Source organism: Rhizobium sp. FG113 (assembly GCF_057809895.1).
On the sequence record NZ_JBMDKV010000015.1, the window covers coordinates 1 to 56,342 of the forward strand.

49 protein-coding genes and 2 tRNA genes (1 of these 51 running past the window's edge) are annotated in these 56,342 nt (G+C 62.1%); 14 read left to right on the forward strand and 37 right to left on the reverse strand.

Annotated elements, in window-relative coordinates; translation table 11 throughout:
- Positions 1 to 232: 232 nt before the first annotated feature.
- The 4 genes from ACODTZ_RS26200 to ACODTZ_RS26215 form a co-directional block, all read right to left on the reverse strand.
- Positions 233 to 655 (reverse strand): MAPEG family protein, encoded by a 423-nt coding sequence (locus ACODTZ_RS26200; protein WP_489029429.1) that lies wholly within the window; start codon positions 653 to 655, stop codon positions 233 to 235.
- 97 nt (positions 656 to 752) lie between these two features.
- Entirely contained in the window at positions 753 to 1,310 is a 558-nt protein-coding gene (locus ACODTZ_RS26205; protein ID WP_489029260.1) for a hypothetical protein, read from the reverse strand.
- A complete protein-coding gene (gene guaB, locus ACODTZ_RS26210) occupies positions 1,310 to 2,794 on the reverse strand; it encodes an IMP dehydrogenase (RefSeq protein ID WP_112533549.1) in 1,485 nt (494 codons plus the stop codon). The genes ACODTZ_RS26205 and guaB overlap by 1 nt, the downstream gene beginning before the upstream one ends.
- 453 nt (positions 2,795 to 3,247) lie before the next feature.
- Complete coding sequence (locus ACODTZ_RS26215; RefSeq protein WP_111561939.1) at positions 3,248 to 4,240, reverse strand: MBL fold metallo-hydrolase; 993 nt, start codon at positions 4,238 to 4,240, stop codon at positions 3,248 to 3,250.
- Positions 4,241 to 4,493: 253 nt separating this feature from the next.
- Between ACODTZ_RS26215 and ACODTZ_RS26220 the strand changes: the two genes are divergently transcribed.
- Positions 4,494 to 5,918 carry a DHA2 family efflux MFS transporter permease subunit gene (locus tag ACODTZ_RS26220; protein WP_489029263.1) on the forward strand — a complete coding sequence of 475 codons (1,425 nt, stop codon included), beginning with the start codon at positions 4,494 to 4,496 and terminating at the stop codon, positions 5,916 to 5,918.
- 13 nt (positions 5,919 to 5,931) lie between these two features.
- Here the strand turns inward: ACODTZ_RS26220 and ACODTZ_RS26225 are convergent, their stop codons facing one another.
- From ACODTZ_RS26225 to ACODTZ_RS26235, 3 genes are all read right to left on the reverse strand, one after another.
- A complete protein-coding gene (locus ACODTZ_RS26225) occupies positions 5,932 to 6,327 on the reverse strand; it encodes a VOC family protein (RefSeq protein ID WP_489029265.1) in 396 nt (131 codons plus the stop codon).
- 101 nt (positions 6,328 to 6,428) lie between these two features.
- Entirely contained in the window at positions 6,429 to 7,148 is a 720-nt protein-coding gene (locus ACODTZ_RS26230) for an RlmE family RNA methyltransferase (protein WP_489029266.1), read from the reverse strand.
- Positions 7,149 to 7,158: 10 nt separating this feature from the next.
- Positions 7,159 to 8,721, reverse strand: coding sequence for a Ppx/GppA phosphatase family protein (locus tag ACODTZ_RS26235; protein ID WP_489029268.1), 1,563 nt, complete (start codon positions 8,719 to 8,721; stop codon positions 7,159 to 7,161).
- Between the two features lie 259 nt (positions 8,722 to 8,980).
- Here ACODTZ_RS26235 and ACODTZ_RS26240 point away from each other — a divergent pair.
- Positions 8,981 to 9,054 (forward strand) — tRNA-Gln (locus tag ACODTZ_RS26240).
- Positions 9,055 to 9,190: 136 nt separating this feature from the next.
- Here ACODTZ_RS26240 and ACODTZ_RS26245 read toward each other — a convergent pair.
- The 5 genes from ACODTZ_RS26245 to ACODTZ_RS26265 all read right to left on the reverse strand — a co-directional run bounded on the left by ACODTZ_RS26245 (position 9,191) and on the right by ACODTZ_RS26265 (position 13,862).
- Positions 9,191 to 10,054, reverse strand: coding sequence for a DUF2971 domain-containing protein (locus ACODTZ_RS26245; RefSeq protein WP_489029270.1), 864 nt, complete (start codon positions 10,052 to 10,054; stop codon positions 9,191 to 9,193).
- A 156-nt stretch (positions 10,055 to 10,210) separates the two neighbouring features.
- Positions 10,211 to 10,945: a methyltransferase gene (locus tag ACODTZ_RS26250; RefSeq protein WP_489029272.1), complete on the reverse strand. Its 735-nt coding sequence runs from the start codon at positions 10,943 to 10,945 to the stop codon at positions 10,211 to 10,213.
- Positions 10,946 to 11,023: 78 nt separating this feature from the next.
- Entirely contained in the window at positions 11,024 to 11,689 is a 666-nt protein-coding gene (locus tag ACODTZ_RS26255; protein ID WP_081619898.1) for an NTP transferase domain-containing protein, read from the reverse strand.
- Positions 11,665 to 12,339, reverse strand: coding sequence for an HAD-IB family phosphatase (locus ACODTZ_RS26260; RefSeq protein ID WP_489029274.1), 675 nt, complete (start codon positions 12,337 to 12,339; stop codon positions 11,665 to 11,667). Before ACODTZ_RS26260 ends, ACODTZ_RS26255 begins: the two co-directional genes overlap by 25 nt.
- Positions 12,340 to 12,341: 2 nt before the next feature.
- Complete coding sequence (locus ACODTZ_RS26265; RefSeq protein WP_489029276.1) at positions 12,342 to 13,862, reverse strand: CDP-glycerol glycerophosphotransferase family protein; 1,521 nt, start codon at positions 13,860 to 13,862, stop codon at positions 12,342 to 12,344.
- Positions 13,863 to 14,292: 430 nt separating this feature from the next.
- Here ACODTZ_RS26265 and ACODTZ_RS26270 point away from each other — a divergent pair, with 430 nt between their 5' ends.
- Genes ACODTZ_RS26270 through pepT form a run of 3 tightly spaced genes read left to right on the forward strand, consistent with a single transcriptional unit; the run spans position 14,293 to position 19,015 of the window.
- Positions 14,293 to 17,013, forward strand: coding sequence for a DUF4118 domain-containing protein (locus ACODTZ_RS26270; RefSeq protein ID WP_489029278.1), 2,721 nt, complete (start codon positions 14,293 to 14,295; stop codon positions 17,011 to 17,013).
- A complete protein-coding gene (locus ACODTZ_RS26275; RefSeq protein WP_489029280.1) occupies positions 17,010 to 17,738 on the forward strand; it encodes a response regulator transcription factor in 729 nt (242 codons plus the stop codon). Before ACODTZ_RS26270 ends, ACODTZ_RS26275 begins: the two co-directional genes overlap by 4 nt.
- Before the next feature lie 44 nt (positions 17,739 to 17,782).
- The gene (gene pepT, locus ACODTZ_RS26280) at positions 17,783 to 19,015 is read left to right on the forward strand and encodes a peptidase T (protein ID WP_489029282.1); all 1,233 of its coding nucleotides are present in this window, start codon (positions 17,783 to 17,785) and stop codon (positions 19,013 to 19,015) included.
- Between the two features lie 213 nt (positions 19,016 to 19,228).
- Here pepT and ACODTZ_RS26285 read toward each other — a convergent pair whose 3' ends face one another.
- Complete coding sequence (locus ACODTZ_RS26285) at positions 19,229 to 20,851, reverse strand: ABC-F family ATP-binding cassette domain-containing protein (protein WP_489029284.1); 1,623 nt, start codon at positions 20,849 to 20,851, stop codon at positions 19,229 to 19,231.
- Positions 20,852 to 21,068: 217 nt separating this feature from the next.
- On the opposite strand from ACODTZ_RS26285, the gene ACODTZ_RS26290 reads away from it, so the two are divergent.
- Positions 21,069 to 23,138, forward strand: coding sequence for an ATP-dependent helicase (locus ACODTZ_RS26290; protein WP_489029286.1), 2,070 nt, complete (start codon positions 21,069 to 21,071; stop codon positions 23,136 to 23,138).
- Positions 23,139 to 23,595: 457 nt separating this feature from the next.
- Here ACODTZ_RS26290 and ACODTZ_RS26295 read toward each other — a convergent pair whose 3' ends face one another.
- The 3 genes from ACODTZ_RS26295 to ACODTZ_RS26305 are packed head-to-tail and all read right to left on the reverse strand — an operon-like array spanning position 23,596 to position 25,569.
- Positions 23,596 to 24,384, reverse strand: a complete 789-nt coding sequence (locus ACODTZ_RS26295) for an anti-sigma factor (protein ID WP_489029288.1) — start codon at positions 24,382 to 24,384, stop codon at positions 23,596 to 23,598.
- Complete coding sequence (locus tag ACODTZ_RS26300; protein WP_489029290.1) at positions 24,381 to 24,986, reverse strand: RNA polymerase sigma factor; 606 nt, start codon at positions 24,984 to 24,986, stop codon at positions 24,381 to 24,383. The genes ACODTZ_RS26295 and ACODTZ_RS26300 overlap by 4 nt, the downstream gene beginning before the upstream one ends.
- 37 nt (positions 24,987 to 25,023) lie before the next feature.
- On the reverse strand, positions 25,024 to 25,569 hold the full coding sequence (locus ACODTZ_RS26305; protein WP_289728712.1) for a tetratricopeptide repeat protein: 546 nt from the start codon (positions 25,567 to 25,569) through the stop codon (positions 25,024 to 25,026).
- Positions 25,570 to 25,761: 192 nt separating this feature from the next.
- Here ACODTZ_RS26305 and ACODTZ_RS26310 point away from each other — a divergent pair, with 192 nt between their 5' ends.
- The 3 genes from ACODTZ_RS26310 to ACODTZ_RS26320 all read left to right on the forward strand — a co-directional run bounded on the left by ACODTZ_RS26310 (position 25,762) and on the right by ACODTZ_RS26320 (position 28,638).
- The gene (locus ACODTZ_RS26310) at positions 25,762 to 26,811 is read left to right on the forward strand and encodes a type III polyketide synthase (RefSeq protein ID WP_489029292.1); all 1,050 of its coding nucleotides are present in this window, start codon (positions 25,762 to 25,764) and stop codon (positions 26,809 to 26,811) included.
- A gap of 2 nt (positions 26,812 to 26,813) precedes the next feature.
- Complete coding sequence (locus ACODTZ_RS26315) at positions 26,814 to 27,314, forward strand: isoprenylcysteine carboxyl methyltransferase family protein (RefSeq protein WP_489029294.1); 501 nt, start codon at positions 26,814 to 26,816, stop codon at positions 27,312 to 27,314.
- 76 nt (positions 27,315 to 27,390) lie between these two features.
- Positions 27,391 to 28,638: an NAD(P)/FAD-dependent oxidoreductase gene (locus ACODTZ_RS26320; protein WP_489029295.1), complete on the forward strand. Its 1,248-nt coding sequence runs from the start codon at positions 27,391 to 27,393 to the stop codon at positions 28,636 to 28,638.
- Between the two features lie 9 nt (positions 28,639 to 28,647).
- Here the strand turns inward: ACODTZ_RS26320 and ACODTZ_RS26325 are convergent, their stop codons facing one another.
- The 8 genes from ACODTZ_RS26325 to ACODTZ_RS26360 all read right to left on the reverse strand — a co-directional run bounded on the left by ACODTZ_RS26325 (position 28,648) and on the right by ACODTZ_RS26360 (position 36,999).
- Complete coding sequence (locus ACODTZ_RS26325; protein ID WP_489029297.1) at positions 28,648 to 29,181, reverse strand: gluconokinase; 534 nt, start codon at positions 29,179 to 29,181, stop codon at positions 28,648 to 28,650.
- Positions 29,182 to 29,233: 52 nt separating this feature from the next.
- A complete protein-coding gene (locus tag ACODTZ_RS26330; RefSeq protein WP_018898504.1) occupies positions 29,234 to 30,070 on the reverse strand; it encodes a dipeptide ABC transporter ATP-binding protein in 837 nt (278 codons plus the stop codon).
- On the reverse strand, positions 30,067 to 30,915 hold the full coding sequence (locus ACODTZ_RS26335) for an ABC transporter ATP-binding protein (protein ID WP_081931800.1): 849 nt from the start codon (positions 30,913 to 30,915) through the stop codon (positions 30,067 to 30,069). Before ACODTZ_RS26335 ends, ACODTZ_RS26330 begins: the two co-directional genes overlap by 4 nt.
- Position 30,916: 1 nt before the next feature.
- The gene (locus ACODTZ_RS26340; RefSeq protein ID WP_018898502.1) at positions 30,917 to 31,804 is read right to left on the reverse strand and encodes an ABC transporter permease subunit; all 888 of its coding nucleotides are present in this window, start codon (positions 31,802 to 31,804) and stop codon (positions 30,917 to 30,919) included.
- Between the two features lie 9 nt (positions 31,805 to 31,813).
- The gene (locus ACODTZ_RS26345; RefSeq protein WP_018898501.1) at positions 31,814 to 32,818 is read right to left on the reverse strand and encodes an ABC transporter permease subunit; all 1,005 of its coding nucleotides are present in this window, start codon (positions 32,816 to 32,818) and stop codon (positions 31,814 to 31,816) included.
- Positions 32,819 to 32,907: 89 nt separating this feature from the next.
- Positions 32,908 to 34,503, reverse strand: a complete 1,596-nt coding sequence (locus tag ACODTZ_RS26350) for an ABC transporter substrate-binding protein (RefSeq protein ID WP_047508290.1) — start codon at positions 34,501 to 34,503, stop codon at positions 32,908 to 32,910.
- A 338-nt stretch (positions 34,504 to 34,841) separates the two neighbouring features.
- Positions 34,842 to 35,321, reverse strand: a complete 480-nt coding sequence (gene rirA, locus ACODTZ_RS26355; RefSeq protein ID WP_047508293.1) for an iron-responsive transcriptional regulator RirA — start codon at positions 35,319 to 35,321, stop codon at positions 34,842 to 34,844.
- 181 nt (positions 35,322 to 35,502) lie between these two features.
- The gene (locus ACODTZ_RS26360; protein WP_047508295.1) at positions 35,503 to 36,999 is read right to left on the reverse strand and encodes a CoA-acylating methylmalonate-semialdehyde dehydrogenase; all 1,497 of its coding nucleotides are present in this window, start codon (positions 36,997 to 36,999) and stop codon (positions 35,503 to 35,505) included.
- Between the two features lie 121 nt (positions 37,000 to 37,120).
- On the opposite strand from ACODTZ_RS26360, the gene ACODTZ_RS26365 reads away from it, so the two are divergent.
- Positions 37,121 to 38,002, forward strand: a complete 882-nt coding sequence (locus ACODTZ_RS26365) for a LysR family transcriptional regulator (RefSeq protein ID WP_489029301.1) — start codon at positions 37,121 to 37,123, stop codon at positions 38,000 to 38,002.
- A 15-nt stretch (positions 38,003 to 38,017) separates the two neighbouring features.
- On the opposite strand, the gene ACODTZ_RS26370 is transcribed toward ACODTZ_RS26365, so the two are convergent.
- The 5 genes from ACODTZ_RS26370 to ACODTZ_RS26390 form a co-directional block, all read right to left on the reverse strand.
- On the reverse strand, positions 38,018 to 38,176 hold the full coding sequence (locus ACODTZ_RS26370) for a hypothetical protein (RefSeq protein WP_018898496.1): 159 nt from the start codon (positions 38,174 to 38,176) through the stop codon (positions 38,018 to 38,020).
- Positions 38,177 to 38,219: 43 nt separating this feature from the next.
- Complete coding sequence (locus ACODTZ_RS26375) at positions 38,220 to 38,645, reverse strand: DUF4174 domain-containing protein (RefSeq protein ID WP_489029308.1); 426 nt, start codon at positions 38,643 to 38,645, stop codon at positions 38,220 to 38,222.
- Between the two features lie 84 nt (positions 38,646 to 38,729).
- Complete coding sequence (locus tag ACODTZ_RS26380; protein ID WP_112979885.1) at positions 38,730 to 39,191, reverse strand: hypothetical protein; 462 nt, start codon at positions 39,189 to 39,191, stop codon at positions 38,730 to 38,732.
- A 223-nt stretch (positions 39,192 to 39,414) separates the two neighbouring features.
- Complete coding sequence (locus tag ACODTZ_RS26385; protein ID WP_047508304.1) at positions 39,415 to 39,660, reverse strand: helix-turn-helix domain-containing protein; 246 nt, start codon at positions 39,658 to 39,660, stop codon at positions 39,415 to 39,417.
- Positions 39,661 to 39,678: 18 nt separating this feature from the next.
- Positions 39,679 to 40,005, reverse strand: coding sequence for a hypothetical protein (locus tag ACODTZ_RS26390; RefSeq protein ID WP_489029311.1), 327 nt, complete (start codon positions 40,003 to 40,005; stop codon positions 39,679 to 39,681).
- A 19-nt stretch (positions 40,006 to 40,024) separates the two neighbouring features.
- On the opposite strand from ACODTZ_RS26390, the gene ACODTZ_RS26395 reads away from it, so the two are divergent.
- Positions 40,025 to 40,912, forward strand: coding sequence for a universal stress protein (locus ACODTZ_RS26395; RefSeq protein WP_489029313.1), 888 nt, complete (start codon positions 40,025 to 40,027; stop codon positions 40,910 to 40,912).
- Positions 40,913 to 40,968: 56 nt separating this feature from the next.
- Here the strand turns inward: ACODTZ_RS26395 and ACODTZ_RS26400 are convergent.
- Both ACODTZ_RS26400 and ACODTZ_RS26405 read right to left on the reverse strand, forming a co-directional pair.
- Positions 40,969 to 41,045 (reverse strand) — tRNA-His (locus ACODTZ_RS26400).
- Between the two features lie 127 nt (positions 41,046 to 41,172).
- A complete protein-coding gene (locus ACODTZ_RS26405) occupies positions 41,173 to 41,616 on the reverse strand; it encodes a phasin (RefSeq protein WP_018898489.1) in 444 nt (147 codons plus the stop codon).
- 213 nt (positions 41,617 to 41,829) lie between these two features.
- Here ACODTZ_RS26405 and ACODTZ_RS26410 point away from each other — a divergent pair, with 213 nt between their 5' ends.
- Positions 41,830 to 45,846, forward strand: coding sequence for an ATP-binding protein (locus tag ACODTZ_RS26410; protein ID WP_489029315.1), 4,017 nt, complete (start codon positions 41,830 to 41,832; stop codon positions 45,844 to 45,846).
- 220 nt (positions 45,847 to 46,066) lie between these two features.
- Here ACODTZ_RS26410 and ACODTZ_RS26415 read toward each other — a convergent pair whose 3' ends face one another.
- A complete protein-coding gene (locus tag ACODTZ_RS26415; protein WP_489029317.1) occupies positions 46,067 to 48,019 on the reverse strand; it encodes an acetoacetate--CoA ligase in 1,953 nt (650 codons plus the stop codon).
- Positions 48,020 to 48,180: 161 nt separating this feature from the next.
- Here ACODTZ_RS26415 and ACODTZ_RS26420 point away from each other — a divergent pair, with 161 nt between their 5' ends.
- Positions 48,181 to 50,103: an AsmA family protein gene (locus ACODTZ_RS26420; protein WP_489029319.1), complete on the forward strand. Its 1,923-nt coding sequence runs from the start codon at positions 48,181 to 48,183 to the stop codon at positions 50,101 to 50,103.
- Here the strand turns inward: ACODTZ_RS26420 and ACODTZ_RS26425 are convergent, their stop codons facing one another.
- From ACODTZ_RS26425 to ACODTZ_RS26445, 5 genes are all read right to left on the reverse strand, one after another.
- Positions 50,104 to 50,922 carry an ABC transporter permease gene (locus ACODTZ_RS26425; RefSeq protein ID WP_209232729.1) on the reverse strand — a complete coding sequence of 273 codons (819 nt, stop codon included), beginning with the start codon at positions 50,920 to 50,922 and terminating at the stop codon, positions 50,104 to 50,106.
- A gap of 3 nt (positions 50,923 to 50,925) precedes the next feature.
- Complete coding sequence (locus ACODTZ_RS26430) at positions 50,926 to 51,837, reverse strand: ABC transporter permease subunit (protein ID WP_018898484.1); 912 nt, start codon at positions 51,835 to 51,837, stop codon at positions 50,926 to 50,928.
- 4 nt (positions 51,838 to 51,841) lie between these two features.
- Complete coding sequence (locus tag ACODTZ_RS26435) at positions 51,842 to 52,984, reverse strand: ABC transporter ATP-binding protein (protein ID WP_489029322.1); 1,143 nt, start codon at positions 52,982 to 52,984, stop codon at positions 51,842 to 51,844.
- 81 nt (positions 52,985 to 53,065) lie between these two features.
- Positions 53,066 to 54,163: a polyamine ABC transporter substrate-binding protein gene (locus tag ACODTZ_RS26440; protein ID WP_047508327.1), complete on the reverse strand. Its 1,098-nt coding sequence runs from the start codon at positions 54,161 to 54,163 to the stop codon at positions 53,066 to 53,068.
- 142 nt (positions 54,164 to 54,305) lie between these two features.
- The gene (locus tag ACODTZ_RS26445; RefSeq protein WP_489029324.1) at positions 54,306 to 55,715 is read right to left on the reverse strand and encodes a helix-turn-helix domain-containing protein; all 1,410 of its coding nucleotides are present in this window, start codon (positions 55,713 to 55,715) and stop codon (positions 54,306 to 54,308) included.
- A 194-nt stretch (positions 55,716 to 55,909) separates the two neighbouring features.
- On the opposite strand from ACODTZ_RS26445, the gene aceA reads away from it, so the two are divergent.
- Positions 55,910 to 56,342 carry the 5' end (the start) of an isocitrate lyase gene (gene aceA / locus ACODTZ_RS26450; protein ID WP_489029326.1) on the forward strand. It continues 857 nt past the right edge of the window, so only the first 433 of its 1,290 coding nucleotides appear in the window; it begins with the start codon at positions 55,910 to 55,912; its stop codon lies off the right edge, out of view.

Below are 56,342 nucleotides of genomic sequence, written 5' to 3' on the forward strand. Positions count from 1 at the left end.
ATCACGGATCAACTGATTTGGAAATCCCGAATCTGGTTTGGCGCGACACGCTTTAACGATCGGCAAAAGCTCAACCAAACCGGGGTGATAAGCCCTGATTTGGTCGGTTCCGGAGGGTAAATTTACGCCATTTTTAGGCCGAACACTGGCCGCGACACACTGCTAGCCATGTCGCTTATAGAAAACCGCCCGCATCGCTGATTCGTGGAGAGAGGCGATTGCTCCCGACCGCTCAGCCGTTCGGGAACATTATCCAGACGGCAAGCCAGACCCACATGACGCCGAGCACGAGATAGCCGGCGGCAAAGAGCGGGCTGCGGTAGCGCAGGTCGTTGCTGGTGACGTGGACGAAGGCGTGGACATAGCGCAAGGCGACGAAGATCCAGGCAAGCACGAGCGCGATCAGGTTGTCGGCTTCGGTCATGTAGAGAAGGATGCAGCAGGCGTAGAACAGCACCGGCAGTTCGTATTGGTTCGCCAGGCTGTTCTTGACGATCAGGCTTTCGGTCGGCTCGCCGCGGTTTTCGCGATAGTCGGATGCACGCACCTTGCCGGACTGCAGCATCTTCTGGCGACGGTAGCCGAGGAGCATGTAGAGCATATAGACCAGCGCCGCATGGGCGATGATGGGCCAGAACATCTCATAGCCTGTCATTCCGGTCATATGCTCGTCTCCTTTGCCAGTTTTCTTTTGGTGTCAGAGCTTTAGAGCAAACGAACCGGGGTTTCCAGTGTCGGTTTGGCCAGTGGCGTCAGCGATCCGTCGGCGGCACGATGCGGTAGACGAGGAAGCGCAGGATGACGATGACGCAGACCGTCAGGCTCGCGAATTTGAGGCTCGACGCCCAGGGCAGCAATGCCGCGGCGAAGCTCCACTCGGCGCCGCCGGCGAAGAGGTTGTCGGTCAGGATGTTCTCGGCGTAATCGGAGAAGCCGTAGAGGAAAGGCAGCGCATAGATCGCGGCGATCATCAAGGGATGCATCGGGCGATTGAAATAGCGGCCGGCGGGGCGCAGCTTGGCGAGAACAGTGAACAGAAACGCCGTCAGCACGAACGGCAGGATCAGATCGGGTCCGCGATGCATGGCGACAAGCAAGTCGCGCGCTTCCGGCTTTCGCTCGAGCAAGCCGCGCATGGCGTCGATATCGCTTGCATCATAGCGACCCAGCCGCGCTTCGAGCATCGCGGCGTGGGTCATATCCTGAAACGGCAGGACGTAGCCCAGGAGCATCCAGATGAAGACGCCGAGGGAGATGGCCGCGAGCAGCGCGACGACCGAGGTCGGAATACGGCTGCTCGCGTCGTTCATCAGGCGCCGGAACCCGGGTAGTTCGGGCTTTCGCGGGTGATGGTGACGTCGTGCGGATGGCTTTCGCGGAGGCCCGCGCCGGAGATGCGCACGAAGGTGGCGCGTTCCTGGAAGTCCTTGAGGTCCTTGCCGCCGACATAGCCCATGGCAGCCTTCAGGCCGCCGGCGAGCTGATGCAGAACGCCGGAGACCGGGCCCTTGTAGGGAACCTGACCTTCGATGCCCTCGGGAACGAGCTTCAGCGTGTCGCGTACTTCCGCCTGGAAGTAACGGTCAGCCGAGCCGCGAGCCATGGCGCCAACGGAGCCCATGCCGCGATAGGCTTTGAAGGAACGGCCCTGGTAGAGGTAGACTTCGCCCGGGCTTTCATCGGTGCCGGCAAGCAGCGAGCCGATCATGACCGCGGATGCGCCGGATGCGATCGCCTTGGCGACGTCGCCGGAGAACTTGATGCCGCCATCGGCGATGACGGGAATGTCCTGGGCGCGAGCCGCTTCGACCGCCGACATGATGGCGGCGAGCTGCGGAACGCCGACGCCTGCGACGATGCGGGTGGTGCAGATCGAGCCCGGGCCGATACCGACCTTGACCGCATCCGCACCTGCATCGATCAGCGCCTTGGTGCCATCCGATGTCGCGACGTTGCCGGCCATGACGCGGACGGAGTTGGAGAGCTTCTTGACGCGGGCGACGGCATTCAGAACGCCCTGCGAGTGGCCGTGGGCGGTATCGACGACGAGCAGGTCGACGCCGGCCTCGATCAGGCGCTCGGCGCGCTCGAAGCCATCGTCACCGACGCCGACGGCGGCGGCGGCGCGGAGACGACCCTGCGCATCCTTGGAGGCGTTCGGGTTGAGCTGCGACTTTTCGATATCCTTGACGGTGATGAGACCGACGCAACGGCCTTCGCCGTCAACCACCAGCAGCTTTTCGATGCGGTGGGCGTGCAGCAGACGCTTGGCTTCCTGCTGGTCGACGGTTTCCTTGACCGTGACGAGGCCCTCACGGGTCATCAGCTCATAGATCTTCTGGGCGGGATCGGAGGCGAAGCGGACGTCGCGGTTGGTGAGGATGCCGACGAGGCGGCCGGACTTCTCGACAACAGGAATGCCGGAGATGCTGTGGATCTTCATCAAAGCCAGCGCATCGGCAAGCGTCGCATCGGGGCCGATGGTCACAGGGTTGACGACCATGCCGCTTTCGAACTTCTTGACCTGGCGGACCTGCTCGGCCTGCTCGATCGGGGTCAGGTTCTTGTGAATGACGCCGAGGCCGCCGGCCTGCGCCATGGCGATCGCGAGACGGCTTTCGGTGACCGTGTCCATGGCGGACGAGATAATGGGTATGTTGAGTTCGAAATCGGTGGCAATGCGCGTCGCGACGCTGGTCTGGCCCGGAAGGACGTCGGAGTGACCAGGCTGCAGCAGCACGTCATCGAAGGTGAGTGCGTCTAAACCGGTCGGCGTTTCAATGATGCGAGCCATGGCCAATTCCTTATAAAAGAAAAATGCACCCTCACCCGGAACGTCTTATCCGCACCGGCGATGTGTAAGGTTGCTTTGGAAGTTGGCGAGGGCTGGTACCACGTCTATGGCGTTAAGGGAATAGTAAAAAATGTGGCCGGCCGTGGGTGGCGTGAGCGAGGGGAAAGAGCGGTCGCCATGCGCTCTCTTGCGCCGAAAGCACGTCGGCTAAGGTTTCGCGCCGCCCTCACCGCATCCTCATCGCTATGCCCGTCACAGGGATGCAGCGCGCTCAAGTCCTTGAGCGCAATGGACTCTTCTCGCCGCGCAGACGCGCGCCAGCTGGATTCCTTTGACGAGCACAGGAATAAGGGTGGAGAGAGACTGGCGCGCTTTCCCGCGGAGAAACACTCGTCAAAAACACGACAAGCCCGGCGCGGTGGCCGGGCTTGGTATGGCTGCCATGCAGCAGGATCAGAGGTCGAACTGATAGGTCTTGGGAACGAAGCGGTAGCCGCTTTCGTAGACTTCCGCATAGCCGACGGCCGGGAAGGGCATGTGGTAGCCGAGGAACGGCACCTTGTCGGCTGCGATCATGTCGAACACCTTCTTGCGGGTGGCGGCTGCCTGCGCTTTATCCATATCGAAGCGGACTTCCCAGGTCGGGTTCTGCAGCGACAGGATATAGTGGTTGGCGGTGTCGCCGGTGGCGATCAGGCGCTTTCCATCCGACTCGATGTTGAAGATCATGTGGCCGGGTGTGTGGCCCGGCGCCATCATCGCGGTGATGCCGGAGGCGATCGTGTCGCCTTCGCCGATGAAGGTCATCTTCTCGGCCAGCGGCACGACATTGGCGAGAACAGCCTTCTGGTTGCCCTCGGCCGGCGTTCCCTCGCGGGCCTTGTCGGTCCAGAAGTCGTATTCGGTCTTGCCGGCGATGTAGCGGGCCTTGGCGAAGGCCGGCTTGCCGCCTTCCATCAGGCCACCGATGTGATCGCCATGCAGATGGGTGAGCGCGACGATGGTGATGTCGTCGGTCGAATAACCTGCAGCCTTGAGGCCGGCTGCGAGCTGGCCGTTGCCCTTGGCGCGGCCGCTTTCGCCGAAGCCGGTATCAACCAGGATCACGTCGGAGCCGGTATCGACCACGAAGGGCGCGAAGGTGTTGACGAACTTGTCCGTCGGCAGGAAGTTCTTGGCGAGCAGCGCCTGAACGGTCTCCGGCGTCTGGTTGGTGCCGAAGGTTTCATTCGGCTTTTCGCCAACCACGCCACCGTCCTTGACGACGGTGAACTTGAAGGAGCCGAGCTTGAACTGATTGAACTGGGGCTGCGTCGTCGCATCCATCTTGGTGTTGTCTCCGGTTGCGGCCATCACGGCCGTCTCTTTCAAAATCATCGGCGCTGCCAGCAGGCCAACGCCTGCCGCTACAAACGCGCGCCTGTTCATCCCCATCGAAATCGCCATGTTCCATCCTTTGTAATAACGCACGGCGCATTGGCGCGCCGCCCCCGTCGTCATCGCGGATCACCGTTTATCGCAATCCGCTGAAACGAACATATGTCAATTCCGCGCGTTAAAATCCCTGAACCATCCGCCTCACGCAGACGTGATGCATTCGCATTTCCTAAGATGAATGCGCACTTGGCAGATGCCGGTGCGAGGACTAAAGAGCAGTTGCTTCCAAGCCGCCTTTGCTAGACCCCCAAGGCTTTCGCGCATGAACCGCATTGTTCCCCTGATCCTTGCCGTCGCGCTCTTCATGGAGCAGATGGATTCCACCGTCATCTCGACCGCGCTGCCGGCGATCGCCAACGACCTGCATGTCGGGCCCATCACGCTGAAGCTGGCGCTGACATCCTATATGGTGTCGCTCGCCGTCTTCATCCCGATCAGCGGCTGGATGGCGGACCGGTTCGGCGCCAAGCGCATCTTCCGCCTCGCCATCTGCGTCTTCGTCGTCGGCTCGATCTTTTGCGCGATCTCGTCCGGCCTGATCGAATTCGTCGTCGCCCGCTTCCTGCAGGGCATGGGCGGAGCGATGATGACGCCGGTCGGCCGCCTGGTTCTGTTGCGCACCACCAAGCGCAGCGATCTCGTCTCGGCGATGGCGCTGCTCACCATCCCGGCGCTGGTCGGGCCGCTCGCGGGACCGCCGCTCGGCGGCTTCATCACCACCTATTTCACATGGCACTGGATCTTCCTGATCAACGTGCCCGTCGGCATCATCGGCGTGTGGCTGGCGACGATCTTCCTGCCCGAGGTCGAGGCGACGGCGCCGCCGAAGCTCGATATCACCGGGTTTGTGCTGACCTCGTTTGCCGCCGCTGGCGTGGTCTTCGGCCTCTCCGTCGTCAGCCTGCCTGCGCTGCCGCCGATCATCGGCATCGCGGCGACCGCGATCGGCGTCATCTGCGGCGCGCTTTATGTGCGCCACGCGAGACGGCACCCGGCACCGATCCTCAATCTGCAGCTGTTCAAAAACCCGACCTTCCGCGCATCGACGACGGGCGGCACGCTGTTTCGCATCTGCATCGGCGCCATGCCTTTCCTGACGCCGCTGATGCTGCAGCTCGGTTTCGGGCTGACGCCGTTCCAATCCGGCCTCATCACATTCGCCGGCGCGATCGGCGCAATCACCACGAAGTTCATGGCCAAGCGGGTGTTTGCGGCCGTGGGCTTCCGCTCGACACTGTTGACGGCGGCGGGCGTGACCACGCTGGTGACTGTGACCACCGGCTTCTTCACGCCGACCACGCCACATCTCGTCATCATCCTGGTACTGTTGATCGGCGGCTTCTCGCGCTCCTTCTTCTTTACCGGCGTCAACGCGCTTGCCTATGCCGATATCGACGATGCGCAGGCGAGCCAGGCGACCTCAATGAGCTCGGTCATGCAGCAGATCAGCCTAGCGCTCGGCGTGGCCGTGGCCGCGGCGATCCTGGAGACCTCGATCTTCATTCGCGGCGAAGCGCTGCAGGTGGTGGACTTCCACGTTGCCTTCTACGTCATCGCGGTGATGACCGTGGTTGCCACCATCCCCTTCATCCGCATGGACAAGCATGCCGGCGCGCTGGTCTCCGGCCATCGCGTCAAGCCGCTCGCGCCAAGCGTGCTGGAGGCGGAACAGCAGGCGGTGAAGTAATCGTCCGCGACGTTTATTCGGCCGCCGGCTCCGGCGCTTCGCAGACGGCGCTCAGCTTGTTGCCATCGGGATCGCGCACGTAAGCCGCGTAGAAATTGGCGTGGAAGGGGCGCAAGCCCGGCTCGCCTTCGCTGACGCCGCCGGCCGATATCGCGGCACGATAGAAGGCATCGACATCCGCCCTGGTCTCGGCCGCGAGCGCAATCATGGTGCCATTGCCATTCGAGGCGTGGCGGCGATTGAAGGGGGTGACGATCCACAGCCGGCAGCGGATATCGCCATCGGCGGCGTAGCCGATCTCTTCTTCCGAATAGCGCTGGCGGCGATAGCCCAGCACGGGGAGCACGACATCATAGAAATGCCGGGCCTGGTCGATGTCGTTGGTTCCGAGCGTGACGTAAAGCAGCATTGATATCCGCGGTCATTCCGGTCTTGGGCCAATCATGCCCTGTCTTGGGCCCGCAGGGACGGTCCCGGGAGTGTCATACTCCACCCGGAATACCGCTAAAATCAAGCCTCCGTTTCGTCGGCCTCAGCCTTGCGTCCCTTGAAGCCCTTGGCGAGCAGGAACATCTCGACGGATTCGGCGCGCGAGGACGCCGGCTTGACATGGACGACCTGCTTGAAATTCTGCTTCAGCAGATTGAGCAGGTCCTTTTCCGTGCCGCCCTGAAAGGTCTTGGCCAGGAAGTGACCGCCCTCGCCCAGAACCTCGATGGCGAAATGCGCGGCGACTTCGCACAGATGCATGGTGCGCAGATGGTCCGTTCTGTGGTGGCCCGTGGTCGGCGCCGCCATGTCGGAGATGACGAGATCGGGCGTGCCGCCAACCGCTTCCATCAGCTGGTCAGGCGCCGTTGGATCGAGAAAGTCGAGCTGCAGGATTTTGACGCCGGGGAGCTGTGCCATCTCCAGGAAGTCGATGGCCGCGACGCGGATGTGCTCATCCGTCGAGCCGGTGACCTTGGCGGCGATCTGCGACCAGCTGCCCGGTGCGGCGCCGAGATCGATGATGCGGCGCGCGCCCTTCAGGATGCCGTGCTTCTCGTCGATCTCAAGCAGCTTGAAGGCGGCGCGGGCGCGGTAGCCCTCGAGCTGGGCGCGCTGCACATAGGGATCGTTGATATGGCGCTGCAGCCACTGGCGCGAGGACGCCTTCATCTTCTTGTTCTTGACGCGCTGGCCGAGCTTGCGGCCGGTGCGGTTGCCCGCAATGGTTGGCTTGGTCATAGCTGATCCCCTATTTGCCGCGTTGGCCGCGGCGGTGGCGATGGCGCCGCCAGACGCCATCATCCGCCATCATGTCTGTGAGAAGGCCTTCCCTCAAGCCACGATCGGCAACGCGCATGCGCGGGCTCGGCCAACGGCGGCGAATGGCCTCGAGAATAGCGCAGCCTGCCAGCACCAGATCGGCGCGATCGGGCCCGATGCAGGGATTGGCGGCGCGGCTGGCGAAATCCCAGGAGAGGAGCTTCGCCTGCATGGCCGAGACCTCGTCATCGGACAGCCAGATGCCATCGACCTTGCGCCGGTCGTAGCGCGGCAGATCGAGATGGACACCGGCAAGCGTGGTGACCGTGCCCGAGGTGCCGATCAGGTGAAAATCGCCGAGATCGCCATCGATGACGGGGCAATCGAAGCCGGAGAGCATGCCCTCGACCTCAAGCACCATGCCTTCGAAGACATCGGGCGTGACATCGCGGCCGCCATGGCGCTCGGACAAGGTCACGACGCCGACGGGCAGCGAGGTCCAGTGGGTGATGTGGTTGGCAAGCCGGCTGAAGCGGCTGTCGCCGATGCGGATGACCGCAATCTCGGACGAGCCGCCGCCGATATCGAAGAGCACGACGGAGCGCGTCTCGCGCCCGACCAGCGAGGAGCAGCCGGAGACGGCCAAACGCGCCTCGGTCTCGCGATCGATGATCTCAAGTTCGAGCCCCGTCTCGGCGACAACGCGCTGAAGGAACTCCTCGCCGTTGCTTGCCTGGCGGCAGGCTTCGGTGGCGATCAGCCGCATGCGGCGGATCTCGCGGTTCTTCAGCTTGCCGGCGCAGACGCGCAGTGCATCGACGGCGCGGTCCATGGCATCGTCGGACAGACGCCCGCTCGCAGCCAGCCCCTCGCCAAGGCGCACGATGCGCGAGAAGGCATCGACGACGCGAAACTGGCCCGGACGGGTCGGCTGCGCGATCAAGAGACGGCAATTGTTGGTGCCGAGGTCGAGCGCGGCGTAGAGCTCGTCCGGCCAGGGATGGGCGGAAGCCGGCCGTTCGCCGCGCTCCTGATGATGACGCTGGACGCGATTGTCGTTTTCGCCGCGCGCTTCCTGCGCGGGACCACGGCCGACATTGGGCTCACTCGCGGGCGCTTGCGCGGGCTGATGGCCTGATGGTTTTGTCTGCGCCAGCGGCCGACCTTGCAGGCCACGCTTGCCGCGATGCTTGCGACGGCCGCGCTTTCCCGAAGCCGCGTCGCCATCATGCGCGCTCGCGCGATTGGCGGATGCGGCCTGATCACCCTGTTGCTGCTGTCTTGGAGCACCCTCGCTCGACGCACCGGAACCGCGACGGCGGCGCTTGCGCTTGCGGGCCGATGTCTCGGCCGCAATGTCCGTTGGACGTGCATCCATTGGGCGCGCTGCCTCGCCGGCGATGCCGGAGGGGGCATGCGAAGCGGCCTGAGCTGCATTGCGGGATTGCCCGCCACGCTTGCCCTTGCGGCGCCTGGATTTCTTGCCATCCTTGCGCGCTGCCGCCGACGCCCCGTCAGATTGCGACTTAAAGCCGCCTTCGGGGTCTTCCACGTTGTTTTTCCACCGCGCCGCGCAAGTCCTGAAGGATGAACTCCTGGAGGTATGCTGCTGGCGCTCGTTCGATTTTGCGTTGGCGCGAAGATACCAGCGCTCGGCCAAAACGACAAATTCTTTTTCCCAACCCTCAAGAATCCGCCTCTTCCAACACTCCACAACGCCGTTCAAATTTTTTTCAAACAGCTATTTGCATTCCGCGATGATTTGGTTATAAGCGCCGCACAGCAGCCAAGCACGCTTCGGCAGCGACTGCTGGGGAATAGTTCAATGGTAGAACGACGGACTCTGACTCCGTTAATCTTGGTTCGAGTCCAGGTTCCCCAGCCAAATTTTACCTTTGGAAAAACCACATTAGATTTTCTGATAATTGAATGATTTGGTCGCGGATCACAACGTGATCTGGATTTGTCAGGCACGACATTTCACAGCCTATCTGTCTTCGCTACTCCGTACAAATCGATAGCTACGGTCTGAACGCGCAGCGAGATCGCACAACATCGAACCTTCTATATCCTCGCTCTTTGAGCTTTGCGCAAACATCGTCTATTGACGACGTATTATTGGGTCCGAGCACGACAAGCGATATCGCGCCCTTAGGATCCCATTGTCTTGAGCGGTAGCGACCGAATGGCTTGCTAAAATATGGAATATCTACACCGTCTCTGTTTCGATGCTGCGGCGCCTCGGTGTAGACCTCAGTACCATCGCGAAGCCAGCCGATCGGAAGACCAGTGGGCTCCTTCGCCATATCGGAAAACAGAAGTCGAATTTCGTCTTCGTGCTGCCAACTGTTGTCTTTTACAGCCGTAATAAGGGTGAGAAGCTGAGTTACTGGCCCAATACGCGCCACGAAGTCCGTGTGGCTTCCAAACAGAGGCGCGACTATCGCTGACACATCGTCATGGAGTGCATCGAAGTAGTTTTCAGCAACATATTTGACCCGTTGAATTCGTAACGGCATATCATTGAAGGCGCTGGGCCTGAAACCTATTACGAAGCCGCGACCACGATCTGTATATTCTTGCCACATCGGGAGTTGATCAGACTTCAGCGAGAGGCTCGAAGAATACATTCCGAATCGATTTCGCATGTTCGAGAGGTCAATTTTGACGCTGGCGTAGGCTGCGCGCTCCCGTGGGCTGTTAGATCTTGCAATGAGCTGCGAAATTACGGTGTCAAGCACCGCTGCCAGCTGCAGCTCTTTTGGGTCGTTTGCGTGCTGCAGGTCACTTAGCCAAAGTGATCCGTTCGCCGTGATTCCGTCGAAACTTCCAGGCCCGCAATAGTGAAACAGCGTGGTTGTGGGACGATATTCGAGAAACGCCATGGGGGCTGCATTCGATCCACTTTAGGAGGTGACGCGTCACTTATGCAATTTCAGCGAAATTCGGTCAATCGATCCTGACGCAGGCAAAATCTCCATAACTTGGAGACGCGCATCTTAGGTGACCTTGTCTAGCCGCCATCACAATCCACCTCTCCCTCACCCCCGCCGCAGCGTAAAATACCGCTGCGCCGTCTCCGCCCTATTCCGCAGCGCCGGTGGGAACGCATACTCGCCGCAGACCTCGAACACGAAGCCCGCCTTCAGCAGCGTGTCGGTCATCACCTCGGTCAGTTCCGCCGTCGTGCGGTAGATGGCGTTGTAGACTTCGTCGAGTTCTTCGGAGAAATGCTCCTTCAGCGTCAGGCGGACGTCGAGTTCGGACAGCGATTCGCGAACGTAGATCGTGGCGTTCGGGGCCGCGAGCTTGGCGATCATCTTGAAGGTGTCGTGGACGGCTTCGTCGTTGAGATAGATGAAGAGGCCGGTGATCAGGAAGAAGTCGAAGGGCGGTTGCAGCTTGAAGTCTTCGACGGCGATCCGGGGGACTTCGACGACCTGGAACTGGACGTTTTCATCGTCGCCGATCTCGGCCTTGGCGCGGGCGATCAGTTCTTCGGAGAAATCGAAGCCGAGATACTGGTTGCCGTTGTTGTTGTAGAAGGTGGCGAGGCGGCCGGCGCCGCAGCCGAGTTCAAGGATCTTCGACGGGCGTTCGAGGCGCGGCAGCAGATGCGTCTTCTCGTGGATGTCGCGGTCAACCGCGATCGTCGAGCCCTCGGATTGCAGCATCACGGCGTTGACGGCATTGCCTTCCTTTTTGGCACGACCATTGAAGAAATCGCGGACCTTCAAGGCGTCGATGCTTTCCTGGTCCTTGTATATGCGGCTCATGCTCGGTTCCGTTTCGTGACTGTTTGCTTGAAGCGTGTCGGTGTCGCAAAGCCGCTGCGCACTTTTGCGCGACATGCTTCAGCCGGCCAGCGCCTGCAGATTGAAGTAGTGGAGATTGTCCCGCGCCAGCGCCAGATCCTGCTCGCTGTCGATCTCGTAGGCGATCACTTCGTGGGTGCGGATCGGCAGGAACTGCCTGAGGTGCTCATAGACCGCCGTGTTGCCGATATCGGCGAAGTAATCGACCGGCAGCCAGGCGATGTTGGCCCATTCGTATTCGGTCGGGTCGTCGCGGCGGAAGCTTACGGCAAGGCCGTCCTCGCGGGTGAGGAAGACGGCGTCGCGGGTCTTGGTCTTGGTGATGCCGAGCTGCGCCACGCCGGGTTCGCAGGAGGCGAGGAAAGCTGCGAAGCTTTCCGGCTCGACCAGCATGTCGCCATCCATGAACAGGCAATCGCCCTTGATGTAGCGGCCGCCGAGCTCGTAGCTGTGCAGCGTCGTCGTGCTGCGGAAGCCGGGGTTGCGCACGACGAGCACATCCGGGCGGATGGCGCGGATCGCCGCGATGACGGCCTTTTCCTCGAAGCCGACGATGACGCGAACGTCCTCGACATCCTTCAGCAGCGACAACAGATGCTTGATGATCTTGACGCCTTCGATCTCGACCAGGCACTTCGGCTTGCCATGGCCCAGCCGCGAGCCGAGGCCGGCCGCCGCGATTACAGCGTGTTTAACAGACGGCATAGCGACTTCCCATCGAGAGCGACATAGTTGGACACGGAGACCAGCGCGTCGGGCGCGCCATGCAGGCCGGTAAAGGCAATGCCGATGTCGGCGACGTCGAAGAGCGGCACGTCGTTGAAGCCGTCGCCGATCGCAACGAGGCGGTCGAACTCGTCCTTCAGCTCAAGGCCGGCGACGTTCTTGCGCATGACCATGTCGAGGCCGGTGATCCAGCCGTTCTTGTCGGTCGTGGCTGTCGAGGTGTAGAAGCGGCAGCCGAGGCGCTCGACCAGCGGCGCGATCCAGAGATCGAGATTGCCTGTGACGACGAAGCAGCGATCGCGATTTTGGCGGATGAACTGCTCGATATCGGGATCGAACTCGACCTCGGAGACGATCGACTGGATGCGATCGAGGCCGGCGCTGCGCAGGATGGCGAAGCGCAGCCGGAAGGAATCCTCGAAGGGGATCATGCCCGACATGGTGAGCTCGGTCAGAAGCCGCATTTCGGCTTCGAGGCCAAGCTCGGAGGCGATCATCGGCAGCAGTTCGGCGCGGGTGATCGTCCCATCGAGATCGAAGGCGAAGCCGGTGCCACGCTTGTGGCCGTGAACGGCACCCGTCTCGTTGACGACAGGCAGTGTTAATGCATGCTGTTGCGCGCGGTACATGCTCAGGACCTCGACGTCTGGATATCGGCTGCGATGGAATCAAGAATGATGCTGGAGGCCGGCTCGGCGTGCGGGAGCAGCACCTTCAGAAGCTCTTCGCGCTCCTTCACCAGCTGCCAGGCTTTGCCGTCCTTGTAATCAAGCGCCACCTGGCGCAGCTGATTGAAGGTCTCGACGCGGTGGGCGGCGCGTTCGGCAAGCCGGCCCAGCGCGTTGAAGGCGGCGTGGACACCGGAATCGATGAAGATGAGCGGCTTTTCGAAGAGGTGGTATTCGGTGAGGAAGGAGACGCCGTCGGTGATCATCAGATCGGAGGCGTCGAACAGCTCGCCATAGGTGCCTTCACGAATGGCGCAGTTGGGCAGCGCCGACCAGGCATCGAGATAGCGTTGATAGGAATTGTCGCGGAAGAGGCCGCTTTGCTCGGCGCCGAAGGCCAGCGCGGGATGCGGCTTCAGCACGAACTGGATATCCTTGGCGGAGCGGGCCCATTCCAGCATCTGCTTGTAGATCTTATGGAAAACGCCAAAGCCGAAGCCATTGACGGCCAACGAGTGATGCGGCGCCCAGACGACGCGGAAGCTGCGCCCGTTCGGCTCGGCGATCGGCCATTCGCCTTTGCCCTTGGCCTCCATCAGCTTGTTGAGCTTGGGATAGCCCGTCAGCACGAATTTGTCGGGATCGGAATGCGCGAAGGAGCGGTAATAGGACTGCGTCATCTCCGTCTCGCAGAAAACCTTCCAGGCGAGGCGGTGATATTGCTGGTCGTAGTTGTCGCTATAGGCCTCGTCGTCCTCACCCTTGGCATCCGGGTTGGCAAGCACGCCCATCCCATAGGGCACCACGCAGATGCGGGCGAAAGTGATCTCCATCGTTCTCAGGCCATGCGGGACCGGAGAATCCCACTGCTGCTGGCGGAAGACCACGTCTGGCATCAGATTGCGCACGATATCCAGCCCGTCGAAGGAGTGCATATCGAGGCGTATGTGCGGGACACCCAGCGCATTCAGCCCAGCATGCACCTCATCCTCGCCCGAGAACTCCGCCACGCCGAGCTGGCTGTTGTCGATCGATACGACCATGGGGTGATAGCGATCGTCCTCGGTCATCGCCCAGTAAACATCGGCCAGTGCATCCCACATCGGGATCGACTGGACGATGAAGACGCAACGGATCTTCGGCGTCGCGGGGCCAAGCCGGCGCAGCGTCAGATGGCTGACCTGCTTCAAGACGTGCATGCCGACACCAAGGCTGCCGAGGCGTGCGTCGAACTTGGTCAGCACTTCCTTGGTGAGCGGCACCTTGTCGTGATTGTTCAACTCGATCGCCGTCTTGACGATCTCGCTCATCTGCTGCGGCAGGGCCGTGAGCTGCGAATGAAATGTCTGCAGCAGCTTGGCGATTTCGAACTGGACCGAGCCCTGCGTATCGATGCGCTGGGTCAACTCTTCGACTTGCGCCTTCAACGATGCCAATTCGGCAAGGGTCTCGGCCGAAGAATTGCTTGGCTCGGTCTTGGGCATTCAGATCGCCTTCGTACTTTCAAGAACGGCATTCCGCCGAACGCAGGTCTGCTTCTTTATCCGCCAACCCTAGGGCGGCAAGCTTTCGCCAAACTGGCCTGAATGCCGGCTTTTCCACCTCCAACGGCCTTCGATCGGACCAGCGCACTTATAAGATTTTTATATTGGCGGCTTTTCCCGCGTCTCGAACCTTAATGTGCTTTGGTTGCATATTGATGGCCGGGTGATCCTGGGATTGGACCCGCGGCGGCCCTTTTGAGATTCCGCGCGTGGCGAAAGCACGGTGTGGACGGGGCAAGGTGGAGGCACTTTCTCGGGAAGCCTGTGGTCAATGTTCTCAAGTTGAACCAGAGGCTTGATGCTTCTATGAGTGAGTGAAACGTCTCGGGCGTGGCCCCCTCATCCGACCGCGAGGAAAGAACAACACCGCATGCCAGACGACAACCGCGAACAGGCCGGACGGCCCTCGCCCGAGGCGCTTCTTGAAAAGGCGCGGGCGGAGACGCGTGGGCGGTTGAAGATCTTTCTGGGGGCAGCGCCCGGCGTCGGCAAGACCTATGAGATGCTGGCCTCCGGGCGCGCGAAGATCGCAGATGGGGTCGATGTGGTGGTTGGCGTCGTCGAGACGCATGGCCGCAAGGAGACGCAGGCGATGCTTGCGGGCTTCGAGATCGTGCCGCGCGTGACAGTCGACTACAGGGGCCGGCGGCTGGAGGAGATGGATATCGACGCCATCATCGCCCGCAAGCCCGACCTCGTGCTGGTCGACGAACTCGCCCACTCCAATGCCGAGGGCAGCCGGCATCCGAAGCGCTATCTCGACGTGAAGGAGCTGCTCGACCGCGGCATCGACGTCTATTCGACGCTCAATATCCAGCATGTCGAGAGCCTGAACGACGTCGTCTCGCAGATCACCCGCATCCGGGTGCGCGAGACTGTGCCGGACAAGGTGATCGACATGGCCGACGACGTCGAGATCATCGATCTCACGCCCGACGACCTGATCAAGCGTCTTCATGACGGCAAGGTCTACATGGCCAATACCGCCGAGCGGGCGCTGACCAATTACTTCACGCCGGGCAACCTGACGGCGCTGCGCGAGCTGGCGCTTCGGCGCACCGCGCAGCGGGTGGACGACCAGCTTTTGAACCACATGCAGGCGCACGCAATCTCCGGCCCGTGGGCGGCGAGCGAGCGTGTACTCGTATCGGTCGATCACCATCCGGCCTCGGCGTCGCTGGTGCGCTATGCCGCGCGCATGGCCTCGCGGCTGAGGGCGCCCTGGGCCGCCGTCTATGTCGAGACCAACCGCTCGATCAATCTCAGCGAGGCCGAGCGCGACACACTAGCCGCCAATCTCAGGCTGGCCGAACAGCTCGGTGGCGAGGCGATCACCGTTCCGGGGCGCGAGACGTCGGAAGAGCTGATCCGCTACGCCGCTTCCAACAACGTCACCCACATCGTGATCGGCGCGCCGAAGCAGCCGACATGGCGCGAGTGGTTCTCGCCGTCTGCCGCCGATCTCCTGATCCGCAAGGCGGGCGATATCAGCGTTCACGTCATTTCGGGCGACGAGCAGAAGACTGGTGCGCAACGCGGCGTCAAGGCGGCAGCGGCGCGACCAGCCTTCGACCTCAGAGCCTATCTGCTGGCGGTGGTTTATGTGGCGATCGCGCTTGTCGCCGGCATCGTGCTCGACCAGGTGCTCGACGTGCGCAATCTGGCGCTGGTGTTCCTGATGGCAGTGCTGACCTCGGCGGTGCTGCATGGGCTCAGGCCGGCGCTGTTTTCCTGCCTGCTCGGCGCGTTTGCCTTCAACTTCTTCTTCCTGCCGCCGCGCTACACGCTGACGATCAGCGATCCTGAGAGCGTGCTGGCGCTGTTCTTCTTTCTCGGCGTGGCGATCGTCGCGAGCAACCTGACGGCAACAGTGCAGCGGCAGGCATCCGCGGCGCGGCAGCGGGCGCGCACCACCGAGGATCTCTATCTCTTCTCGAAGAAACTGGCAGGCACCGGCACGCTTGACGACGTGCTCTGGGCAACGGCCTTCCAGTTGGCTTCAATGCTGCGGGTGCGGGTCGTGTTGCTCCTGCCCGAGAACGGGACGATCGCAGTCAGGGCCGGCTATCCGCCCGACGATACGCTTGACGACGCAGACATCGCGGCTGCGCGCTGGGCCTGGGAGCACAACCACGCCGCCGGGCGCGGCGCCGACACGTTGCCCGGCGCCAAGCGGCTCTATGTGCCGCTGCGCACCGGACGCGCCGCCGTCGGCGTGATCGGGCTCGACAGCGACCGCCGCGACGGGCCGCTTCTGACGCCTGAGCAGCAGAGATTGCTCGACGCGTTGGCGGACCAGGCGGCGCTGGCGATCGAGCGTATCCAGCTCGTCGCCGATGTCGACCAGGCGAAGCTTGCGGCAGAGGCCGACCGTCTGCGCTCGGCGCTGTTGACCTCGATCTCGCACGACCTGAAGACGCCGCTTGCCGCAGTGCTTGGGGCCTCCACCACGCTGCGCGACTATTTCGCCTCGATGAGCGAGGAGGACCGCAAGGACCTGCTGTCTACCGTGGTGGACGAATCCGAGCGGCTGAACCGCTTCATCGCCAACCTGCTCGACATGACCCGGATCGAATCCGGGGCGATGGAGCCGAATTCGGCGCTGCACGATGTCGGCGATATCGTTGGCAGCGCGTTGCGCCGCGCGGCCAAGATCCTGTCGCATCACGGCGTGCATGTGACCATCCCGGCCGATCTGCCGACTGTGCGGGTCGATCCCGTCCTCTTCGAGCAGGTGCTGTTCAATCTCATCGACAATGCCGCGAAGTATGCGCCCGAGGGCTCCACCGTCGAGATCAAGGGCTGGACCGGCACCGGCGATGTGATGGTGCAGGTCGCCGACAGCGGGCCGGGCATTCCTGACGATGATCTCAACCGCGTGTTCGACACTTTCTATCGGGTGCGTAAGGGCGACCAGGTGCGGGCCGGCACAGGACTTGGCCTCTCTATATGTCGCGGTTTCGTCGAGGCGATGGGCGGCACCATCACTGCTGCCAACCGGCCTGACCGATCGGGCGCCGTCTTCACCATCAAGCTGCCTCGCCCCCAAGAGATCACGAATGACATCACGAAGCTGGAAGATATGAAATGACCGGTTCGCCCGTGAAGATCCTCGTCGTCGACGACGAGCCCCCTATCCGTAAGCTCCTGCGCGTCGGCCTGACGGCGCAGGGATACGAGGTGCATGAGGCGCCGGATGCGGCGACCGCGCGCGCGCTTGCAGGCGAGGTCGGCCCCGATCTCATCGTGCTCGACCTCGGCCTTCCCGACACGCCGGGCCACGCGCTGCTCGGCGAATGGCGCGAACAGGGGCTGACCACCCCCGTCGTGATCCTCTCCAGCCGCACCGATGAAGGTGGGATCGTCAAGGCGCTGGAGACGGGCGCGGACGACTACGTGACCAAGCCCTTCGGCATGAACGAGCTCGGCGCCCGCATTCGCGTGGCGCTGCGCCACCGGCTGCAGCAGCAGGGCGAGAAGGCAGTATTTCGCACTGGCGGGCTGTCGATCGACCTCGTCAAGCGGATCGTCAAGGTGGACGAGCGCGAAATCAAGCTGTCGCCGAAGGAGTACGACATCCTGCGCGTGCTGGCGCAATATTCCGGCAAGGTGCTGACGCATCAATTCATGCTGAAGCAGATCTGGGGACCAGCGGCGGATGTGCAGTATCTGCGCGTCTATGTGCGCCAGCTGAGGCAGAAGATCGAGGCCACGCCCGACCAGCCGCAATACATCACCACCGAAACCGGCGTCGGCTACCGGCTGCGCGAGGCGGACCTGTCTGCAACCGAAAATGCTTCACCAGCAGGCGGATGAAGGATAGAGCAGTGATCGGTTGAAAAAGACGAATGGACCGCATCATGACCGATACCGTTACCGACCGCTTCCTGCGCTATGTCGTCATCGACACGCAATCCGACCCGCAATCGCCGAGCCAGCCCTCCACCGAGAAGCAGAAGAACCTCGGGCGCGTGCTGGTCGAGGAACTGCTGGCGATCGGTATTTCGGACGCGCATCTGGACGAGCACGGCTATATCTATGCGACCATTCCCGCCAATACCGACAAGCAGGTACCCGTCATCTGCTTCTGCTCGCATATGGACACGGCGCCCGATTTCAGCGGCACCAACGTCAAGCCGCAGATCCTGCGCAACTACGAGGGCGGCGATATTCGCCTGACCGGCGATCCGCAGCAGGTGATCCGCGTGAGCGAGCATCCGGAACTGAAGAACCAGATTGGCAACGACATCATAACCACCGACGGGACGACGCTGCTCGGCGCCGACGACAAGGCGGGGATCGCCGAGATCATGACGGCGGCGCAGTTCCTTGTCGCCAATCCCGACATCAGGCACGGCACGATCAAGATCCTGTTCACGCCGGACGAAGAGATCGGCCGCGGCGTCGATAAGGTGGACCTGAAGAAGCTCGGCGCCGATTTCGCCTACACGATGGATGGTTCAACGGCGGGACATATCGAGGACGAGACGTTTTCGGCCGATGGCGTCGAGATCACCATCCAGGGCGTTGCGATCCATCCGGGTTTCGCCAAGGGCAAGATGGAAAACGCCATCAAAATAGCCGGCGCCATCATCGACCGGCTGCCAAAAGACATCGGCCCCGAGACGACCTCGGGCCGGCAGGGCTTCATTCATCCGACCGGGGTGACCGGCGCGATGGAGAAGGCCGAGATCGGGCTGATCATCCGCGATTTCGACAATGCGGGACTGACGACCAAGGAAGAGATGCTGGAAGCGATTGTAAAGGACGTGATGTCGGGCTATCCGGGCTCGACCTACACGTTCGAGGTCAAGCAGCAGTATCGCAACATGAAGGAAGTGGTCGACCGGCACCCCGATATCGTCGAGAATGCCATCGAGGGCATTCGCCGCGCCGGGATGGAACCGAAGCGCGGCAGCATTCGCGGCGGCACCGACGGCTCGCGCCTCTCCTTCATGGGCCTGCCCTGCCCCAACATCTTCGCCGGCGGCCACGCGTTTCATTCCCCGCTGGAATGGGTGAGCCGGCAGGATATGGAGCGGGCGGCCAAGACGATCGTCGAGATTGCCAGGGTTTGGGAGGAGCGGGCTTAGGCGTCCGGCGGCGTCCAGCTTCCATTCGGTCTTTGAAGGCGATGGGGCGGCCACACTCTCCGCCCTCATCTCTGTGCTTGTCACAGAGATCCAGCCGACGCGCGTCTGCGCGGCGAAAGGACTTTTCTCGGCCCAAGGACTTGGGCCCGCTGGATCCCGGCACAAGGCCGGGATGAGGGAGAGCGAGGAGGACGTACCGCCCCACCCCTTCCATTATCCCCGCAGACCCGGCGCTTCCTGGCCGGTGCGTTCGACATATTCGGTGTAGCCGCCGCCGTACTGATGGATGCCACCGGGCGTCAGTTCCAGCACGCGGTTGGAGAGCGCCGCCAGGAAGTGGCGATCGTGGCTGACGAAGAGCATGGTGCCCTCGTACTGCGACAGCGCCTTGATCAGCATTTCCTTGGTGTCGAGATCCAGGTGGTTGGTCGGCTCGTCGAGGACGAGCAGGTTGGGCGGGTCGAACAGCATCTTGGCCATGACGAGGCGCGCCTTTTCGCCACCCGACAGAACCCGGCACTTCTTTTCGACATCGTCGCCCGAAAAGCCGAAGCAGCCGGCAAGCGCGCGCAGCGGCGCCTGGCCGGCCAGCGGGAAACTATCTTCCAGCCATTCGAGAACCGTGCGTTCGCCATCGAGCAGATCCATGGCGTGCTGGGCGAAATAGCCGAGCTTGACGCTGGCACCGAGCGCAACCGTGCCCTGATCCGGCTCGGTGGAGCCCGTGACCAGCTTCAGCAGCGTCGACTTGCCGGCGCCGTTGATGCCCATGATGCACCAGCGCTCCTTGCGGCGAACCATGAAGTCGAGGCCTTCATAGATCGTGCGGCTGCCGTACTTCTTGTGAACGTTCTTCAGGTTGATCACGTCTTCGCCGGAACGCGGCGCGGGAAGGAACTCGAAGGCGACCGACTGGCGGCGCTTGGGCGGCTCGACGCGGTCGATCTTTTCCAGCTTCTTGACGCGGCTCTGCACCTGCGAAGCGTGTGAAGCGCGCGCCTTGAAGCGTTCGATGAACTTGATTTCCTTGGCAAGCATGGCCTGCTGGCGTTCGAACTGCGCCTGCTGCTGCTTCTCGTTCTGGGCGCGCTGCTGCTCGTAGAAAGCATAGTCGCCGGAATAGGAGGTGAGCTGGCCGCCATCGATCTCGATGATCTTGCCGACGATGCGGTTCATGAACTCGCGGTCGTGCGATGTCATCAGGAGCGCGCCGTCATAGTTCTTCAGGAACTCTTCCAGCCAGATCAGGCTTTCGAGATCCAGATGGTTGCTCGGCTCGTCGAGCAGCATGACATCAGGGCGCATCAACAGAATGCGGGCGAGCGCCACGCGCATCTTCCAGCCGCCGGAGAGGCCGCCGACGTCGCCGTCCATCATTTCCTGGGTGAAGCTCAGACCATCGAGCACTTCGCGGGCGCGGCCCTCGAGCGCGTAGCCATCCAGCTCCTCGTAGCGCGCCTGCACCTCGCCGTAGCGCTCGATGATGCGATCCATCTCGTCGAGCTTGTCGGGATCGACCATCTCGGCTTCGAGTTCGCGCAGTTCGGCGGCAACGACGCTGACGGGGCCGGCGCCTTCCATGACCTCGGCCACGGCGCTGCGGCCCGACATTTCGCCGACATCCTGGTTGAAGTAACCGATCGTGACGCCCTTTTCACCGGCGACATTGCCCTCATCGGGCTGCTCCTCGCCTGTGATCATGCGGAAGAGCGTCGTCTTGCCGGCGCCGTTCGGGCCGACGAGGCCGATCTTCTCGCCCTTGTTGAGCGCCGCCGAGGCCTCGATGAAGAGGATGCGGTGGCTATTCTGCTTGCTGATATTTTCGATGCGGATCATGGGAAGCGTGGTCCAAAACAGGTTTTCGGCGCCCTTATGCCATGCAAGACCTGAGATGTCGCCCGTTTTCCGCAGTGCACCAAATGTTCGATCAACACCGTTTCCCTGTGGTGACAGAGACGCGGGACTTCCAAACATCAGGGAGCACTGATACGTTCCATATTTGTTCCCGAGTCGCGCTTTTGCCGCGACGCGTATGCTAGAGGCTGAAGAATAGATGCAGGCGGCGGCCTATCTCGAGAAACTGAACGAGCGGCAGCGTCTTGCCGTGGAGCATGGGGTCGGTCAGGGACCGGATACGACGGGCGGTCCGCTGCTGATCATCGCCGGCGCCGGATCGGGCAAGACCAACACGCTGGCGCACCGGGTGGCGCATCTGATCGTCAACGGCGCCGATCCGCGGCGTATCCTCTTGATGACCTTCTCGCGCAGAGCGGCGTCCGAGATGGCGCGGCGGGTGGAGCGCATCTGCCGCCAGGTGCTGGGTGCCAATTCCGCCGTGATGACCGACGCGCTGACCTGGGCCGGCACCTTCCACGGGATCGGCGCGCGGCTGCTTCGGATCTATGCCGAACAGATCGGCCTCAATGTCGATTTCACGATTCACGACCGGGAAGACAGCGCCGACCTGATGAACCTCATCCGGCACGAGCTTGGCTTCTCCAAGACTGAAAGCCGGTTTCCGACCAAGGGCACGTGTCTGGCGATCTATTCGCGCACCGTCAATTCCGAGACGCCGCTCACCGAGGTGTTGAAGACCTGGTATCCGTGGGTGGCGACCTGGGAAGAGCAACTGCGCGAGCTGTTTGCCTGTTATGTCGAGGCCAAGCAGGCGCAAAACGTGCTCGATTACGACGACCTCCTGCTCTACTGGGCGCAGATGGTGAGTGATCCGGAACTGGCAGCCGATATCGGTGGGCGTTTCGACCATGTGATGGTCGACGAGTACCAGGATACCAACCGGCTGCAATCCTCCGTGCTGATGGCACTGAAGCCCGGCGGACGTGGCTTAACCGTCGTCGGCGACGACGCGCAGTCGATCTATTCATTCCGGGCGGCGACGATCCGCAACATTCTCGACTTCCCGAAAACCTTCGAGCCGCCGGCCGATATCATCACGCTCGACCGCAACTATCGCTCGACGACGACGATCCTTGCCGCCGCCAATGGCGTTATCGAGCTGGCGCGCGAGCGCTTCACCAAGAACCTCTGGACCGACCGGCAATCCGAAGAGCGGCCGAAGCTGCTCACCGTCAAGGACGAGAACGACCAGGCGAACTACATCGTCGAGCAGGTGCTCGCGAACCGCGAAGTGGGGATGACGTTAAAGCAGCAAGCGGTGCTGTTTCGCACCTCCTCGCACAGCGGCCCGCTCGAAGTGGAGCTGACGCGGCGCAACATCCCCTTCGTCAAGTTCGGCGGGCTGAAATTCCTGGATTCGGCGCATGTGAAGGACATGCTGGCGATCCTGCGCTTTGCGCAGAACCCGCGCGACCGGGTCTCGGGCTTCCGCCTCTTGAAGATGCTGCCGGGGATCGGGCCGCAGACGGCGGGCAAGATCCTGGACACGATCGCCGCCGACCCTGAGCCGCTGATGGCGCTCGCCGAAATCCCGCCGCCGGCCAAGACCGGTGAGGGCTGGCCGGCGCTGGTGCAGCTGCTCGAAGGATTGCGCAAGGCAAACGGGCCATGGCCCGCCGAGATCGCGCAGGCGCGAGAATGGTACGAACCGCATCTCGACCGCATCCACGAGGACGCCGACACCCGCAAGGCCGACCTGTTGCAGCTCGAGCAGATCGCGTCGGGCTATGCCAACCGCGAGCGCTTCCTCACCGAACTGACGCTCGACCCGCCCGACGCCACCAGCGACCAGGCCGGCGTGCCGCTGCTCGACGAAGATTATCTCATCCTCTCCACCATCCATTCGGCCAAGGGGCAAGAGTGGCGAGCGGTGTTCATGCTCAACGTCGTCGACGGCTGCATCCCCTCCGACCTCGCCGTCGGCACGACGCAGGAGATCGAGGAGGAGCGCCGACTGCTCTATGTCGGCATGACGCGGGCAAAGGACAGCCTGACGCTGATCACCCCGCAACGCTTCTTCACCAGCGGCCAGCACGGCCAGGGTGACCGGCATGTCTATGCATCGCGCACGCGGTTCATTCCGGTGACGCTGCTGCAATATTTCGAGACGGCGGCATGGCCTGTGGTGGTCGCGACGCCTTCGGAGCGGAGTACGCAGCAGATAAGGGTGGATGTGGCGGCGCGGATGCGGACGATGTGGCGGTAGGGTGTGTGGGGGTTGTTGAGGGTGGGCAGCTGGCGTTGTGCCTGGAAGCCCCCTCATCCCCGGTGCAACAAGTTGCACCTGACCTGCCGCCACCTTCTCCCCGCGGGGGAGAAGAGACTCGTGGTGGGCCGCCTGCGCCGACCTCCCCTTCGCCCCAACGGGGAGAAGGTGGCCCGAAGGGTCGGATGAGGGGGCTCCGGGCACTGAGTCTGCCAGCTAATTATTTGATGTAGCTTAGATTTGGCGTTTTGCCGTGGGGTACCCCCCTCTGCCCTGCCGGGCATCTCCCCCACAGGTGGGGAGATTGGCTGGGCGCGGCCGCTCGTTCCACGCTCATTGTTTGGCTCTGAACAAGCCACGAGTCGATCTCCCCCCTTGTGGGGGAGATGTCCGGCAGGACAGAGGGGGGTGCCACACGGCACACCGCCACCGTCCGTTCATCAGACGTACGTCCCACTCAAACCGCCAACCGCATCCTCACATCCCCCGCCAACGCCTTCATCCGCTCCGGCGACGCATGGCCGATCAGCATGAAGGCGTGCGTCTTATCCGACCAGTAAACAACATTCATGCCCTTGCGGGCTTCGACATCAGGCGGCTTGGGGCCGTCGTCGGAGCGGACGATGCAGAGGGCCAGGGGGCCGGTCTCGGGATCGAGGTAGGCGAGCTGGGCGAGTGGCTGGTCGTCATATTGCAACAGCAGCGCCCGCTTGAAATCGACGCCCTGCAGCGCGATCGCTTCCGGAGAGAGGCGCAGGCCGAGCCTTGCTTCGACGGCTGACAGCTGATCTGCCTGCGACGCAAGCGACGGCACCGGTCCCGCCAGTGTTTCAGGCGTGTAGAGCGCGATGTAATCGGCGACCGTGGCGCGCCATTCGCTGCTTTCATCGGTGGCGGCGAGCTGCCGGCTGAGCCCGATGAAGGCGCGGTCGGCGATGACGCCGGCAACCAGGCAGGCGGCGAGCGCGCCGAGGAAGCGGCGGCGGCTGGGGGCCGGCGCTGTCGCTGGTGTGGCGGAGAGACGCGAGAGGATGGCTTCGAGCTCGGCCTTCGGCGCCTGAGCGAGGAGCGGATCGAAGGCCTGCGCGAAGGGCAGGCTGGCGCGCGACAGGAACTCGAGGCGGGCGGCCAGCTCGGTGTCCGTTTCGAGCAAGGCTTCGAGGCGCGCGGCTTCAGCGGCTGGCAGTTCGCCGTCGAGATAGGCGGTCAGTTCCTCGTCGGAGGGGATCGTGGTCTTGTCGGTCATCGTCCACCCTCCTCCTTCAGATTGCCGGCCAGGGTCGCGCGGGCGGCGGCGAGCCGGCTCATGACGGTGCCGATCGGGATGTCGAGCACGGCGGCCACCTCCTTGTAGGACAGGCCCTCGACATAGGCCAGGAAGACCGCGGCACGCTGCGCATCGGGCAGCGCGCCAACGAGACGAAGCACCTGAGCGGCCATGACATGCGTCTCCGTTTCGCGCGCACCATCGACGACGAGCGCCTGCTCGGCATCGACGAAGCCCTGCCCTTCGCGGACCCGCCGCGAGCGGATTTCATTGAGCCAGATCGAATGAAGAATGGCAAACAGCCAGCGGTCGAGCCTGGTGCCCACCTGAAACTGCGCAGCCCTCTCCAGAGCGCGCACGCAGGTCTGCTGCACCAGATCGTCGGCCACGTCGCGGCGATGCGAGAGCACGAGACCATAGCGCCAGAGCCGCGACAGGTTTTCCGTCAGACCGCTCCTGATATCGGATTCGCTTGCGATGGCCGCCTCCGCCACGGGGTTTGCCGAAGACCGCGCTGGACGAGCCGGCGCGGTCTTGTTGGCGTGACTATAGGCAGGAAATGTCGTGTAGGCGACGACCATCGGCATGTTCCTCGTCACATTATCGGGCGTTCGCGCCTCAAATCTTCGACGGATCGGTGATCGCTTCGTTGAGATCGCGATATTCCTCGCAACTGGTGCCGCACAGCGTCTTGATGGTGCCGAGCTGCTCCTTGGCGAGATCGATGCGACCCTTGATGACATAGGCTTCGCCGAGATATTCGCGGACCTTGGCGTATTGCGGATCGAGCTGGACCGACTTCAGATAGTAGGAAATGCCTTCATCCGTGCGTCCGAGCTTACGCGTTGCGTAGCCGCGATAGTTCAGCGCCTCGGCGGTGTTCTGGTCCTTCAGCGTGTCGAGCATGGCCAGCGCTTCGTCGTAACGGCCCGCCTTGGCCAGCGAGTAGGCGTATTCGGTGCGGTTGTCGTCGGTGATGTTGGCGCCCGACTGCTTGACGCATTTCTGCGTCTTCTTGTCATAGACCTCACCCTTCTTGCAGGTCGGCGTGGTGGCAGCGCCGCTATCGTCGCCGCCGGCGGCGAAAGCAGGCGCGGTGAACGCGAAGGCGGCGATCGCGCCGCTGATGAGGACGGATGCAATCCGGGAGGTTGCTGAGGTCATGATGTATCTCCTTCGGGACAAGACGGGTTGGTCTGGAAGACAGGGTTGCGGCGAATGAACACCGCAGTCGGCTGGTTTATTCGGCGGGCATCCCGATTTTTCCGATCACCGTTTCGTGAGAGCCAGCGGCGAATAAAGCTCGGTCTGGCGTGTTTGCTCCGCGTGCGCCGGGGGACGAACAGGAGCATTTTCGTGAAAGAGACCGTCAAACTACTCAGCCTCGCCACCGCGGCGCCACTGCATGTCATCACGCAGGAGGAAGCCGCGGAGACGTCGGCACGGCTGTTTTCCAGCCGGCTGAAGGACTTCGCGCATCTAGTGCCGGTCTTCACCAATGCCGGCATCCGCACGCGACACGCCGCGCGGCCACTCTCATGGTTCACCGAGCCGCATGGCTGGGAAGACCGCATGCAGGCCTATCAGGAGGAGGCACGAAGCCTGTTTCGGCGGACCGTCACGGCGGCGCTCGATCAGGCTGGCCTTAAGGGCGCCGATGTCGATTGCATCGTCACGGTTTCCTCGACCGGCATCGCGACGCCGAGCCTCGATGCGCAGCTGGCCTCCGAGATCGGGTTTCGGACGGATGTCGAGCGCCTGCCGGTGTTCGGCCTCGGCTGCGCGGCAGGCGTTTCGGGCTTTGCGATCGCGGCGCGGCTCGCCAAGGCGCGGCCCGGCGCGACCGTGCTCTTCGTCTCGATCGAGCTTTGCACACTGGCATTCCGGCTGGACGAGCTGACGCGGGCAAATATCATCGCGACCGCGCTGTTCGGCGATGGCGCGGCGGCCTGCATCTTGCGGGCTGGGCCGGAGGGGCTTGCCGCTGTCGAATCCACCGGGGAGCATCTGTTTCCCGATACGCTGGGGATCATGGGCTGGAAGATCGACGACACCGGCTTCGGGATCGTGCTGGCGCAATCCCTGCCGCCCTTCGCGGAGAAGGAGCTGGGGCCGGCGATCGACGGCATTCTCGGCCGCAACGGGCTGAGCCGGGATGATATCGACCGCTTCATCTGCCATCCCGGCGGGGCGCGCGTGCTGGCGGCGCTGGAAACCGCTCTTTCGATCCCGTCCTCGGCGCTCGACCATGAGCGGGCGGTGCTTGAGGAATACGGCAACATGTCGTCGCCGACGGTGCTGTTCGTGCTTGAGCGCATGCTGCGTGAGGGGTTGCCGAAGCGGGCGGCGATGATTGCGATGGGGCCGGGCTTTTCGGCCAGCTGTGTGACGTTGACGAGGGCCTGACGATGTGGCCGTCGATCATCATCCTCGGTTTTGTGACGCTGCAACGGCTGGCGGAACTCATCATCGCCCGCCGCAACACCCGCGCGCTGATGGCGCGCGGCGCGCGAGAGATTGGCGCCGAACACTATCCGCTCATGGTGGCGCTGCATGCGAGCTGGCTTGCCGGGCTCTGGCTGATGGCCCCCGGCCATCCGGTGCAGCCGATGTGGCTCGTGCTCTTCGTCGCGCTGCAGCTTGGCCGGCTTTGGGTTCTGGCGACGCTCAAGGGGCGATGGACGACGCGGGTCATCGTGCTGCCGGGGGCGCCGCTGGTGCACGGGGGACCGTACCGGCTGTTGTCGCATCCGAATTATGCGGTTGTGATCGGCGAGATCGCGGTGCTGCCGCTGGCGTTCAACATACCGCTATTCGCCGCCATTTTCTCCGTCTTGAACGGGGTGATGCTGTGGCTTCGCATCTCGGTCGAGAACCGCGCGCTGAAGACGGCAATGTTTTTGAAATGAATGCGATTTTTCATTTGCACGCGGCTTGGCGGAGGGGCATTTTCCATGCCTAGACTATCGTGGGTTTCGTGGGAAAATGACGAAGAACGTAATCGTGCTTGGAGCCGGCATCGTCGGCGTATCGACGGCCATTCATCTGCAGCGACGTGGACGCCAGGTGACATTGATCGATCGCAAGCCGCCGGGCAACGGCACATCCTTCGGCAATGCCGGATTGATCCAGCGCGAGGGCGTGGTGCCCTACGGCTTTCCCCAGCAGCTCGGCCTTCTCGTCCGCTACGCCTTCAACAACCGTATCGACGCGCATTATCACCTGAACGCGCTGCCGAAGCAGCTGTCGTTCCTGGCGCGCTACTGGTGGCATTCGAACACCAAGCGCCACCAGATGATCTCGAAGGCCTATGCGCCGCTGATCGCGCATTCGATCTCCGAGCACAACGACCTGATCGAGGCGGCGGGCGCCGAGCATCTGATCCGCAAGAACGGCTGGATCGAGGTGTTCCGCACCGGTGAAAAACGCGACGCGGAGTTCGCCGAGGCCGAGCGACTGCAGCGGGAGTTCGGCGTCGGCTTCGATCGGTTGGATACCGGCGATCTGGCGCGGCTGGAGCCGGATCTCAATCTCGGTTTCGTTGGTGCGCTGAAATGGCGCGATCCGTGGTCGGTCATCAATCCGCAGGCGCTGACGGCAAGCTATCTGCGCTATTTCGAAAGCATCGGGGGTCGCTTCATCACCGGGGATGCGAACTCCTTCGGAAAATTCGGCGCCGGCTGGAAGATCGCGACCGACGAAGGTCCTGTCGAAGCCGACGAGGCGGTGATGGCGCTCGGGCCATGGGCTGCGGTCGCGACGAAGCGGCTTGGCTATGCCTTCCCGCTCGGGGTCAAGCGCGGCTACCACATGCATTATTCCGCAAAGGGCAATGCGGTGCTCAACAACACCGTGGCCGATACGGAGCTCGGCTATCTGATGGCGCCGATGGAAAACGGCATCCGGCTGACGACAGGTGCCGAGTTCGCGGCGATCGACGCGCCGAAGACACCGGTGCAGCTCGACCGCGCCGAAAAGGTGGCGCGCGGCGTGTTTCCGCTCGGCGAGCGGCTCGATCCGGAACCCTGGATGGGCGCCCGCCCCTGCACGCCCGACATGATGCCCATCATCGGCAAGGCGCCGCGCCACGAGGGCCTGTGGTTCGCCTTCGGCCACGCGCATCACGGGCTGACGCTCGGGCCGGTGACCGGACGGGCGCTGGCGGAGCAGATGACGGGCGAAAAGCCCTTCGTCGACATCTCCGCCTATTCGCCGCAGCGGTTCAATCCATAAACGATCCGGCTAAGATATACCCAAAGCCTTGAGATCGCGGAGCGCCGTCTTCGCGATCTCTTCTATCGTCCCATCGATATCGACGGTGACGACGCCGGCCTCACCGGTCGGGATCTCCAGCGTTGCCAGCTGGTTTTCAAGCAGGGAGAGCGGCATGAAATGGCCCTTGCGGGCGCCCATGCGGGCGGTCAAGAGCTCCTTGGAGCCGTGCAGGTAGACGAAGAACAGGTTGCCATCCACAGCGGCGCGCAGGCGGTCGCGGTAGCTTCTTTTCAGCGCCGAGCAGGAAACGACGATGCCCTCGTTGCGGTCGAGCGTGGCCTTCATGGTCTGGCCGATGATATCGAGCCAGGGCATGCGATCCTCGTCGGTGAGCGGGTTGCCCTTCGACATCTTCTCGACATTCGAGGCCGGATGCAGCGCATCGCCTTCGGCGAATTCGACGGCAAGCGCCTGCGCTATCGCCTCACCCACGGACGACTTGCCGCAGCCGCTGACCCCCATGACGATAATGGCATGGGGGCGCGTGTTTTGTGCTGACATTCCAGAAATTCTCCTCACCTCGGCATGATCCGCCGTGTCAGGAGACCCAAGCTTACGACGCGATGGCCGCATTCTTGCGGGCGAGACGTGCCCTGATGGTGTCGACATCGGCGCGCGGCGTCGCCGCGAACAATGTCTTGGTATAGCTGTGCTGCGGGTCGTTGAAAACCTGATCCCGCGATCCGTATTCGACAGCTTCGCCGTAATACATGACCATGACGTCATCGGCCATGTAGCGGACGACCGAGAGGTCGTGGCTGATGAAGACGTAGGTCAGGTTCAGCTCGTCCTGCAGGTCGGCGAGCAGGTTCAGCACCTGTGCTTGGACCGACAGATCGAGCGCCGAAACCGGCTCGTCCAGCACCAGAAGCCGTGGCTTCAGCATCAGCGCGCGAGCAATCGCGATACGCTGGCGCTGGCCGCCGGAGAACATGTGCGGATAGCGGTTGAAGTGGACGTCCTGCAGGCCGACCTTCTTCAACATCGACATCGCCAGTTCGCGGCGTTCGGCAGCGGGCGTGTTGGTGTTGATGATCAGCGGTTCCATCAGGATATCGCCGATCTTCTTGCGCGGGTTCAGCGAACCGTATGGGTTCTGGAAGACGATCTGCACCTTGCGGCGCATCTCGGGCGTCAGATCGCCGGCCGCGATATCCACCTTCTTGCCGTCGATGAACAGTTCGCCGTCGCTTGCCGGATCGATCATGGTGATGATGCGGGCGAGCGTGGACTTGCCGCAGCCGCTTTCACCGACGATGGCGAGCGTCTTGCCCTGTTCGACCTTGAAGTTCACGCCCTTGACGGCGTGCACGGTCTTTTCCTTCTTGAACAGGCCGCCCGGCAGAAAGTAGTTGCGGACGATGTTCTTGCCTTCGAGGACTGGCGTCATTGGGCCGCTCCCTCACTCGTCTGTTTGAAGATCTCGCCGATGGTCGGCAGACGGTCGCCGGTGGCGTTGTCGGGCAGAGCCGCGAGCAGCGCACGGGTGTAATCGCTCTTCGGTGCTTCGAACAGCGACAACACGTCGGCCTCTTCCATCTTGCGGCCCTTGTACTGCACGATCACGCGATCGGCGGTCTCGGCGACCACGCCCATGTTGTGGGTGATCATGATGAGACCCATGCCGTGTTCCGTCTGCAGGCGCATCAGTAGATCGAGGATCTGCTTCTGGATCGTGACGTCGAGTGCTGTGGTCGGCTCGTCGGCGATCAGGAGCTTCGGGTTGCAGGCAATCGCAATCGCGATCATCACGCGCTGGCACTGGCCACCCGACATCTGGTGCGGGAAGTGGCCGAGGCGCTCGGCCGGGTTCGGAATGCCGACGGCTTCGAAGAGCTCGATGGCGCGCTTGCGGCGCTCCGCCTTTCCGAGGCCGAGGTGAATGCGCAGCACTTCCTCGATCTGGAAGCCGACCGTGAAGCACGGGTTGAGGCTGGCGATCGGCTCCTGGAAGATCATCGACATGTCCTTGCCGATGATCTTGCGGCGTTCGCTGCCCGACATGCCGAGCAGGTTGCGGCCGTCGAAGACCAGCTTGTCGGCCGTGACCTTGGCGGTCCAGGGCAGAAGGCCCATGGCGGCGAGCATGGAAACGGACTTGCCGGAGCCGGATTCGCCGACGATGGCGAGGACTTCGCCGGCCGAGACCTTCATCGACACGCCATCGACGGCGCGGAAGGTGCCGGTCGAGGTCTGGAACTCGACGACAAGATTTTCGATTTCGAGAAGTGCCATATCAGGACCTCTTCAGTTTGGGATCTAGCGCATCACGCAGACCGTCGCCCATCAGGTTGATGGCGAGAACGGTGATGAGGATGCACAGGCCCGGGAAAGTGACGAGCGACGGCGAGCTCTGGAAGAACTCACGGGCGTCGGCGAGCATCGTGCCCCACTCGGATGTCGGCGGCTGGGCGCCCATGCCGAGGAAGCCGAGGGCCGCCGCGTCGAGGATCGCCGCCGAGAAGGCGAGCGTTGCCTGAACGATCAAGGGTGCCAGGCAGTTCGGCAGGATCGTCTTGAACATCAGGCGAAGCGTGCCGGCGCCGGCGACGCGGGAGGCCACGACATACTCCTTCTCGCGCTCGCTGATGACGGCGGCGCGGGTCAGGCGGACGAAGTGCGGCTGGTTGACGATCGAGATCGCGATCATGGCGTTCAGCAGGCCGGGACCGAGAACGGCGACCAGCACGAGGGCCAGAAGCAGCGACGGGAAGGCCAGGATGATATCCATGACGCGCATGATGATCGTATCGGTGCGGCCGCGGAAGTAACCGGCGATGAGGCCGAGCAGGACGCCGGCAACCGCCGACAGCGAAGCGACGACGAGGCCGATGAACAGCGAGAAGCGGGTGCCGAAGATCAGGCGCGAAAGCATGTCGCGGCCGACGGCATCGGTGCCGAGCAGATAGGCGCTGTTGCCGCCTTCCGACCATGCCGGCGGCAGGCGCTGGAAGCCCGACGGTACGTTCGGATCATGCGGGGCGACGACGGATGCGAAGATCGCCAGCAGGAGAACAAAGACGAAGACGACGAGGCCGATGACCGCGCCCTTGTTGCGGGAGAAGTAGTACCAGAACTCCGAGAGACCGGAGGGCTGGGCAGACGTGGTGTTTGTCGTGCTCATGGGCCGCTCCTAGTGTCTGATGCGTGGGTTGATGAGACCGTACATGAGATCGACGATCAGATTGACGAGCATGATGATGGCCGCGATCAGGAGCAGACCGCCCTGAACGACGGTGTAATCACGCTTGAACACCGCATCGACCATCCACTTGCCGATACCCGGCCAGGAGAAGATGGTTTCCGTCAGGATGGCGCCGCCAAGCAGAACGCCGACCTGCAGGCCGATCGAGGTGACAACAGGGATCATGGCGTTGCGCAGCGCATGTACGCCGACGACACGCAGCGGGGCAAGGCCCTTGGAGCGGGCGGTGCGGACGTAATCCTCACCGAGAACCTCGAGCATGGCCGAGCGGGTCTGGCGGGCGATGACGGCCAGCGGAATGGTGCCGAGAACGATGGTCGGCAGGATCAGCGACTGGAAGGCCGACTTGAAGGCGCCGGCCTGACCGGACAGCAGACTGTCGATCAGCATGAAGCCGGTAACAGGCTTGAAGAAGTACATCAGCGAGATACGGCCGGACACAGGTGTCCAGTGCAGCGTATTCGAGAAGAGGACGATGAGGAGCAGGCCCCACCAGAAGATCGGCATGGAATAGCCGACAAGGGCGACGCCCATGACCCCCTGGTCGAACCAGGTCCCCCTCTTCACCGCGGCGAAGATGCCGGCGGGAATGCCGAGGATGATGGCGAACAGGATGGCACAGAGCGACAGCTCCAGCGTTGCCGGAAACAGCGACATGAACTCCTGCAGGACCGGGCGCTTGGTGACGATCGACGAGCCGAGATCGCCCTGCACGAGATTACCGAGGTAATCAATGTACTGGACGTAGACGGGCCGGTCGAGGCCGAGGTCGTGCATGATCTCAGCATGGCGTTCCGGCGCCATGACGCGCTCGCCCGACATCAGCATGACCGGATCTCCGGGCAGCAGGCGGATGAACGCGAAGGCGATGATGGAAACACCGAGGAAGGTGGGGATCAGGACCGCTAGGCGCCCGATGAAGAAACGAAACATATCATATGTCCATATTAGTCCGGCGGTCAGGTATCAAACCTGACCGCCGGCCAAGCCCGATCTTGTCGGGCATCTTTGCATAGATTTGGTTATTCGGCGATATCAACGCCGTCGAAGCGGTGAACACCGACCGGATCCTGCACGTAGCCGGAAACCTTAGCGTTCATCGGAACGAATTCCGTCGAATGGTCGATGGTTGCCCAGGGAGCTTCCTTCTTGAAGACAACCTGTGCTTCTTCGTAGAGCTTCGTGCGCTCAGCAACGTCGGAGGTCTTCTTGGCCTTCTTCACGAGGGCGTCGAATTCCTTGTTGCACCACTGCGCACGGTTGTTGCCGCCGACAGCTTCGCAGCCGAGCAGCGTGTCGAGGAAGTTGTCCGGATCACCGTTGTCACCCGTCCAGCCGAGGATGGCAGCGCCATCGCGCTTCACGTCCTTGGAGAGCTTCAGGTATTCGGCCCATTCGTGGGTGACGATCTCGACCTTGACGCCAACCTTTGCGAGGTCAGCCTGCATCAGTTCGGCGGCGCGACGTGCGTTCAGCATGTACGGACGCGAAACCGGCATTGCCCAGATCTTCATCGAGAGATCCTTGACGCCAGCGGCTTCAAGCATCTTCTTGGCTTCGTCGGGGCTGTAGGCATCGTCCTTGACGGCGTCGTTGTAGGACCACATCGTCGGCGGGATCGGGTTCTTGGCAACCTGGCCAGCGCCCTGGAACACGGCATCGACGATCGCCTGCTTGTTGATCGCCATGTTGAGCGCCTTGCGCACTTCAGGCTTGTCGAACGGAGCCTGCTGCGTGTTGTAGGCGAGGTAGGAAACGTTCAGGCCCGGCTGTTCCAGAACCTTGAGGCTGCTATCGGCCTTCAGATCCTTGACGTCGGCTGCGTTCGGGTAAGGCATGATGTGGCATTCGCCGGCCTTGAGCTTCTGAGCGCGAACCGAAGCGTCAGGGGTGATCGCGAAAACGAGATCGTCGATCTTTTCCTTGCCCTTGAAGTAGGTTTCGTTGGCCTTGTAGCGGATGACGGCATCCGGCTGGTAGGCGACGAAGGTGAACGGACCGGTGCCGAGCGGCATCTGGTTCATCTGCTCCATCTTGCCATCGGCCTGCAGCTTGTCGGCATATTCCTTGGAAACGACCGATGCGAAGTCCATCGCGAGGTCGGCGAGGAACGGTGCTTCCGGATGGTTGAGCGTGAACTTGACGGTCAGGTCATCGACCTTCTCGACCGACTTGATCAGATCGGGGAAGCCCATGCCGGCAGCGTATTCGTAGGAAACGCCGGCGACATACTTGGCCCAGGGGCTGTCGGCCTTCAGCTGGCGGTCGAACGAGAAGACGACGTCGTCAGCGTTCAGGTCGCGGGTCGGCGTGAAGAATTCGGTGGTCTGGAACTTGACGCCCGGATGCAGCTTGAACGTATAGGTCAGGCCATCATCGGAAACGGTCCAGCTGTCAGCAAGACCCGGCTCGACTTCGGTCTTGCCATGCTTGAACTCGACCAGGCGGCTGTAAACGGTACGCGACGAGGCGTCGAAGGTCGTGCCTGCCGTGTAGATTGCGGGATCGAAGCCTTCCGGCGATCCTTCCGAGCAATATACCAGCGTCTTGGACCAAGCGGTCGACGCCATGGCAGAAGCCAAAACAGTCGCTGCCAGAAGGACAGAGATCTTTTTCATGATTTCGTTTCCCAGGTTTGTTCTTTTATACGTTTGTCTGATCGCAGAGCGCTCCTCCCGATCGAGCGCCGATGGAACGACATTTGATTGTTTAAATCAACGACCGGGCCGGAAAATTTTTCCAGCTGGACAACTTTAGTAATTTTACGCCGAAAATGGGCCGCATTTAGCAATATTCACGCTGGATAACCCTTGTTTTGGTCACATTTAATGTTGCGCATATCAATGGTAGTGCAAATACCGAGCTTTGGACCAGACGCTGTCAATCGGAATCCAGAAACGAAACAACCGCAGCCACGATCTGTGACTGCGGTTGCGAAGAATAACGCGACGCTACCTCAGGCAGCCGGCGCGACAGCCCGTGGCTTCGGGTGATGATGATCCTCAAGGCCGAGCAGGAAGTTGATCTGCGGACGGGCCTTGACCAGATCGTCGATCGAATATTGCGTCAGCACATCGAAGAAGGCGTTGAGTGCCTTGCGCAGTGCCGAGTTCAGGCCGCAGCTATCGACCAGCGGGCAATCGACTTCGCCATCATCCTCGAAGCACTCGGCCATTGCGAAGCTGTCTTCGGTGACGCGGACGACGTCGAAAAGGCTGATCTTGTCCGCCGGCTTGCCCAGACGCACACCGCCGTTTCGGCCACGCACGGTCTCGACGAGGCCAGCCTTGTTCAGCGGCTGCAGGATCTTGAACAGAAAGAGCTCGGAAACGCCGTATGCCTTGGCAATTTCGGGAATCCGGCTGAGACTGCCTTCATTGGCAGCGCAGTACATCAACATGCGAACAGCATAGTTGGTCTGCTTGGTCAAACGCATGCCGATCTCCAGATTCGTTCTCGTTAGGCACCGTATATAATGCCTTTGATAGTTTTGAACAATTCCAAAATAGAAAAAGATGAAAAAATGAATCACGTTATAAAAGCGCGCTGCGCGCGGCCCTGAACGAAAAACGGGCTCCTCGCGGAGCCCGTATCCAAAGCCTAACTTTAACAAGCACTTATTTCATGACCGGCATGGAGAATTCGGCGCCGTCCTTGATGCCGGAGGGCCAGCGTGTGGTGATGGTCTTGGTTTTCGTCCAAAACTTGATCGAGTCCGTGCCGTGCTGGTTCAGGTCGCCGAAGGACGATGCCTTCCAGCCGCCGAAGGAGTGATAGGCCAGCGGGGTGGGGATCGGAACGTTGATGCCGATCATGCCGATGTTGATGCGGCTGGCGAAGTCGCGGGCGGCGTCGCCGTCACGGGTGAAGATCGCAACGCCGTTGCCGTATTCGTGCTTCATCGGCAGGTCGATCGCTTCCTCGTAGTTCTTGGCGCGAACGACGGAGAGAACCGGTCCGAAGATTTCCTGCTTGTAGATATCCATGTCAGGCGTGACGTGATCGAACAGCGTGCCGCCGACGAAGTAGCCGCCCTCATAGCCTTGCAGCTTGAAGCCGCGGCCATCGACGACGAGCTTGCCGCCCTCTTCCACGCCCTTGTCGATCAGGCTGCTGATACGGGCCTGAGCTTCCTTGGTGACAACGGGGCCGAGATCGGCCTTCTCGTCGGTGTAAGGGCCGATGCGCAGCGCCTCGATCTTCGGCGTCAGCTTCTCGACCAGGCGGTTGGCGGTTTCTTCACCAACGGGGACAGCAACGGAGATCGCCATGCAGCGCTCGCCGGCGGAACCGTAGCCAGCGCCCATCAGCGCGTTGACGGCCTGATCCATGTCGGCGTCGGGCATGATGATCATGTGGTTCTTGGCGCCGCCGAAGCACTGCGCACGCTTGCCGTTCATGGCAGCCGTGCCATAGACGTAGCGGGCGATCGGGGTCGAGCCGACGAAGGAGACGGCGCCGATATCCGGGTCCGTCAGGATGGCGTCGACGGCGGTCTTGTCACCGTTGACGACGTTGAGAATGCCCGCCGGAAGGCCGGCTTCGATCATCAGTTCGGCGAGGCGCATCGGCACGGACGGATCGCGCTCGGAAGGCTTCAGGATGAAGGCGTTGCCGCAGGCGATCGCCGGCGCGAACATCCACATCGGGATCATGGCCGGGAAGTTGAACGGGGTGATGCCGGCGCCAATGCCGACGGCCTGGCGCATCGAGTACATGTCGATCGCGGGACCTGCGCCCTCGGTGAACTCGCCCTTCTGCAGGTGCGGAATGCCGCAGACGAATTCGCAGACTTCGAGACCGCGGATGATGTCACCCTTGGAGTCTTCGACCGTCTTGCCGTGCTCCTTGGAGAGCATGACGGCAAGCTCGTCCATGTGCTTGTTCAACAGCTCGACGAACTTGAAGAAGACGCGGGCGCGGCGCTGCGGGTTGGTGGCTGCCCACTTAGGCTGCGCGGCCTTGGCGTTTTCGACGGCGGCGCGCATTTCCTCGTTGCTGGCGAGCGCTACGGTCGCCTGAACTTCGCCCGTTGCCGGGTTGTACACATTGCTCGCGCGGCCGCTCGAGCCAACGACGTGTCTGCCGCCGATGAAATGACCAATCTCATGCATGGGTGTGCCTCCTCTGGGTTTCACAGTCTTTATTGGATGAGCCAGCATCGCACTTCAATTTGCACAAATCAATGAACAGGTTTAAGCAACCGTTGTGCAAAAATTAAAGCCGGAGGCCGATTTGGACTGGGATGATGTGCGAATGTTCCTGGCCGTGGCCCGCACCGGACAAATCCTTTCGGCCTCCAAGCGGCTGGGCGTCAACCACGCCACGCTGAGCCGACGGGTGACGACGCTGGAGGAGCGGCTGAAGACGCGGCTGCTTGTTCGCCGCACCAATGGCTGTGACCTGACGGCGGAAGGCGAGATGTTTATGCACGCAGCCGAGCGCATGGAGACCGAGATGCTCAGGGCGCAGGCGAGCCTCGGCCATCTCGACAGCAGCATCGCAGGAACAGTGCGGATCGGCGCGCCCGATGGCTTCGGCGTGGCGTTTCTGGCGCCACGGCTGGGCCGGCTGATCAAGCGACACCCGGAGCTCCGGATACAGCTGGTGCCTGTGCCCCGCTCCTTCTCGCTGTCGCAGCGCGAGGCCGATATCGCGATCACGCTCGAGCGGCCGGAACAGGGGCGGCTCGTCTCGTCGAAACTGACGGATTACACGCTCGGGCTCTACGCCTCCAGGGATTACCTCCAGGCGAACGGCACCCCTGATGATATCGAGGCGCTGAAGGAGCATCCCCGGATCGGCTATGTCGAGGATCTGATCTTCACCGCATCGCTGAATTTCTCATCGGCGGTGATGCGCAGCTGGGACGCCGGCTTCGAGATTTCGACAGCGACCGGGCAGACGGAAGCCGTTCGCTCCGGCGCCGGCATCGGCATCCTGCACGACTACATTGCCCGGCAATATCCCGAGCTCATCCGAATATTGCCCGATGTGTCGATCGAGCGCGCTTACTGGACGACATATCATGAAAGCGCACGCGACCTGCTGCGCGTGCGCACCGTCGTCGATTTCCTGCAGGAGCTTGTGTCGGCCGACAGGCAGATGTTCCTATAGCCACGCCGGCACGTCTTAAGCGTGCTTTGGTGGCTCGTCATTCTCATCGGGGTTGGGATTGGGCAGTTCGTCGGGCAAACTGTCGGGCTCCGGCTCGTGGATCGGAGGCTGCGGCGCCCAATCGGGTCCCGGCATCGGCGGCGTGCCGGGCAAGGGTTCGTTTGGCACGGACATGATCCGCTCCTTTCTCAGATGGCTTGTGTTCGGGTGCCCCAATCTAGCTCTGGGCGGTCTCGCCTGCGCGCATCGGCATGGCATCGATGATGGTGAAAAGCTCGGCTGCCGTCATCGGCTGGTCGATCGTTAGCTTCACGGTTCCGTCCTTGCCGACAAGGAAGGCCATGAATTCTCCCGGCGGCGGGGCGGCGAGATCATTCGCAAGCGCCTTGGCGTCCAAATCCTTCACGGCACCGAACAGCGGGCGAACGGTGTTGCCGGCGACCTTGAGCACGACCAAGTCGCGCTCCTCTGACCCCGGCCGGTCTGCCATCAGCTGGTTTTCCTGGCGAGCGGTTCGGGCATTATCCTTGTCGGGAAAGATCACGACGACGCGGTTCTCCCAGCGAAACTGCGCCAGACTTGGGATGACAGCCTTGTCGAGGCCATTCTCCGGTCGTTCGGTTGTGCCATGGGTTTCCGGCATAGACGCGCTCCTTTGATAGGAGGAAAACGTGTGCTGATGGCGGGAGTTCCATGGCCGGCCGGAAGGGCCGGAAAAGCTTGGTGATCAGCCGCGCCAGGACCGGCGCAATTGCCATATGCTGCCGAAGAGCAGAAAGAAGAGCGGCACGCTTCCATAAGACAGGTGAAATCCGGCAAGCGGCACCACCGCAAAACCGCCCTCGCCCGCCGTCACCGGAAGATGAACCCATCCGACCATGTAGACGGCGCGGGAGACGGCAACGGCCACCATGATTAATCCAGCAAGATCGATGAAGCGCATATGCTCGCGCATGGAGCGTGTGAAGACGCCGAAGAAACCGACGGCATAGGTCAAAAGCAACAGATAAGTGGCCGCGCCGAGCAAGCTGACATCATGCAGCAGGATATCGTCGGTCGTCTCCGAGAAATTGGTATCGAGAATGGGAAGCACGACGGCCAGGGCCGAAGACAACAGCAGCATGCCGCGTTCCAAGAGTTCGCCGCCATCGACCAAGCGATCGCCGATGCGAAATGCACGTCGTTCCATGATGCCATCCCCACGATACCGTCCGGCCGCTGCTCAACATGATGTAGCGCCCGGAAGAACATTCGCCCTCAGGTTGCTAATCTATCCTATATGGGGGGAGGTAAAACTACCTCTGGCATCGGCCCGTCCCTGAGGTTCGGGCGGTACGGTTAATGAACCGCTAAGCGAGGATGCGAGGCGGCAGGACCGGCGAAAAGCCGCCGGTCCCGCAAGAACAACTGGATTATTCCAGGCCGAGCGAAGCAAGCGGCAGCTGCAGTGCAGCGGCGATGCGCTTGATCTTGGCGGAATCCGTATCTTCGCCGCTTTCGATTTCCTCGATTTCAGCGACGAGCAGACCACACGTCACGGCGAGATCGTCAACGCTATAGCCAATGGTCTCACGTGCGGTTCTCAGAACAGCGCCTGCGTTGACCGGAGGGATTGGCTGGGCGTTAGATTTATCCAGATTGCTGAGCGAAATGGACATATAAGTCTCCTTCTAAAATCACTCTGAATTAACCCCCGGCGGGAAAATGGCATTCTCGTTCACATTTTGCAACGCAATATAACGCAGGGGGCGCGGGGCATGGCGATGATATTGATTAGCAACACCTTTTATACAAGGGTGACTCACGAAAAATACCTGTCCGGCGCGGCGACAGGCCTTTGAAAGGCCATGTCGGGCACAGCTTGGAGAGGCGGACGACTCGTCAAAACGCTCGATTTTGTCTGCGCCGAGCATGTTGCAGAGCGTCATTCGCAGGCGTAAAATCATGCGATCGGCGCCTGCGGTGAGGTCGCCTTCGATGCGACCATTGTTTGATCCCGGCAAGCGCCCCTTTGGAGCGCGTATGGCCATGTTCACAAGGGATCGCAGAGACGCTGATCAGGATATCGAGAGCTACACTCCGCTATGCCGATCGCATGGCGGCGCGGAGGTTCTGGCGCTTCTGCCCGATCCGGTGACCGCCCGGCTCTGCCTCGACCTTGCCGAGGATGCGGCGCATGCCATCCATGGCTCCATGGCCGCCGCCCATATTGGATCGGAGCCGATGACGCTCGTCTTTTCGCCCGAGGAGATCGATCTGATACAGTTGCGCGATCACGCCGAGGGCTCATCGCGGCAGCGTTTCGAGCAGGTGGGCCGGGCATTCGCCACCTGGCGCCGGCGCCGCGCGCAGCGACGCACGGTTTTTCTTGACGATTGCCGCGGCGATGTCGCCCGCTGCGTCGCCACCGAATGCGCGGCGAGCGAGCTCGTGGTGACATCGAGGCACGGCAATGCCGATGCGCGCGACGCCTTTCGCAGCGTCGTGTTCAGCCAGCACAAACTGGTCCTGATGCCGCCCGCCCGAGACTACTATCAAGGCAATCTGTTTGGCCATGTGGTGATCGGCTGGAGGCAACAGGGACACGCGGAAGACACCCTCATCGCCGCCAAACGCTGGCTTGCGGCCGCGAAACGGATCACGCTCGTCTGCATCGACGACACCGACGGCAAGGCCAAGACCAGCGCCGAGGCGATGCTTGCCCGCCTCTCACTTCAAGGCCAGGTCGTCGCTATACCGTCGGATGGTCATTCGATCGGCGAGGCGATCGTCGAATTCGCCAAGGCCGAGCAAGCAACCTGCCTGCTGATCGGCGCCTTCAGGCACGGCTATCTTCTGGAACTGCTCTTCGGCCGGATCACCCGCTATGTGCTCTCGCACGCGACCATGCCTGTCATGATGAAGCATTGAGGCGATGTCTCGAGGGAGACGAAAGCCGGATGCTTATCTCATTATCGTGGAGGGAATGGTACGGTTGGGGGGTCTCGAACCTCCGACCTCAGGTGCCACAAACCTGCGCTCTAACCAACTGAGCTACAACCGCACAAACGTCGCTTGGCGCGACGGGGGTGACATACGGGGACTTGAAATTTAATTCAAGCCCTATCTGTCCTTAATATACAAAAAGGCCGGACAAAGGGTCCAGCCTTTTCGTTCGTCTGTCATAAAAATCAGGCAGCCTTGAAAGAGGCCATGACTTTTTCAGCGGCTTCCTTCGACGGCTTGGCAACCTTTTCGGCCACCAGCTTCGAGGTTTCCTGCATGGCCTTGGCCTGTTCGATCGTCAGTTCCGCCTGCTTGCGCAGGAAAGAGGTCTGCAGTTCGAAGAATTCGGCGACGGACTTGACCGAAAGCAGCGCGTCCATGTGGGTCAGCGAGTTCTCGGCATTGGTGCGCAGGGCGCCAATCGCCTGATGGCCGATTTCGGCAGCACCGGCCTGGGCCGTCTGAACGGTGGATTCGAGCGTCTTGCTGGCTTCTTCGCCGGCAGCCTTCATCTTGGCATAGGCGTCGCGCGACTGCTGCGAGCCCTTTTCGGCGAAATCGCGAAACGAGTCAGCGAACTTCGCGGGGTCAAAAGAGGAGATAGAAAATACGTCTTCCATTTTCGCCATTGGTGTTTGCTCCTTTTGTCTCGGCATCGTGAAAGCCTCGTTTGTTAGGTAAGCATCATATAGCGCATCTTATTGTGCAGTGCAACATGATTGTGCGGCGCAACCGACGTTAACCTTTTCGGCCGAAAGCCATTGGTCGTGCTGGACCGGTTTGCGCCCTGTCGTTATTAATAGACCGTTAATTTGCCAGGCCCGAAGACTAAAGGTCCGCTGATGCCCGCAGTCCAATATCCGTTCATCGACATCGCCGTGCATCCGCGTGTACGGGAGCACTTTGCCCGCGGGGAAGCGCTGGTGCTTTTCTCGGCGGACCTTGCGCGGGCGCTCTGGGCGAACGGCGCGGGCGCCGAGCTTTTCGGGCATGCGGCCGTCTATGATCTCCTGGATCAGGGCGTCAATCGCGGCGATATCACCTATCGCCAGCTGGAAGTGACCGCTCGCCAACTCTCGAGGACCGGCGATACCAGGAACTTCATGATCCGCATCGCGCAGGGTTTCCAGCGCGTGGCCGTGCAGGCGTCCGTTGAACTCATTGACGTCTCGGGTGAAGCCGCGGTGCTGGTCTCATTGCCGGTCGCGACGCGGGCGCTGTCGACGGAGCAGTCGGCCTCGCAGATGCTGAAGGGGCTCGACGATCCGGATACGCATATGGCCGTCATTGGCGGCGAAGGCGAGATCGTTGCCGCCTCCCCCGGCTTTTCATCCCTCGGCGTGACGCAGCCGACGGCCAAGGCGCTGGCGACCATGGCCGGCGCGCATCCGCACGGGCTGATCAAGCGACCGGTCGCGACTGGCAAGGGCTACCTGCCGGCCGCCGTCGGGCGAATCAGCAGCGAGCCCGCGCTTTACCTGCTTTTCGCGGTCGAGACCGTGCTCGGGCGTCTGGACCCGACGGATACGCCGGACTTATCCACAAGCCCCGTTAACCATACGGTTGTCGCGCCGGCCTCGACATTCGCCGACGCGATCGATGCCGTCGCCGAGATCGAGGATATCGAGGACGCGCCGGACGAGAGCATTGCCGACGACAGCGATATCACGGAGGCTTCGGCGGTTGCCGCCGAGGCATTCGAGGCAGAGGCAGTGCCCACCGGCGACGAAGCCTTCGAGGCAGGCGTGATCGAGCCTGATACGGCGCCCGTCTTGGATGACGAGACGCACGGATTCGGCGATGTCGAGACGCTGGCGGATTCCGATCCGGAGCCAGAGACATTGCTTGCGGCAGACGATGCTGCCGACGATATCGATGATGAAGAAACGCCTGTAGCTGCCGAGGAGACGGCAGCGTCCGACGATGGCGAAGCCGACGAGGCATTCCATCCGGGCGAGACGGTTGCCGATGACGACATCGCAGCCTTCGAGCCGGATGATGTGAGCGCTGAGCAGGTGACTGCTGCCGAACTGGCCGATGGCGAGCTTGCGAGCGACGATGCCGTGGTCGATGAGGCGGCGGCACAGGCGCCCGAGACCCACGTCGCCGATCTGGATGATGAGGCCGAAGTAACACCCGCCGTTGCGGAAGTTGCGACCGAAGCCGCGCAAGCAACAAACGAGAACGGTCGCTTTGTCTTCAAGCCGAACAGCCGGGCGACGCGTTTCGTCTGGAAGATCGACGCCGAAGGTCATTTCAGCGAGGTTTCCGGCGAATTCGCGGAAGCGGTTGGCCCGCATGCGGCAAACATTATCGGCATTGCCTTCAGCGATGTATCGGCGCTGTTCAATCTCGATCCCGAGGGTAAGATTTCCGAGGCGCTGGCGCGTCGCGACACATGGTCGGGCAAGACCATTCACTGGCCTATCGAGGGTACGAGCCTCGCCGTGCCGGTCGACCTGGCGGCGCTGCCGACCTATACGCGCAGCCGCGAGTTCGACGGCTTCCGTGGCTTCGGCGTCGTGCGCCTCTCCGACGCGGCGGAAGATCCGCTGGCGCTCGGCCTGACATTCGGCCCGGATGGCATTGCCTATGACGCCGCCGCGCTGGATCAGCAGGACGACGAGACCGTGGCGGATGAGCTCGCGGAAGAGACGCGTGCCGAGGACAACGTCGACGAAGCGCCCGTTTCCGTGGAGACGCCGGACGCTGCCGATGCGGCCACGTACGATTTCCTGGCTGAGGAAGAGCATTCCGTCGAAGACGATACGCCTGCGCCGGCTCCAATGCAGAGCGTGCAAACACCGCGCGCCGAACCGCCTGTCCTGCGCATCGTCGAAACGCCGAACCGCCGACTGACCGACAAGATCGTGCAGCTGCATGGCGTCGGCCCCGGCCTGACGAACGCCGAGCAGGCGAATTTCCGCGAGATCGCCAAGCGCCTCGAAGCATTTGGCGTGAATACGCCGGATGAGGATGGCGAGGCGAAGCAAGCGGCTGACGAGGCGCAGAAGGCGACCGACGAGGCACCGCGCACGGACCTGATCGACGACCAGGCAGCGCAAGGCGATGAGGTTGTTGCCGAGACGGCGGATCAGCACGAGGACAGCGGCGAGGTCTCGGGACCGGATGAAGCTGAGCAGCCGGTATCCAGCGACACCGCAGACAGTGATACCGTACTCGGTGACGCCGAGGTCCCCTCCTCTGCCGAGCATTCGGCGGACGAGCCGCTTGACGATACGCCTGTTGCGGCCAATGACGACAGCGACGACGTGACCGAAGGTCTTGAGGAAACGGTCAGCCAGATGGATATTCTGGCGAGCTTCATTCCGCCGCGGGTGAAGATGACCGATGGTTTCTCGGCAGGCATGATCGATCAGCTGCCGGTTGCCGTGCTCATTCATGCCGGCGATCAGCTCATCCATGCCAACCCCGAGTTCATGCGCCTAACGGGCTACCGCTCGCTGCAGGATCTGGCCGATGTCGGCGGCATCGATGCGCTGCTGCAGCGCGACGACATTGCCGACGCCAGCGCGCGCCATGACGGCATGATGCTCGTCACCATGGAAGACGACCTCGTGCCGGTGTCGGCGCGGCTGCAATCGATCCGCTGGGAAGACAGCACGGCTTTGATGCTGGCCTTGATGCTTGTCGTCAGCGAGCGGCCGGCGCCTACCCCTGAAGTTGCTCCTGCTATCGACGGACGCGCAGCCGACCGCATGGTCGAGAAGGTCGCCAAGCTGCAGGTGGAAGTCGAGGAACTGCGCTCGATCCTGGAAACCGCGACCGATGGTGTCGTGGTGATCGGCGCAGATGGCGACATCCGCTCGATGAACCGCTCGGCCAGCGCGCTCTTCAACTATGACGAGGACGACACGCGCGGCAAACCTTTCGTGATGCTCTTCGCGCATGAGAGCCAGAAGGCCGTGCTCGACTATATTAACGGCATTTCCAGCCACGGTGTCGCGAGCGTCCTCAATGACGGGCGTGAGGTAATCGGCCGCGAGGCATCGGGCGGTTTCGTGCCGCTGTTCATGACGCTCGGGCGGCTCACCTCCTCCAGCGGCTACTGCGCCGTGATCCGCGACATTACCCAGTGGAAGCGCACCGAGGACGAGTTGCGCGGCGCCAAGAGTGCCGCCGAGACGGCCAACGCCCACAAGACCGATTTCCTCGCCCGCGTCAGCCACGAGATCCGCACGCCGCTCAATGCCATCATCGGCTTTTCCGACATGATGGCCGGCGAGCGCTTCGGGCCGATCGGTCATCCGCGTTACGTCGAATACGCCAACGACATCGGCCGCTCGGGCCGGCATGTGCTCGATATCGTCAACGACCTGCTCGACATTTCGAAGATCGAAGCCGGCGAGATGGATCTCGATTTCGACTCGATCAATCTCAACGAAGCGATTTCGGAAGCCGTGGCGCTGCTGCAGCCGCAGGCAAACAGCCAGCGGGTGATCATCCGCACGGCGCTTTCGCATGCCGTTCCAGATGTGGTCGCCGATCTGCGCTCGATCAAGCAGATCGCGCTCAACATTCTTTCCAACGCCATCCGCTTCACGCCATCGGGCGGGCAGATCGTCGTATCGACCTCCTATGAGATGAATGGCAGCGTCGTGCTTCGCATTCGCGACACGGGCGTCGGCATGACGCGTAGCGAACTCGACCAGGCGATGAAGCCGTTCCGCCAGGTCTCGACGCAATCGCGCCATCGTGGCGAAGGCACGGGCCTCGGCCTGCCGCTCACCAAGGCGATGGTCGATGCCAACAGGGCGATCTTCGCGATCAGTTCGACGCCCAATGAAGGGACGCTCGTCGAGATCGCGTTTCCGTCGCAGCGGGTTCTGGCCAGCTAAGAAAAAAGGCAGCCGAGGGGCTGCCTGAGAGTTTGGGTGCTGTTCAACAAGGGCTTAGGCGATCTAACATCATGTTGCGGGAGCAAAGGCTCCAAGCTGCCTCGTTCATATGCAGCCCCAAGTTACATTTACCTTTGACAAGGCTTTCTTAACGAAAGGTTGCCGGAGCCACGAAGCTCTGCCCGGTCATATATTGTAGTTTTTCTATCATTTTAACTATTCAGACGCGCAGCTCTTCGATTCTTGAAAACAAATCAAGGGCTTCCGGATTGGCGAGCGCTTCCTTGTTCTTCACCGGCCGGCCATGCACGATCTCGCGAACGGCGAGTTCGACGATCTTGCCCGACTTGGTGCGCGGAATATCGGCGACCGCGATGATCTTGGCGGGCACGTGACGTGGCGAGGCGCCGCTGCGGACTCGCGCTTTGATTGACTTGATCAGCTCATCGGTCAACGCAACGCCTGGCACCAAGCGAACGAAGAGAACGACCCTGACATCGTCATCCCAATCCTGACCGATGCAGAGCGCCTCGGCGACCTCGGGCATCTGTTCGACCTGATTGTAGATTTCCGCCGTGCCGATGCGCACGCCACCCGGATTGAGCGTCGCGTCCGAGCGGCCGTGAATGATGATGCCGTCATGCTCGGTCCATTCAGCGAAATCGCCGTGGCACCAGATGTTGTCGAAACGCTCGAAATAGGCGGCGCGGTATTTGGCGCCATCGCTGTCGTTCCAGAACATGACCGGCATGGACGGGAAGGCCCTGGTGCAGACAAGTTCGCCCTTTTCGCCGCGCACGGGATGGCCGTTATCGTCCCAGACATCCATGGCAAGGCCGAGCCCCGGGCCCTGGATTTCGCCGCGCCAGACCGGCTGCAGAGGATTGCCGAGCACGAAGCAGGAGACGATGTCGGTACCGCCGGAGATGGAGGCGAGCTGAATGTCCTCCTTGATGCCCTCGTAGACGAAGGTGAAGCCTTCGGGCGACAGCGGCGATCCGGTCGAGGTCATGAGGCGGAGGCTGCTCAAGTCGTGCGACCTGCGCGGCGTAAGACCGCTCTTGCGGACAGCATCGATATATTTCGCCGAGGTGCCGAAGACCGCGAACTGCTCGGCTTGCGCATAGTCGAAGAGCACATTGCCATCGGGCGCGAAGGGCGAGCCGTCGAAGAGGCAGAGCGTGGCGCCGACGGCGAGCCCCGATACCAGCCAGTTCCACATCATCCAGCTGCAGGTGGTGAAATAGAAGAGCTTTTCGCCTCTTTCCAGGCCGCAATGCAGGCGATGCTCCTTGAGATGCTGCAAAAGCGTGCCGCCGGCCGAATGCACGATGCACTTGGGCACGCCCGTCGTGCCCGAGGAGAACAGGATGTAAACAGGGTGCGAAAACGGCAGACGCAGGAATTCGACCGGGCGGGCGGGATAGTCGGCGATGAAGGCCTCCAGCGTTCGGGCACCGGATACTGCCCCCGCGACATCGTCGGCATCACCCGCATAGTGCACGATGATGGTGGGAACGCCGAGTTTCGCTGCGACCGCTGCCACCTTCTCCTTGATCGCCTGCAGCTTGCCGCCATACCAATAGGCATCGCAGGTGACGAAGAGCTTCGGCTCGATCTGGCCGAAGCGATCGAGCACACCCTGCTCGCCGAAATCGGGAGAACAGGAGGACCAGATCGCGCCGATCGAGGCGGCTGCGAGCATGAAAGCGACTGTTTCGGGCAGGTTCGGCATCATTGCCGCCACGCGATCGCCTGATGCGATGCCCTCGTCGCGCATGGCCTGCTGCAATCGCGACACCTGCTCACGCAGCCGGTCCCAGCTCCAGCGGTCCTCGACCTTGTCTTCTCCGCGAAAGATGATCGCGTCACCGGCCCCTTCGCCCGAGAGCAGGTTTTCGGCGAAGTTCAGCGTCGCGTCCGGAAAGAAGCGGGCGTCGAGCATCACTTCGTCGTCGACAAGAACGCGCTCGCCGCGCTCGCCCTTGACCGCGCAGAACTCCCAGACCGCCGTCCAGAATTTGGCGCGGTCGGCGACGGACCAGGCATGCAACTCGCCATAAGTGGACAGGGAGAGACCGAGGTCCCGATTGCACGTCTGCATGAATGCGAAGATGGGGCTCGCTTCAACCGAAGCTCGCGAAGGGATCCAGAGTGGCTTATCGTCACGCATGCAGAACTCCTCTTGTTGCCAACCTATATAACACGCCATGAAGACGGATAAAGATGGCGATCGACCGGGTCGCCAGGCTATATATTTGCAACCGCCCGGCATTTGATATATCCGGAATTTCAGTACATTAACGGGCAGATGTCGAAAGACTGGCGAAACGCATGGGTACGTCCCGACCACCGCCGCGGCGGATAAAAATCAGGCCCGTCTCTCGTTGGCTGCCGGGTGTCGCCCGCGTCGCGACGATCTCGCTGCTGGTCTTTCTTGCCGTCTTCGTTTCGCTTCGGGTGGCTGGACCCTATGTGATCTCGACCGGGCTCGTGCGCTCCGGCATCGAGGACAGGCTCTCGCGTTGGACGGGCTATAATGCTGAGATCTCCGGCCGGCCTGTCATCGAGTTCTGGCCAACCCCGCGCATCACCATCAACAAGATCGCGGTGCGCCAGAAGGACGTCAACAACAAGCTGCTTGGAACCATCGAGAGCATCTCGGCCGAGTTCAGCCTGATCGATGCCTTCAGGGGCAAGGCGAGCTTCCACGAGTTCCATATCCTGCGACCAAACCTGCTTTTGACCCGCGAGCGCGATGGCACCATCGACTGGACGAATGACGGCCAGCTGGCGCAAGCGATCGCCGGCGCGCAGGAACAGAACGGCGAGGAAACACTCGACACGACGCTGGATGCCGATATCGGCACCATCACCGTCGAAGACGGCACCTTGAACGTGACCGATGTGGCCAGCGGCAAGACCTACCGCTTCGACAGCGTGAGCGCCGATATTGGCTGGCCACGTCTTTCGAGCCCGATCAACGCGGTTCTGATCGCGCGAATGAACGATCTCGACATCAAGCTGGACTTCTCCTCGCGCAGCCCGCTGCTGACGTTCGGCGGCAAGAACGCACCGCTGAGGGCGGCGCTTGCCTCCAAGCTGGTGAACGCGAAGTTCGATGGCGTCGCCAACATCGCGCACCTGTTCAGCCTGCAGGGCAGCATGTCTCTCGGCGTTCCGGATCTTCCCGCGCTGCTGACATGGGCCGGGCGGGCACTGCCGGATGCCGCGACGCTGAAGGCGTTTTCCATCGACAGCGACGTGGTCTCCGCGGCAAACGGCTTCCGTTTCGACAATGTGAGCCTTGGCATGAACGGCTCGAGCGCCAGTGGCGCCATGGATGTGAGTTTCGTGCCCGGCAAGCGCGCGAAACTCGGCGGAACGCTGGCCTTCGACCAGATCAACTTCAAATCCCTGTTCGATGCCTTCGTGGTGCGGCTGGTGGCCGGCGAAGACCATGGGCCGCCAGACGGCGGAGCCTTGCAGCAGCTCGATCTCGATCTTCGGCTATCAGCCAAACAGGCCGACCTTGCGCCCTTCAAGCTCGCCAATGTCGGGGCCAGCATTATCGTTTCCAGCAACGAGGCGCGGTTCGATATCGGCGACAGCCAGTTCGAAGGCGGCGCGCTGACTGCTCATATCGAGACCAAGCGCGGCGACTTCGATGGCGGCGGGAAGCTGCAGATGTCGATCCGCGGCGCGGATTTCGCCAGCCTGATCGAGCGCCTGAACCTCAAGGGTCCGCTGCCGCTCGCAACCGGCTCGCTCGACCTCTCCGTCAGCACCACACTGCCGATCTGGAAGGCGGGGCCAGGCGATGTAACAGGCAATATTCATTTTCGCGCGCAATCAGGCTCGCTGCCCGGTTTCGATTCCGAGGCGGTGCGCAGCGAAGCGGCGAAGGCAGAGTTCTTTGCGCTGAGCGCCGTCTCGCATCGCGCCTTCGCGTTCGATCGCCTGGATATCGCGGCCGATCTCGATGACGGGGCTGCGCAGATCAAGCGCGGCCGGATCGAGGGTCCGCAGGAAACCATCACGCTGTCGGGTGTCATTCCCTACAAGTCGAGCGGGCTTGCCCTCTCCGGCAAGATCATTGCCACCGATCCCGCCAGCGACGCGGCCTTTCCGGTGCTGCCGTTCTTCGTCGGCGGCTCATGGCCGGATCCGGTGCTTTCGGCGCTGCGAAACAACCAGCAGCCAGGCAACCAGCAGCCGGGCAACCAGCAGCCGCCGCAGGAAGGCGCTACGAAATAATCACGGTGCGTTGGCCGCCGCCCGCTCATCCCTCTCGCGCTGCAACTCGCGCCGTTTGGTGATGACGGATGTGCAGATGACGCCGACCGCGACGATGCCGATCAGGATGGTGCAGACCGCGTTGATCTCCGGAGTGACGCCGAGGCGCACCTGGCTGTAGATCTTCATCGGCAGCGTGGTAGCACCCGGACCGGACGTGAAGCTGGCGATGACGAGATCGTCCAGCGACAGGGTGAAGGCGAGGATCCAGCCGGACGCCACGGCGGGCGCGATAATCGGCAGAGTGATCTCGAAGAAGGTGCGCACCGGCGGCGAGCCGAGATCGAGCGCGGCCTCCTCGATCGAGCGATCGAAGGTCAACAGACGCGACTGCACGACGACGGCGACGAAGCACATGGTGAGCGTCGTATGGGCCAGCGTAATGGTCCAGAAGCCGCGGTCGAGGCCGATTGCCACGAAGAGCAGCAGCAGCGACAGGCCGGTGATGACCTCCGGCATGACCAGCGGCGCGTAGACCATGCCGGAGAAGAGCATGCGGCCGCGGAAGCGCGTGTAGCGCACCAGCGTGATGGCGGCGAGCGTGCCGAGGATGGTCGCGGCCGTGGCCGAGAGCACACCCACGCGCAGCGTCACCCAGGCTGCATCGAGCAGCGCCTGGTTCTGGAAGAGCGACACATACCACTTGGTAGAGAAGCCGCCCCAGACGGTGACGAGTTTCGATTCGTTGAACGAAAAGATGACGAGCAGCACGATCGGCAGATAGAGGAAGGCGAAGCCGAGCGTCACGGAGGCGACGTTGAAGCGGGTCCATTTCATCATGGTCTATCTCCCCTGCTCGTCGGCCTTGGCCTGCACATTCTGGAAGAACACGATGGGGATCACCAGGATGAGAAGCAAGATGGTGGCCACGGCCGAGGATACCGGCCAATCGCGGTTGGAATTGAACTCGTTCCACAGCGTCTTGCCGATCATCAGCGTTTGCGATCCGCCGAGCAGATCGGGGATGACGAACTCGCCGACGGCAGGGATGAAGACCAGCATGCAACCGGCGACGACGCCGGGAAGCGACAGCGGGAAGGTCACGCGCCAGAAGGCCGTTATCGGCGGGCAGCCGAGATCCTGCGCCGCCTCGATCAGCGTGCCGTCCATCTTCTCCAGCGAAGAATAAAGCGGCAGCACCATGAACGGCAGATACGAATAGACGATGCCGATATAGACGGCGATGTTGGTGTTGAGGATGATCAGCGGACTGTCGATGACATGCAGCGACTGCAGCAGCTGGTTCAGCAACCCTTCGGGCTTCAGGATGGCGATCCAGGCGTAAACGCGGATCAGGAAGCTCGTCCAGAACGGCAGGATGACCAACATCAAGAGCGTCGGGCGGATGCTGCGCGGAGCATTGGCCATGCCATAGGCGATCGGATAGGCGATCAGCAGCGTCAGCAGCGTGGAGATGCCGGCGATGATGACGCTGGAGAGGTAGGCGTTGAAATAGAGCGGATCGTCGATCAGGTAGTGATAATTGTCGAAGGAGAAGCTTGCGATCTTGTCCCAGACATCGGCCCAGCTGTCGGAGAAGGAGAAGGCCGGATCATAGGGCGGCATGGCGATCGCCGTCGTCGACAGCGAGATGCGGAAGACGATGAAGAACGGCGCCAGGAAGAAGAGCAGCAGCCAGACGTAGGGTACGATGATGACGAGGCGGTTGTAGACGGATGATCCGAGCTTGCCCATGGCGTCAATCCTTCAACAGAACGCCGGCGTCCTCGGCGAAGGTGACCCAGACTTCCTGATCGTAGACGAAGGGATCATCGACAGCGCGCTGCGCGTTCAGCGACGACGCCTTCACCACCTTGCCGCTCTTCAGCTTCACATGGAAAACGGTCATGTCACCGAGATAGGCGATGTCCCAGAGCTCGCCCGAGGCGGCATTGATGCCGGGATTGGCCGGCGGGGTGCGCGTGACCTTCAGCTTTTCGGGACGGATGGCAAAGCCGGCGGGGCTGCCGACAGCCAAGGGCTCCGCGCCCGACAGCTTGATGGTCAGGCTCTCGTCGATAGCGATCTCGACGCCATTGGCATTGGACGCCATGACCTTGCCGTCGAAGATGTTCACGTCGCCGATAAAATCGGCCACGAAGCGGGAGTTCGGGGCCTCATAGATTTCGGCGGGCGTCGCCACCTGGATGACCTTGCCGTGGCTCATGACCGCGATGCGATCGGCCATGGTCATCGCCTCTTCCTGGTCGTGGGTGACGACGACGAAGGTGAGACCGAGGTTCTGCTGCAGGTCCATCAGCTCGAACTGGGTTTCCTCGCGCAGCTTCTTGTCGAGCGCGCCAAGCGGTTCGTCGAGCAAAAGCACCTTGGGGCGCTTGGCAAGCGAGCGGGCGAGCGCCACGCGCTGGCGCTGGCCGCCGGACAGCTGGTTCGGCTTGCGGGAGGCGAACTTCTCCAGCTTCACCATCTTCAGCATCTGCAGCACGCGTTCGCCGATCTCGTCCTTGGCCATGCCATCCTGGCGCAGGCCAAAGGCGATGTTCTTTTCGACCGTCATGTGCGGGAAGAGCGCGTAGGACTGGAACATCATGTTGACCGGCCGCTTGTAGGGCGGCGTTCCGGCCAAATCGGTACCATCGAGGATGATTTCGCCGGAGGTCGGCTGCTCGAAACCAGCCAGCATGCGCAGCAGCGTGGACTTGCCACAGCCGGATGCGCCGAGCAGCGCGAAGAACTCGCGGTGATAGATGTCGAGAGACAGGTCGTCGACGGCGGTGAAATCACCGAAGCGCTTGGTGACGTTCTTGACCGAGATGAACGGCTTGGCGGCCGGATCGGCCCAAGGCGCAAAGGAACGGCGAATATTGCCGAGTGACTTCATGATTTTTCCCCGAAAACTGACCTGATCCAATGCGCCACTAAAAGAAATGCCCGAACCATCAGGTTCGGGCAGATCAGTGCATTACTGACCGGTGACGACTGTCGTCCACAGTCGCGTCACGGCACGCTGCGCTTTCGCATCGAGCGGCGGAACGGTGAAGAGCTTTGCCATGACCTCGGGCGTCGGATAGATCGCGGTGTCTTCGATCACTTCCTTGTCGAGCAGCGGCTGCGATGCCTTGTTGCCGTTGGCGTAGAAGACGTAGTTCGATGCCTTGGCAGCGACCTCGGGCTTCATCATGTAGTTGATGAATTCATGCGCTTCTTCGACATGCGGCGCATCCTTCGGAATACCGAAGACGTCGAAGAAGATCTGCGCGCCCTGGTTCGGCACCGAGTAGTCGACCTTGACGCCGGAGTTGGCTTCGGTCGCGCGGTCGCGGGCCTGGAACACGTCGCCCGAGAAGCCGAGCGCGATGCAGATGTCGCCATTGGCAAGGGCGCTGATGTATTCCGACGAGTGGAACTTGCGCACGAAGGGACGAACGGCCATCAGCACGTCCTGCGCCTTCTTCAGGTCTTCCGTCTTCGTGCTGTTCGGATCGAGGCCGAGATAGGCAAGCACGGAGGGGATGACGTCGGTCGGGGAGTCCAGCATGTAGATGCCGCAATCCTTGAGCTTGGCGGCCTTTGCCGGATCGAAGAGCGCATCCCAGTTGGGCTTCTCATCCGTGCCGAGCGCTGCCTTGACCTTGTCGACGTTGTAGCCGATACCGGTTGTGCCCCACATGTAGTCGACGCTGTATTCATTGCCTGGATCGAAGGACGCCACACCCTTGGTGACCACGTCCCACATGTTGACGAGGTTCGGCAGCTTCGACTTGTCAAGCTTCTGGTATACGCCCGCCGCGATCTGGCGCTGCATGAAGGATACCGTCGGAACCACGACGTCGTAGCCCGTGCCGCCGGCCAGAAGCTTGGCTTCCAGCGTCTCGTTGCTGTCGAAGGTGTCGTAGACGACCTTGATGCCGGTTTCCTTGGTGAAGTCTTCGAGGATGGAACTGTCGATATAATCGGACCAGTTGTAGACATTGACGACGCGGTCCGCGGCAACGGATGGCGTGATCGAAAGCCCAGTCACGAGAGCCGTGGCCGCGAGCTTTACGAGAATTGACCTCATGCTATCTCCTGCTTTTTGTTTGGGCACCGTTTTCCGCGGATGCCCTCCCTCTGGTTTTGGTTGCAGACTAGAAAGGATTTCTGGAGCCGACAAGCGCAAAATCCTGCACTCTCAATGATTTCGCTGTGACTAAAGACCGGAACTAAAAGTCGAAGTTGCCAAGGCCCGAGACCATCTCATCGAGCCCCAACGGGCGTGTGACAGGCGGCTCGGCGCGCGAGAGACATCCGCGCCTTTCGCAGAGACGACAGCCGGAGCCTGTCGTGATCGCCTTTTGCGCGGAAACCGCCCGGCCGTAGACTGTCCCCTCGCCTGCCGAAGCATCACAACCGACGAGAAGCGCCGTGCGGCGGACGCGCTCGCCGAACGGCGCGTTCGGCCCCTCCAGCGTGCGGGATATGGTGAGGTAGCGGTTATTGTCCGGCATCTCGACCATCTCGGCCAGGATCTGTCCGGGCTGCAGCAGGGCGACATGGACGTTGAGCTTGGGACAGTCGCCACCGAAGCGCAGATGCGGGAAGCCCTGCGCGCCCGACCGCCGCAGCCGATGACCGGCGCCGTCGATTTCCATGGTGAAGAAGGAGACCGCCGAGGCGCCGGGGCGCTGCAGCATGGTCAGCCGGGTTGCCGCCTGCGCGAAGGAGACGTTGAAGCGTACGCGCAGGATATCGATGTCGTAAGACGCCGTCTGGGCCGCCGCCAGGAAGGGCGCGTAGGGCATGGTCAGCGCCAGCGCCGCATAGCGCGCGAGCTCGAAGCGGGCGATGCGCCTCGCCTCTTCGGTGGACAGCATCAGGCCTTCGAGCTCGCCCACGATCGCCTCGCGCAGCGCCAGTGTGGCGACTTCGATTGCGATCTCCTGCGCCTGATCGGCCGGCGACAGGCGCTCGGAAATGAAGAGCCGCATGGAGTGACGATCGAAACGGCGGCGGAGATCCGGCATGACATGGATGGGCAGAACGCGAACGCCGATGCCGCGCTCGGCGCGCAGCCACTCCTTGAATGTCGAGATGATATCGCGGGGATCGGAGAGCGCATGCAGGAACGCTTCCGCCGCCGTTTCGATGCGCGGGAAATAGGCCGAGCGGCGCTCCAGCACGTCACGCACTTCATCGGCCGGCAACCGAGCACCCGACAGCGGAACCTGCCCCTCCCCTGCACTCAGAAGCGTAAGATCGGACAGGCGCGCCGCCTGTTCCCTGTAGGCGCGGTAGAGCTTGATGACGCCGCTTGCCGCATTGGGTGCCGCTTCCGCGACTTCGACCAGTTCCTGATCGCCAGGCAACTCGCCCGATAGCAGCGGATCGGCGAAGACTTCCTTCAGCTGAGTGAGACTGCCGCCGCTTTCGGCGCGCAGCTCCTCCAGATCGACCTTGTAGACCGCCGCGAGCTTTAGCAGCAGCTGGACGGTCAGCGGACGCTGGTTGCGCTCGATCAGGTTGAGATAGGACGGCGAGATTTCCAGCGCCTCGGCCATCGCCGCCTGCGTCACACCGAGACCGTTTCGGATACGACGAACCTTGGGACCTGCAAACATCTTGCGCTCAGCCATGTGACAATCCTTTACAGAACATCCGGGTCGCAGAATTTACAAAACTTGACAAATTTACTGCCGAAACTTGTCACGTTCTTTGCATCGCGACCCCTATTCCATCCCGTTACCCCAGTTAACTCTGGCCATTTCCTGATGATTTGTAAATCCTGTCAATCAGCCAGATGGCCATGATGTTATGCAAGGAGGAAGACATGACAGAGTTTGACAAGCTTCACCGTAATATCCCCGCCAACCGCTTCGCCGGCATCGAGCGCCCCTATTCGGCCGATGATGTGAAAAGACTGCGCGGATCGGTCGAGCTTCGTTACTCGCTGGCCGAAATGGGCGCCAACCGGCTCTGGCAGCTGCTGCATCAGGACGACTTCGTCAACGCGCTCGGCGCGCTTTCGGGCAACCAGGCCATGCAGATGGTCCGCGCCGGGCTGAAGGCGATCTATCTCTCGGGCTGGCAGGTCGCGGCCGATTCCAACACGGCATCGGCGATGTATCCCGATCAGTCGCTCTATCCCGCCAATGCCGGGCCGGAGCTTGCCAAGCGGATCAACAGAACGCTGCAGCGCGCCGACCAGATCGAGACCTCGGAAGACAAGGGGCTTTCGGTCGACACGTGGTTCGCGCCGATCG

What these genes read in the sequence shown, in the direction of transcription:
- ACODTZ_RS26215 (WP_111561939.1), bottom strand. Translation starts at nt 4,240, where the DNA reads ATGGCGATTTCGATGGGGATGAACAGGCGCGCGTTTGTAGCGGCAGGC.
- ACODTZ_RS26345 (WP_018898501.1), bottom strand. Translation starts at nt 32,818, where the DNA reads ATGTTTCGTTTCTTCATCGGGCGCCTAGCGGTCCTGATCCCCACCTTC.
- ACODTZ_RS26300 (WP_489029290.1), bottom strand. Translation starts at nt 24,986, where the DNA reads ATGGTCGTCGCCTACACGACATTTCCTGCCTATAGTCACGCCAACAAG.
- ACODTZ_RS26340 (WP_018898502.1), bottom strand. Translation starts at nt 31,804, where the DNA reads ATGAGCACGACAAACACCACGTCTGCCCAGCCCTCCGGTCTCTCGGAG.
- ACODTZ_RS26440 (WP_047508327.1), bottom strand. Translation starts at nt 54,163, where the DNA reads ATGAGGTCAATTCTCGTAAAGCTCGCGGCCACGGCTCTCGTGACTGGG.
- ACODTZ_RS26220 (WP_489029263.1), top strand. Translation starts at nt 4,494, where the DNA reads ATGAACCGCATTGTTCCCCTGATCCTTGCCGTCGCGCTCTTCATGGAG.
- ACODTZ_RS26205 (WP_489029260.1), bottom strand. Translation starts at nt 1,310, where the DNA reads ATGAACGACGCGAGCAGCCGTATTCCGACCTCGGTCGTCGCGCTGCTC.
- ACODTZ_RS26290 (WP_489029286.1), top strand. Translation starts at nt 21,069, where the DNA reads ATGCAGGCGGCGGCCTATCTCGAGAAACTGAACGAGCGGCAGCGTCTT.
- ACODTZ_RS26250 (WP_489029272.1), bottom strand. Translation starts at nt 10,945, where the DNA reads ATGAGCCGCATATACAAGGACCAGGAAAGCATCGACGCCTTGAAGGTC.
- ACODTZ_RS26330 (WP_018898504.1), bottom strand. Translation starts at nt 30,070, where the DNA reads ATGACGCCAGTCCTCGAAGGCAAGAACATCGTCCGCAACTACTTTCTG.
- pepT (WP_489029282.1), top strand. Translation starts at nt 17,783, where the DNA reads ATGACCGATACCGTTACCGACCGCTTCCTGCGCTATGTCGTCATCGAC.
- ACODTZ_RS26325 (WP_489029297.1), bottom strand. Translation starts at nt 29,181, where the DNA reads ATGTCAGCACAAAACACGCGCCCCCATGCCATTATCGTCATGGGGGTC.
- ACODTZ_RS26295 (WP_489029288.1), bottom strand. Translation starts at nt 24,384, where the DNA reads ATGACCGACAAGACCACGATCCCCTCCGACGAGGAACTGACCGCCTAT.
- guaB (WP_112533549.1), bottom strand. Translation starts at nt 2,794, where the DNA reads ATGGCTCGCATCATTGAAACGCCGACCGGTTTAGACGCACTCACCTTC.
- ACODTZ_RS26245 (WP_489029270.1), bottom strand. Translation starts at nt 10,054, where the DNA reads ATGGCGTTTCTCGAATATCGTCCCACAACCACGCTGTTTCACTATTGC.
- ACODTZ_RS26415 (WP_489029317.1), bottom strand. Translation starts at nt 48,019, where the DNA reads ATGCGTGACGATAAGCCACTCTGGATCCCTTCGCGAGCTTCGGTTGAA.
- ACODTZ_RS26380 (WP_112979885.1), bottom strand. Translation starts at nt 39,191, where the DNA reads ATGGAACGACGTGCATTTCGCATCGGCGATCGCTTGGTCGATGGCGGC.
- ACODTZ_RS26435 (WP_489029322.1), bottom strand. Translation starts at nt 52,984, where the DNA reads ATGAAGTCACTCGGCAATATTCGCCGTTCCTTTGCGCCTTGGGCCGAT.
- ACODTZ_RS26275 (WP_489029280.1), top strand. Translation starts at nt 17,010, where the DNA reads ATGACCGGTTCGCCCGTGAAGATCCTCGTCGTCGACGACGAGCCCCCT.
- ACODTZ_RS26305 (WP_289728712.1), bottom strand. Translation starts at nt 25,569, where the DNA reads ATGACCTCAGCAACCTCCCGGATTGCATCCGTCCTCATCAGCGGCGCG.
- ACODTZ_RS26420 (WP_489029319.1), top strand. Translation starts at nt 48,181, where the DNA reads ATGGGTACGTCCCGACCACCGCCGCGGCGGATAAAAATCAGGCCCGTC.
- ACODTZ_RS26410 (WP_489029315.1), top strand. Translation starts at nt 41,830, where the DNA reads ATGCCCGCAGTCCAATATCCGTTCATCGACATCGCCGTGCATCCGCGT.
- rirA (WP_047508293.1), bottom strand. Translation starts at nt 35,321, where the DNA reads ATGCGTTTGACCAAGCAGACCAACTATGCTGTTCGCATGTTGATGTAC.
- ACODTZ_RS26335 (WP_081931800.1), bottom strand. Translation starts at nt 30,915, where the DNA reads ATGGCACTTCTCGAAATCGAAAATCTTGTCGTCGAGTTCCAGACCTCG.
- ACODTZ_RS26225 (WP_489029265.1), bottom strand. Translation starts at nt 6,327, where the DNA reads ATGCTGCTTTACGTCACGCTCGGAACCAACGACATCGACCAGGCCCGG.
- ACODTZ_RS26200 (WP_489029429.1), bottom strand. Translation starts at nt 655, where the DNA reads ATGACAGGCTATGAGATGTTCTGGCCCATCATCGCCCATGCGGCGCTG.
- ACODTZ_RS26260 (WP_489029274.1), bottom strand. Translation starts at nt 12,339, where the DNA reads ATGTACCGCGCGCAACAGCATGCATTAACACTGCCTGTCGTCAACGAG.
- ACODTZ_RS26255 (WP_081619898.1), bottom strand. Translation starts at nt 11,689, where the DNA reads ATGCCGTCTGTTAAACACGCTGTAATCGCGGCGGCCGGCCTCGGCTCG.
- ACODTZ_RS26360 (WP_047508295.1), bottom strand. Translation starts at nt 36,999, where the DNA reads ATGCATGAGATTGGTCATTTCATCGGCGGCAGACACGTCGTTGGCTCG.
- ACODTZ_RS26285 (WP_489029284.1), bottom strand. Translation starts at nt 20,851, where the DNA reads ATGATCCGCATCGAAAATATCAGCAAGCAGAATAGCCACCGCATCCTC.
- ACODTZ_RS26230 (WP_489029266.1), bottom strand. Translation starts at nt 7,148, where the DNA reads ATGACCAAGCCAACCATTGCGGGCAACCGCACCGGCCGCAAGCTCGGC.
- ACODTZ_RS26445 (WP_489029324.1), bottom strand. Translation starts at nt 55,715, where the DNA reads ATGGCTGAGCGCAAGATGTTTGCAGGTCCCAAGGTTCGTCGTATCCGA.
- ACODTZ_RS26430 (WP_018898484.1), bottom strand. Translation starts at nt 51,837, where the DNA reads ATGGGCAAGCTCGGATCATCCGTCTACAACCGCCTCGTCATCATCGTA.
- ACODTZ_RS26425 (WP_209232729.1), bottom strand. Translation starts at nt 50,922, where the DNA reads ATGATGAAATGGACCCGCTTCAACGTCGCCTCCGTGACGCTCGGCTTC.
- ACODTZ_RS26385 (WP_047508304.1), bottom strand. Translation starts at nt 39,660, where the DNA reads ATGTCCATTTCGCTCAGCAATCTGGATAAATCTAACGCCCAGCCAATC.
- ACODTZ_RS26350 (WP_047508290.1), bottom strand. Translation starts at nt 34,503, where the DNA reads ATGAAAAAGATCTCTGTCCTTCTGGCAGCGACTGTTTTGGCTTCTGCC.
- ACODTZ_RS26375 (WP_489029308.1), bottom strand. Translation starts at nt 38,645, where the DNA reads ATGCCGGAAACCCATGGCACAACCGAACGACCGGAGAATGGCCTCGAC.
- ACODTZ_RS26265 (WP_489029276.1), bottom strand. Translation starts at nt 13,862, where the DNA reads ATGCCCAAGACCGAGCCAAGCAATTCTTCGGCCGAGACCCTTGCCGAA.
- ACODTZ_RS26320 (WP_489029295.1), top strand. Translation starts at nt 27,391, where the DNA reads ATGACGAAGAACGTAATCGTGCTTGGAGCCGGCATCGTCGGCGTATCG.
- ACODTZ_RS26270 (WP_489029278.1), top strand. Translation starts at nt 14,293, where the DNA reads ATGCCAGACGACAACCGCGAACAGGCCGGACGGCCCTCGCCCGAGGCG.
- ACODTZ_RS26315 (WP_489029294.1), top strand. Translation starts at nt 26,814, where the DNA reads ATGTGGCCGTCGATCATCATCCTCGGTTTTGTGACGCTGCAACGGCTG.
- ACODTZ_RS26405 (WP_018898489.1), bottom strand. Translation starts at nt 41,616, where the DNA reads ATGGCGAAAATGGAAGACGTATTTTCTATCTCCTCTTTTGACCCCGCG.
- ACODTZ_RS26370 (WP_018898496.1), bottom strand. Translation starts at nt 38,176, where the DNA reads ATGTCCGTGCCAAACGAACCCTTGCCCGGCACGCCGCCGATGCCGGGA.
- ACODTZ_RS26395 (WP_489029313.1), top strand. Translation starts at nt 40,025, where the DNA reads ATGGCCATGTTCACAAGGGATCGCAGAGACGCTGATCAGGATATCGAG.